This window comes from Pedobacter humicola (assembly GCF_056490705.1).
Genome location: NZ_JBWJIG010000012.1, coordinates 115,344 through 173,014, shown reverse-complemented (window position 1 = coordinate 173,014; position 57,671 = coordinate 115,344). Strand labels below are relative to the sequence as shown.

General features: G+C 40.8%; 48 protein-coding genes and 1 tRNA gene (1 of these 49 only partly in view). 32 read left to right on the top strand and 17 right to left on the bottom strand.

The features are described from left to right. Positions 1–825 carry the 5' portion of an alpha-2-macroglobulin family protein gene (locus AC04Q1_RS18705; protein WP_478366089.1) on the bottom strand. Its footprint begins 4,767 nt before the window's first position, so the window shows 825 of its 5,592 coding nt (coding positions 1–825); the start codon lies at positions 823–825; its stop codon lies beyond the left edge, outside the window. Between the two features lie 212 nt (positions 826–1,037). Between AC04Q1_RS18705 and AC04Q1_RS18700 the strand changes: the two genes are divergently transcribed. Continuing rightward, a complete protein-coding gene (locus AC04Q1_RS18700) occupies positions 1,038–1,475 on the top strand; it encodes a nuclear transport factor 2 family protein (protein ID WP_478366088.1) in 438 nt (145 codons plus the stop codon). A gap of 167 nt (positions 1,476–1,642) precedes the next feature. Here the strand turns inward: AC04Q1_RS18700 and AC04Q1_RS18695 are convergent, their stop codons facing one another. Together AC04Q1_RS18695 and topA are read right to left on the bottom strand one after the other, a co-directional pair. Continuing rightward, positions 1,643–2,047 (bottom strand): hypothetical protein, encoded by a 405-nt coding sequence (locus tag AC04Q1_RS18695; RefSeq protein WP_478366087.1) that lies wholly within the window; start codon positions 2,045–2,047, stop codon positions 1,643–1,645. Between the two features lie 83 nt (positions 2,048–2,130). After that, positions 2,131–4,695, bottom strand: a complete 2,565-nt coding sequence (topA, locus tag AC04Q1_RS18690; RefSeq protein WP_478366086.1) for a type I DNA topoisomerase — start codon at positions 4,693–4,695, stop codon at positions 2,131–2,133. 602 nt (positions 4,696–5,297) lie between these two features. Between topA and AC04Q1_RS18685 the strand changes: the two genes are divergently transcribed. Beyond that, the gene (locus AC04Q1_RS18685; RefSeq protein WP_478366085.1) at positions 5,298–5,810 is read left to right on the top strand and encodes a glutathione peroxidase; all 513 of its coding nucleotides are present in this window, start codon (positions 5,298–5,300) and stop codon (positions 5,808–5,810) included. Between the two features lie 354 nt (positions 5,811–6,164). On the opposite strand, the gene AC04Q1_RS18680 is transcribed toward AC04Q1_RS18685, so the two are convergent. Further along, positions 6,165–7,001: an MBL fold metallo-hydrolase gene (locus AC04Q1_RS18680; RefSeq protein WP_478366084.1), complete on the bottom strand. Its 837-nt coding sequence runs from the start codon at positions 6,999–7,001 to the stop codon at positions 6,165–6,167. A 44-nt stretch (positions 7,002–7,045) separates the two neighbouring features. Continuing rightward, positions 7,046–7,489 (bottom strand): MarR family winged helix-turn-helix transcriptional regulator, encoded by a 444-nt coding sequence (locus tag AC04Q1_RS18675; RefSeq protein WP_478366083.1) that lies wholly within the window; start codon positions 7,487–7,489, stop codon positions 7,046–7,048. Positions 7,490–7,659: 170 nt separating this feature from the next. Here AC04Q1_RS18675 and AC04Q1_RS18670 point away from each other — a divergent pair, with 170 nt between their 5' ends. Continuing rightward, the gene (locus AC04Q1_RS18670; RefSeq protein ID WP_478366082.1) at positions 7,660–8,892 is read left to right on the top strand and encodes an MFS transporter; all 1,233 of its coding nucleotides are present in this window, start codon (positions 7,660–7,662) and stop codon (positions 8,890–8,892) included. 217 nt (positions 8,893–9,109) lie between these two features. Here the strand turns inward: AC04Q1_RS18670 and AC04Q1_RS18665 are convergent, their stop codons facing one another. Further along, positions 9,110–10,126: a LacI family DNA-binding transcriptional regulator gene (locus tag AC04Q1_RS18665; protein ID WP_478366129.1), complete on the bottom strand. Its 1,017-nt coding sequence runs from the start codon at positions 10,124–10,126 to the stop codon at positions 9,110–9,112. Between the two features lie 512 nt (positions 10,127–10,638). Here AC04Q1_RS18665 and AC04Q1_RS18660 point away from each other — a divergent pair. From AC04Q1_RS18660 to uxuA, 9 genes are all read left to right on the top strand, one after another. Further along, complete coding sequence (locus AC04Q1_RS18660; RefSeq protein WP_478366081.1) at positions 10,639–12,468, top strand: glycoside hydrolase family 2 protein; 1,830 nt, start codon at positions 10,639–10,641, stop codon at positions 12,466–12,468. 195 nt (positions 12,469–12,663) lie between these two features. Beyond that, positions 12,664–15,303 carry a glycoside hydrolase family 2 TIM barrel-domain containing protein gene (locus tag AC04Q1_RS18655; protein ID WP_478366080.1) on the top strand — a complete coding sequence of 880 codons (2,640 nt, stop codon included), beginning with the start codon at positions 12,664–12,666 and terminating at the stop codon, positions 15,301–15,303. 12 nt (positions 15,304–15,315) lie between these two features. Further along, positions 15,316–16,491 (top strand): DUF5009 domain-containing protein, encoded by a 1,176-nt coding sequence (locus tag AC04Q1_RS18650; RefSeq protein WP_478366079.1) that lies wholly within the window; start codon positions 15,316–15,318, stop codon positions 16,489–16,491. A gap of 11 nt (positions 16,492–16,502) precedes the next feature. Continuing rightward, positions 16,503–18,962 carry a glycoside hydrolase family 2 TIM barrel-domain containing protein gene (locus AC04Q1_RS18645; protein ID WP_478366078.1) on the top strand — a complete coding sequence of 820 codons (2,460 nt, stop codon included), beginning with the start codon at positions 16,503–16,505 and terminating at the stop codon, positions 18,960–18,962. A 23-nt stretch (positions 18,963–18,985) separates the two neighbouring features. Next, a complete protein-coding gene (locus tag AC04Q1_RS18640) occupies positions 18,986–20,179 on the top strand; it encodes an alginate lyase family protein (protein ID WP_478366077.1) in 1,194 nt (397 codons plus the stop codon). Between the two features lies 1 nt (position 20,180). After that, entirely contained in the window at positions 20,181–21,353 is a 1,173-nt protein-coding gene (locus AC04Q1_RS18635) for a glycoside hydrolase family 88 protein (protein WP_478366076.1), read from the top strand. Between the two features lie 185 nt (positions 21,354–21,538). Continuing rightward, the gene (locus AC04Q1_RS18630) at positions 21,539–23,005 is read left to right on the top strand and encodes a glycoside hydrolase family 30 protein (RefSeq protein ID WP_478366075.1); all 1,467 of its coding nucleotides are present in this window, start codon (positions 21,539–21,541) and stop codon (positions 23,003–23,005) included. Positions 23,006–23,023: 18 nt separating this feature from the next. Continuing rightward, positions 23,024–23,848, top strand: coding sequence for an SDR family oxidoreductase (locus AC04Q1_RS18625; RefSeq protein WP_478366074.1), 825 nt, complete (start codon positions 23,024–23,026; stop codon positions 23,846–23,848). 46 nt (positions 23,849–23,894) lie between these two features. Continuing rightward, on the top strand, positions 23,895–25,058 hold the full coding sequence (gene uxuA / locus AC04Q1_RS18620; RefSeq protein WP_478366073.1) for a mannonate dehydratase: 1,164 nt from the start codon (positions 23,895–23,897) through the stop codon (positions 25,056–25,058). Between the two features lie 324 nt (positions 25,059–25,382). Here uxuA and AC04Q1_RS18615 read toward each other — a convergent pair whose 3' ends face one another. After that, positions 25,383–25,769: a VOC family protein gene (locus AC04Q1_RS18615; RefSeq protein WP_478366072.1), complete on the bottom strand. Its 387-nt coding sequence runs from the start codon at positions 25,767–25,769 to the stop codon at positions 25,383–25,385. Positions 25,770–26,120: 351 nt separating this feature from the next. Between AC04Q1_RS18615 and AC04Q1_RS18610 the strand changes: the two genes are divergently transcribed. Continuing rightward, a complete protein-coding gene (locus AC04Q1_RS18610; RefSeq protein WP_478366071.1) occupies positions 26,121–26,717 on the top strand; it encodes a hypothetical protein in 597 nt (198 codons plus the stop codon). A 105-nt stretch (positions 26,718–26,822) separates the two neighbouring features. Continuing rightward, a complete protein-coding gene (locus AC04Q1_RS18605; RefSeq protein ID WP_478366070.1) occupies positions 26,823–27,719 on the top strand; it encodes a hypothetical protein in 897 nt (298 codons plus the stop codon). 222 nt (positions 27,720–27,941) lie between these two features. Here the strand turns inward: AC04Q1_RS18605 and AC04Q1_RS18600 are convergent. Then, a tRNA-Arg gene (locus tag AC04Q1_RS18600) sits at positions 27,942–28,015 on the bottom strand. A gap of 230 nt (positions 28,016–28,245) precedes the next feature. Next, a complete protein-coding gene (locus AC04Q1_RS18595) occupies positions 28,246–28,479 on the bottom strand; it encodes a hypothetical protein (RefSeq protein ID WP_478366069.1) in 234 nt (77 codons plus the stop codon). 414 nt (positions 28,480–28,893) lie between these two features. Here AC04Q1_RS18595 and AC04Q1_RS18590 point away from each other — a divergent pair, with 414 nt between their 5' ends. Continuing rightward, positions 28,894–30,402 (top strand): glycoside hydrolase family 43 protein, encoded by a 1,509-nt coding sequence (locus AC04Q1_RS18590; RefSeq protein WP_478366068.1) that lies wholly within the window; start codon positions 28,894–28,896, stop codon positions 30,400–30,402. A 192-nt stretch (positions 30,403–30,594) separates the two neighbouring features. On the opposite strand, the gene bla is transcribed toward AC04Q1_RS18590, so the two are convergent. Both bla and AC04Q1_RS18580 read right to left on the bottom strand, forming a co-directional pair. Further along, positions 30,595–31,455, bottom strand: coding sequence for a subclass B3 metallo-beta-lactamase (gene bla / locus AC04Q1_RS18585; protein ID WP_478366067.1), 861 nt, complete (start codon positions 31,453–31,455; stop codon positions 30,595–30,597). Positions 31,456–31,576: 121 nt separating this feature from the next. Then, positions 31,577–32,440, bottom strand: a complete 864-nt coding sequence (locus tag AC04Q1_RS18580) for a helix-turn-helix domain-containing protein (RefSeq protein WP_478366066.1) — start codon at positions 32,438–32,440, stop codon at positions 31,577–31,579. A 161-nt stretch (positions 32,441–32,601) separates the two neighbouring features. Between AC04Q1_RS18580 and AC04Q1_RS18575 the strand changes: the two genes are divergently transcribed. Next, entirely contained in the window at positions 32,602–33,150 is a 549-nt protein-coding gene (locus AC04Q1_RS18575) for a carboxymuconolactone decarboxylase family protein (protein ID WP_478366065.1), read from the top strand. Between the two features lie 210 nt (positions 33,151–33,360). Next, entirely contained in the window at positions 33,361–33,573 is a 213-nt protein-coding gene (locus tag AC04Q1_RS18570; protein ID WP_478366064.1) for a hypothetical protein, read from the top strand. 65 nt (positions 33,574–33,638) lie between these two features. On the opposite strand, the gene AC04Q1_RS18565 is transcribed toward AC04Q1_RS18570, so the two are convergent. After that, positions 33,639–34,400, bottom strand: a complete 762-nt coding sequence (locus AC04Q1_RS18565) for a hypothetical protein (protein ID WP_478366063.1) — start codon at positions 34,398–34,400, stop codon at positions 33,639–33,641. Between the two features lie 239 nt (positions 34,401–34,639). On the opposite strand from AC04Q1_RS18565, the gene AC04Q1_RS18560 reads away from it, so the two are divergent. From AC04Q1_RS18560 to AC04Q1_RS18545, 4 genes are all read left to right on the top strand, one after another. Then, positions 34,640–35,704: a fatty acid desaturase family protein gene (locus AC04Q1_RS18560; RefSeq protein ID WP_478366062.1), complete on the top strand. Its 1,065-nt coding sequence runs from the start codon at positions 34,640–34,642 to the stop codon at positions 35,702–35,704. Positions 35,705–35,752: 48 nt separating this feature from the next. Then, positions 35,753–36,070, top strand: a complete 318-nt coding sequence (locus tag AC04Q1_RS18555; RefSeq protein WP_478366061.1) for a hypothetical protein — start codon at positions 35,753–35,755, stop codon at positions 36,068–36,070. A 175-nt stretch (positions 36,071–36,245) separates the two neighbouring features. Further along, complete coding sequence (locus AC04Q1_RS18550; RefSeq protein WP_478366060.1) at positions 36,246–37,286, top strand: adenylate/guanylate cyclase domain-containing protein; 1,041 nt, start codon at positions 36,246–36,248, stop codon at positions 37,284–37,286. A 161-nt stretch (positions 37,287–37,447) separates the two neighbouring features. Next, positions 37,448–38,428, top strand: coding sequence for an aldo/keto reductase (locus tag AC04Q1_RS18545; protein ID WP_478366059.1), 981 nt, complete (start codon positions 37,448–37,450; stop codon positions 38,426–38,428). Between the two features lie 129 nt (positions 38,429–38,557). Here AC04Q1_RS18545 and AC04Q1_RS18540 read toward each other — a convergent pair whose 3' ends face one another. Continuing rightward, positions 38,558–39,145: a hypothetical protein gene (locus AC04Q1_RS18540; RefSeq protein WP_478366058.1), complete on the bottom strand. Its 588-nt coding sequence runs from the start codon at positions 39,143–39,145 to the stop codon at positions 38,558–38,560. 284 nt (positions 39,146–39,429) lie between these two features. On the opposite strand from AC04Q1_RS18540, the gene AC04Q1_RS18535 reads away from it, so the two are divergent. After that, entirely contained in the window at positions 39,430–41,310 is a 1,881-nt protein-coding gene (locus AC04Q1_RS18535) for a gamma-glutamyltransferase family protein (protein WP_478366057.1), read from the top strand. 3 nt (positions 41,311–41,313) lie between these two features. On the opposite strand, the gene AC04Q1_RS18530 is transcribed toward AC04Q1_RS18535, so the two are convergent. Next, on the bottom strand, positions 41,314–42,840 hold the full coding sequence (locus tag AC04Q1_RS18530; protein WP_478366056.1) for a PAS domain S-box protein: 1,527 nt from the start codon (positions 42,838–42,840) through the stop codon (positions 41,314–41,316). Between the two features lie 234 nt (positions 42,841–43,074). Here AC04Q1_RS18530 and AC04Q1_RS18525 point away from each other — a divergent pair, with 234 nt between their 5' ends. The 6 genes from AC04Q1_RS18525 (at position 43,075) to AC04Q1_RS18500 (ending at position 52,141) form a co-directional block, all read left to right on the top strand. Next, entirely contained in the window at positions 43,075–43,641 is a 567-nt protein-coding gene (locus tag AC04Q1_RS18525; protein WP_478366055.1) for an RNA polymerase sigma factor, read from the top strand. 77 nt (positions 43,642–43,718) lie between these two features. After that, complete coding sequence (locus AC04Q1_RS18520) at positions 43,719–44,891, top strand: FecR family protein (RefSeq protein WP_478366054.1); 1,173 nt, start codon at positions 43,719–43,721, stop codon at positions 44,889–44,891. Between the two features lie 205 nt (positions 44,892–45,096). Further along, positions 45,097–48,495: a TonB-dependent receptor gene (locus AC04Q1_RS18515; protein ID WP_478366053.1), complete on the top strand. Its 3,399-nt coding sequence runs from the start codon at positions 45,097–45,099 to the stop codon at positions 48,493–48,495. 10 nt (positions 48,496–48,505) lie between these two features. Further along, the gene (locus AC04Q1_RS18510) at positions 48,506–50,287 is read left to right on the top strand and encodes a RagB/SusD family nutrient uptake outer membrane protein (RefSeq protein WP_478366052.1); all 1,782 of its coding nucleotides are present in this window, start codon (positions 48,506–48,508) and stop codon (positions 50,285–50,287) included. Between the two features lie 132 nt (positions 50,288–50,419). Then, the gene (locus AC04Q1_RS18505) at positions 50,420–51,346 is read left to right on the top strand and encodes a metallophosphoesterase family protein (RefSeq protein ID WP_478366051.1); all 927 of its coding nucleotides are present in this window, start codon (positions 50,420–50,422) and stop codon (positions 51,344–51,346) included. A 183-nt stretch (positions 51,347–51,529) separates the two neighbouring features. Further along, positions 51,530–52,141: a hypothetical protein gene (locus AC04Q1_RS18500; RefSeq protein ID WP_478366050.1), complete on the top strand. Its 612-nt coding sequence runs from the start codon at positions 51,530–51,532 to the stop codon at positions 52,139–52,141. Between the two features lie 81 nt (positions 52,142–52,222). On the opposite strand, the gene AC04Q1_RS18495 is transcribed toward AC04Q1_RS18500, so the two are convergent. Beyond that, a complete protein-coding gene (locus AC04Q1_RS18495) occupies positions 52,223–52,753 on the bottom strand; it encodes a DinB family protein (RefSeq protein ID WP_478366049.1) in 531 nt (176 codons plus the stop codon). Positions 52,754–53,104: 351 nt separating this feature from the next. Between AC04Q1_RS18495 and AC04Q1_RS18490 the strand changes: the two genes are divergently transcribed. The 4 genes from AC04Q1_RS18490 (at position 53,105) to AC04Q1_RS18475 (ending at position 56,405) form a co-directional block, all read left to right on the top strand. Next, the gene (locus AC04Q1_RS18490) at positions 53,105–53,674 is read left to right on the top strand and encodes a porin family protein (RefSeq protein ID WP_478366048.1); all 570 of its coding nucleotides are present in this window, start codon (positions 53,105–53,107) and stop codon (positions 53,672–53,674) included. Positions 53,675–53,954: 280 nt separating this feature from the next. After that, positions 53,955–54,713: an NPP1 family protein gene (locus AC04Q1_RS18485; RefSeq protein WP_478366047.1), complete on the top strand. Its 759-nt coding sequence runs from the start codon at positions 53,955–53,957 to the stop codon at positions 54,711–54,713. Positions 54,714–55,152: 439 nt separating this feature from the next. After that, complete coding sequence (locus tag AC04Q1_RS18480) at positions 55,153–55,620, top strand: putative immunity protein (protein WP_478366046.1); 468 nt, start codon at positions 55,153–55,155, stop codon at positions 55,618–55,620. A 128-nt stretch (positions 55,621–55,748) separates the two neighbouring features. Beyond that, the gene (locus tag AC04Q1_RS18475; protein ID WP_478366045.1) at positions 55,749–56,405 is read left to right on the top strand and encodes a hypothetical protein; all 657 of its coding nucleotides are present in this window, start codon (positions 55,749–55,751) and stop codon (positions 56,403–56,405) included. A gap of 49 nt (positions 56,406–56,454) precedes the next feature. Here the strand turns inward: AC04Q1_RS18475 and AC04Q1_RS18470 are convergent, their stop codons facing one another. Both AC04Q1_RS18470 and AC04Q1_RS18465 read right to left on the bottom strand, forming a co-directional pair. Further along, positions 56,455–56,688, bottom strand: coding sequence for a hypothetical protein (locus AC04Q1_RS18470; protein ID WP_478366044.1), 234 nt, complete (start codon positions 56,686–56,688; stop codon positions 56,455–56,457). 230 nt (positions 56,689–56,918) lie between these two features. Next, entirely contained in the window at positions 56,919–57,377 is a 459-nt protein-coding gene (locus tag AC04Q1_RS18465) for a MaoC family dehydratase (RefSeq protein ID WP_478366043.1), read from the bottom strand. Between the last annotated feature and the right edge of the window lie 294 nt (positions 57,378–57,671).

The window sequence follows — 57,671 nt, the reverse complement described above, 5'->3', positions numbered from 1 at the left end:
AATGGGTTCCGAAAACTGCACCAGTGCGTAATCTTCTTCGCCCTGAATGGCTTTTATATCCAATATTTCAAACTTATTTATAGCCGGTACACGGATTTCTACTGTTCCTTTTTGTTCGGCATCAATGGCATCGCCATCCCAGTCTATTTTTAAATTCTGATCGTTACCAGTCTTTTTTATACTATCAATTGTGAATTTTGAGGTGTTTTTTGCCGGATCATGCTGCCATTTGATTTTTAACTTCTGGTCAAAATCCAGGGAAATGGTTTTTTCTATCTTGCTGGTTTCTTCAACATCGGCCGTAGCCACCTCGCCAGTTAATTTCATATAATCTAAAGCCGTATTGTTCTGCGAAACCAATCCGTTTTGAGAAAGCATGATCCCAGGTGTGATCACTTTAAATTCAAAATCGAAATCTTCAAGCCCCTTTTCTGTGGCAGAAACTTCGGATAATTTAAAGGTAGCCTCATAATTTTTACCGGGTTTAAGGTTTTCGTCGGGCCTAAACTCAACAGTTTGCGGATCTATCCAATAGGTTTTACCTGAAATAGAAGGGGAGAGGTCGAAAAGCTCCCTCGTATCGGCTTTGCCCAGATCCTGCATGCCTGTTGCCGCATTAGCCAGATGAACCCTGATAAAACTCTTTTTTGAAATAGTTCCGGAAGTATAGGCTTCGATATATTTTGCATAAGCCTGATTTTCTTCATGGTTTTTTTTCTTTCGGTTGAAATAAATAAACACAATTGCGGCTATCGAAACAGCGAGCAACCCAATGAAGATAAATTTCTTTTTGGAGGATGACTGGTAGGTAGATGGTTGTTCCATGGATGAAATTCGTTAAGATAAATGGTACTATAATGTTGCGGTGAAAGCAATTGGTGTGCCGTAATTGATCTGGTTAAACCGAAAACAAGATATTTATCTGAAAATTAACTAAAATCCACGTTAAAATAAATAATGTTGAAAATTAATGCCAATGGTTTGCTCATTTGCAGGGTTTTGGATATGTTTACAGGATCAACCCAATACAACCAGATATGATAAAGAAACTCCTAATTTTTTCGGGCCTGTTATTTTCGACCTGTTTTTGTTTTGCACAAAATGCAAATTCAGAAAAGGAAGTTAATGATGCTGTAAACAAACTTACTAGCTTGATGGTAAATCCTGATAGCCTGGGATTAGACAAATTGTTGCTCAATAATTTGAGTTATGGTCACTCCAGTGGAAAAGTGCAAACTAAACAAGAGTTTATGCACTCATTACTGTCAGGGGAATCAGATTTTCTGGATGATATTATTTTGGGTGATCCAAAAACAATTATTCAAGGGAATACAGCTTTGGTAAGGCATAAATTAATGGCCCAAACAAATGATAAGGGGGTGAGAGGAAGTGTAAATTTATATATCCTTTTGATCTGGAGCAAAGAAAAATCAGGATGGAAATTGCTTGGCAGACAAGCGGTTAAAGTGCCTTAGGTCAGTTGGGGGTTTGCAGTTGGGAGTTTTCAGTTTTGGTTGCAGAAGTAGCGATTGTCTCCAATTTCACCGTTCTAAACTTATTTAACAGGTGCCTCCAGTTTGAAGTCAACAGTACTTTATAGCTATTGAGGGGAACTCCAAACTCACTACTCCAAACTCCCGGCTTATTTAATCATCACTCCCGGTCTGTTCACCAATGGGATTTTAATCAGATTAGAATCGATAATGCTTTCGGGCAGGAAGATAAATTTTTTATCGTAAATGGTGGTACCAATATAATAACTCAACCAATATTCGTTGGTTAAGCCAAAAACTTCGGGATCAATGGCTTCTACTCCTGCAAAGGAATTTGCTCCCATATCGCCAATCATGTGACGTAAAACGGAAGTTTTAACTTGCTTACCATCTTTTTCGCCGTAACCTTTAGAGCTGATTAAAACATTTGTGATCGGCTCATTTTTTAAGTTGACGAGATAAACTGTCCAGCTTGTTACTTCTGGTGTTTCGCCCATCAACACAACGGCCATTGCAATATCTTCGACTATATTTTCTGGTAAATCTGATTTCATAACCAATATTTGACGTCATGCTAAACTTGTTTCAGCATCTTTTGGTAAAGACTCTGAAATAAATTCAGAGTGACGTTACACATTTATTTTTTCTTTGCCACAGCCTTCTTCGCAGGGGCTGCTTTTTTCTTTGCCGGTGCTTTTTTCTTTGTTTCGAAGGCATTAGGTACCTGCTCTACAATCATTTTCTTTACCACTTCCAGATCGATATCAACCAATTCTTCTGGTGTATATTTTTGTTTGGTCGCCTCATTGTATCGCAATTTAAGCATCAACTTGCCAAAACGGATAAACGGTCCCCAACGGCCATTTTCGATAGAAATTTTTTCAGCATCCCAGGTTTTAATAAAACGATTGGCTTCTTTTTCTACTTTCTTGCCAATTAAGGTATTAATATCTTCCTGTGATAAATTATCAAAATCATAACCTTTAGCCGGAATATTGATAAACAGATCGTTCCATTTTATAAACGGACCAAAACGGCCTTTGCCTTTCGTTACCCCTAAGCCTTCGTAATGTGCAATTGGTGCATCATCATCCATTTTCTGTTTGATAATTTCAACCGCTCTTTCATAGGTTACCGACAAAGGTTCTTCGTTTTTAGGAAGCGAAATAAAACTCTCACCCCATTTAACATAGGGACCAAAACGGCCAACCCCAATCATCACCTCTTTGCCTTCAAAATCAGGAAGTTGGAAAGGAAGTTTGAAGAGTTCCAACGCATCATCAAGCGTAATGGTTGCTACAGATTGACTGCGCATTAAACTGGCATAACGTGGCTTTTCTTCTTCATCAAGTTCGCCGATCTGAACCAATGGCCCAAATTTGCCCACCTTGGTATATACATTTTTGCCTGTCGCAGGATCTAAGCCCAATAAACGTTCACCTGTAGCACGTTCTGCGGTTTCTAAAGTGGTTTCAACTTCAGTATGGAAAGGACTATAGAAAGAGTGCAACATTTTGGTCCACTCTTGTAAACCCTGAGCAATTTCGTCAAATTCCTTTTCCACTTTTGCGGTGAAGTTGAAATCTACAATACCTTTAAAGTGTTCAACAAGGAAGTCGTTTACTACTTCGCCTATATCAGTTGGAAAAAGTTTTGATTTCTCGGCGCCCGTAATTTCCGATTTAATGTCTTTACTTACCTTACCATCAGCCAAAACAATAGCTGTAAATTTACGTGCCTTGCCATCTCTATCTTCTTTTACTACATAACCACGGTTTTGGACCGTAGAAATGGTTGGTGCATAGGTAGATGGACGGCCGATGCCCAGTTCTTCTAATTTCTTAACCAAACTGGCCTCGGTATATCTTGCCGGCGGACGAGAATAGCGCTCAGTCGCCTGCATTTCTTTTAAAAATAATTCTTGTCCTTTGGCTAATGGAGGTAAAATTGCACCACCTTCTTTTTCTTCGTTTTCATCATCATCTGTTGATTCTAAATAAACTTTTAAGAAACCATCGAATTTTAATACTTCACCTTCGGCAACCAAATGTTCTTTTCGGGTTGAAGCGGTAATCTGGGCCGTAGTTTTTTCGAATAAAGCCTCACTCATTTGTGATGCAATAGAACGTTTCCAGATCAGATCATATAAACGTTTTTCTGAAATATCGCCATCTACGCTATGTCTATCAAAATAAGTAGGTCGGATGGCTTCGTGAGCCTCTTGCGCACCAGCCGATTTTGTTTTATAAACGCGGTGTTGATGGTATTTATCGCCATAAGCAGATTTAATCTCAGCAGCAGCGGCGTTTAATGCCGTTTCTGATAAGTTTACAGAATCTGTTCTCATATAGGTGATCTTACCCGCTTCATACAATCGTTGTGCAACCTGCATGGTTCTGGCTACCGAAAAGCCTAATTTTCTTGAAGCTTCCTGCTGTAGGGTAGAAGTGGTAAACGGTGCGGCAGGATTACGTTTGGCCGGTCGTGTTTCTAAACTGGTAATGTCGAATTTAGCATTAGCACAATCCTGAAGATATTTTTCGGCATCAGCCTCGCTTTCGAAACGTTGTGGCAATTCTGCCTTAACGGTTTCTTTTCCTTTACCGGTAGAAAACTGGGCGGTAATTTTATATGCAGCAGCGGCATTAAAGTTTAAAACTTCTCTTTCTCTATCTACAATTAAACGTACCGCAACAGATTGTACACGGCCTGCGGATAGTGATGGTTTAACCTTTTTCCATAAAACAGGAGAAAGTTCGAAACCCACCAATCGATCCAGCACACGGCGTGCCTGTTGCGCATTTACCAGGTTATAATCAATTCCGCGTGGACTATCAATTGCTTTTAAAATGGCAGGTTTGGTAATTTCATGAAAAACGATGCGTTTGGTTTTCTCTACTTTCAGGCCTAAAGTTTCGAATAAATGCCAGGAAATGGCTTCCCCCTCGCGGTCCTCATCGGATGCTAGCCATACCATTTCGGCTTCCTTAGCTAGTTTTTTTAATTCGGCCACCACATTTTTCTTGTCGGCAGGTACCTCATAGATTTGGGCAAAGTTATTCTTGATATCAATCGCCATGTCTCCTTTCACTAAATCCCGGATATGGCCATAGCTCGATTTCACAAGGAAATCTTTGCCTAGGTAGCCTTCTATAGTTTTAGCTTTTGCGGGTGACTCGACGATTAATAAATTTTTGGCCATGAAATACGTTTTTGTGCAAATAAAGCTATAATTAAAGCATAAATCCAAACCTGGGGAAAATTTAATGCATTTTTTTTGTTAAATGTTGGTAAAATATATGGGTTTACAGGGCGATTTTAACCTGAGTCTAATCTTTTGGAAAGCAAACTGAGTTATTTTAAATAAAAGATTTAGGAAAGCAGTTCCAGTTGGAGGTAGGTCAGGTTTTGTCCCGCCCTTTGCTACAAATCCTCAACCTCGTTCCTCGGCCTGCGGGTTTTCTGCTTCGGTCGGGTTTAGATGGCTTGTGTTTGCTGCTATCAACGTTTTCATCGCGTTATGTCCAGCTGAAGGCGCAAAAGAACAACAGACTTTGTTGATTAAACCCGACAAAACGGAATAGCCCACAGCGCAGCGAGGACTATGAGTGATGGCGGGGCTGTACACCGCCAGTAACCACTGACTTTAATTTCCTCATCAAAAAAAGACATCTGTTTAAAGAGATGATATTTCCGGTTTCAAAACTTTACGCTCTTTAATGTTCCATATCGCATAATTTACAGGCACATTACATCAAGGCAACCGATTTGTACCTATATTCGTATATAAAAATAAAAAAAACGATGATCAGCACAATTTTAATCCTACTAAACTTATTGGTATCTCCACCAAAAAATGTTTACGATTTCAGCTTTAAAACCATTGATGGTAAGGAAATTAAACTATCGAAATTTAAAGGCAAAAAAATCCTAATTGTTAACACCGCTTCTAAATGTGGTTTTACACCGCAGTATGAGGATTTGGAAAAACTTCAGAAAGAATATGGTAAAAAGATTGTATTAATCGGTTTTCCGGCAGGTAACTTCGGTGGACAGGAGTTTTCTACCAATGCGGAGATTAAAGAATTTTGTACAGGAAAGTACAATGTATCCTTTTTATTGGCTGAGAAAAGCAGTGTAAAAGGCGATGATATCAGTCCGCTTTTTAAATATTTAACTTCTCAAACCAATACAGAAGAGCAGGGTGATATTAAATGGAACTTTGAGAAGTTCTTAATCAACGAAAAAGGAGAGTTGGTGCACCGCTTCCGTTCTAAAACAAAACCTACTGATGAGGCAATTGTAAAAAACCTTTAAGGAGATGTAAATGTGAAATGTAATAGGGAAGATGGAATGATCATTCTCTGTTTCAGAAAAATTAAAAGGTAAATTGGTTATGGCCATTTTGCCTTTTTTTATGGGTGATTATTTAGCGCAATAGAAAATTTTAGGAAAAGAAAATGGGGCTTAAATCCATAAGCCCCATTTTAAACCAAACAAACTATTTATGAAGTGTATATATAACTCCTGTTTGAATAAAATGTTTTCAGAAAAATAAAATTATTGGTACAGGTGCACAATAGTTTCAATAAATTGGAACTTAATGCTACCTTATCGTGCTTAATAAGCGGTTTTGTAACAAAAATGCAGTTTGTTTTTGACTTTTGGATGTCAAAATAGGTTTAACTGTTCTGGCTGATATAAACTGGGATCGAAACTATAGGTTAAGGGTAGGTTTTGATCCCTACCCACATAATAAAGTTCCGTTTCTTCATAGCGTGAGGCTACTTTTATAAAAGTATCGCCCGCAACGCTCTTAAAAAGATTTTCTACCAGTTGGGGATCGTTATTGTCTTTTGATAAATGGCTTAATAAAAGATGGCTGAGGTATGGTGCCTTGTGATTGGTAAAAAGTTCCAATGCCTGTGCATTACTCAGGTGACCGTGCCCGCTCATGATTCTTCTTTTCAAAAAATAAGGGTAGCTGCCATTTTCCAGCATCTGGGTGTCGTAATTGGCTTCTAAGAAGGCGGCATGGCAGTTTTTGAAATGGGTAATCAAACGGTCGCATACTGCGCCGATATCGGTAAAAACGCCAACTCTTACATCGTTGCATTCTACCGTGAAGCTGTATGGGTCTGCAGCATCGTGAAACTTAGAAAATGCTGAAATTTTTAGTTTGCCAATCTGAATATTTTGCAGGTGGTTTAAAGAAAAGGTATTGTTTTCATCTAAAGCAAGGCGACTGCTTTTTAACGTAGCAGTGCTGATGTAAACAGGGAGTTTATGTTTTTTTGCAAAAACAGACAGGCCTTTGATGTGGTCGCTATGTTCGTGCGAGATGAAAATAGCTTTTACTTTGTTGATGGCTAAACCCAGTCGGTCCATACGCCTTTCCACTTCTTTGCAGGTAAGACCAACATCAACCAGCACCGCTTCATTATCGTTGCCCACATAGTAACAGTTGCCGTTACTCCCCGAATTAATTGATGTAAAATACAGTGCCATTTCTTGTGCAAGATAAGGCTTATTTGGCGAATGAAAAAAGAAAATTATACCCTTACACCATTGTATTCTACCAAACGGGAAAGGAGCGGAAGAAATGCCTGAATCAGGTTGATTTCTTCAGAAGAGAAAATTTTCTCCATGGTTTGTACCAGCCATTCTTCTTTTATTTTTCTGCTGGCAATAATGTGTTTTTCTCCGAGTTTCGTTAAGCCGATGAATACTTTACGCTTATCTTCTTCGCTCGGAAAGCGTTCTACACATTTAGCATCAAATAAACGGTTAATAATTTGCGAAATGGCTTGTTTAGATACCCTTTCCATATCGGCCAGCTCAGTAGATAACATTTTGCCATGCTGTTCAAGTAACGACATCGTCAATAATTCGGCATTGCTAAACTCCGAACTTACGTTCTGCTTGCGTAACTGTCTGGTTAAACGGGTTACGGTGCTTCTTAGTCGTGCAGCAATCTCTTGTGTTTGAGTAGGCATATTAATGGTAAATAAACTTTACAAATATATGCTTTTAATTTTATAGATAATATTAATGTATTCTAAATAACCATTAATTTATGATTTTGAAGTGATAAAAATGGTTGTATCTGGTTTTGCTGATAACGTAAAAATTTATACTTTTGTAAAGTTACTTTACTATTTTAAACATGAGTATTTTTCGTTCGCTAAGGCATTACAATTACAGATTATTTTTTACAGGGCAGGCTATTTCATTAATCGGCACATGGATGCAGCGTGTGGCCATCAGCTGGTTGGTTTACCGTTTAACGGGGTCAGCTTTTCTTTTGGGTCTGATTACTTTTTTAAGTTTGATCCCTTCATTGGTGCTTGCGCCATATGCAGGGAGCTATGTAGATAGGCACAACAAGTATAAAATATTGGTCATCACCCAGGTCATCCTGATGTTGCAGGCCGGTGCATTGGCATTAATGATCTGGTTTAAAGTGTATGATATGTTCTGGATCGCTGCACTTTCGCTGGTGCAGGGTTTGGTGAATGCCTTCGATGTAACCGCGCGACAATCGTTAATGGTAAATTTAATTGATGATAAAGAAGATTTACCAAATGCCATCGCACTCAACTCTTCGATGTTTAATGCAGCGAGGCTGATCGGGCCGGCATTGGCAGGTGTAATTTTAAGTACCCTGGGAGAGGATATCTGTTTTCTGATCAACTTTATAAGTTTTATCGCGGTATTGGGCTGTATGGTGATGATGAAACTTAAACTCACCGCACATCAAAAATCAACAGAGAATATCTGGATCGACCTGAAAAAAGGTTATGATTACCTAAAATCATCGCCCGATCTGGCATCAATGGTTTTAATGATGGCCGCTTCGAGTTTGCTGGTTATTCCTTTTACCACCTTATTGCCTGTTTTTGCTAAAGATATTTTTAACGGAAATGCAACAACCTTTGGCTGGTTCGAAAGTGCTGCGGGCTTCGGCGCATTTTTCGGTGCGATCTATATGGCTACTTTAAAGATGAGTCAAAATTTGCAAAAGATTGTCATGATGTCGGGTATTTTACTGGCTGTTTCGGTTGTAGCCCTGGCCATATCACCTTCGCTCATTATGGCTTTAATTTGTACAGGCCTTGCTGCTTTAGGTTTAATGGCGCAAACGTCATCCATTAATACCTATCTGCAAACGCATGCCGATGATGTAATGAGGGGAAGGACCTTGAGTTACTATATTATGGCCTACCAGGGCGTGTTGCCAATAGGAAGCTTGTTAATGGGCTATCTGGCACATCTTTTTGGAACACAAGTGGTAGTTGCTTTTGAAGGTGTTGCCGGTTTGTTGATTGTGGCTGCCTTTGTGTATAACGAAAACCGACGCAATCAATTGAAAAATAGATTTTCGCTATTTGGCAGCTAGTAAACAATGCATTACTATAATTGGTTATCCCCCTGATCCGATAGCTATCGGATATATTTTAGTATCTTCTTACCTGATAGGCCCTGAAATAAATTTACTGCTTAGCTTTCCGCTGCGCTTCAGGGCAGGCTGAAGATCGCGTGGACGGCGTATTGTCAAACGCTTGCCGCCGCCATGTGCATTACGCTAAGCGCCTTCCGCCAAACGCTTGCCGCTATTATCCGTGTACAACCAACTTACAATCCACCATTACTTTTTGGTAATCCTGAATGTCGATTTCCTTATTAATCAGCTGGAGCAATAACTTGATGGCATTTTCACCTACAGATTCCGGATTTTCTTCAATAGAGGCAATAGGAGGTGAGTCGAGATAGCTGATAAAAGAAGTATTACCAAAGCCTATGCATTCTATTTCGTTAAATTTAGGATGATTGATCGATCTCAGGTATTTTATCGCGTCAAATAAAATGGGCTCTTTAAAAGCAACCAGCGCTGTTGGCATATTTTCTGTATTGGAAAAAAGATGCTGAATGGCAGAAACTGTATTTTCCTTATCAAAATCGGTATAAGCCACTAGTTCTGATGAAAAGGGTATTTGATTGTCTTTTAACGCGTTGATGTATCCGTTAAAACGATCGTGCGTAAAATTGATCATTTTCGGGCCACCCAGATAGGCAATCTTTTTATGCCCCCGGTCTATTAAGAACTTCGTAGCCTGATAGCAGCCCTGGAAAGTATTGCCCAGTACTTTATGACAGCTCAAATTAAAACTTGGGTTCCTAGTGTAATAAACCACCGGAATGCCCATATTTTCGAATTGATCCAGGTGGGCAAAATCCTGCGTATGCTTCGAAATGGCCACAATTAAGCCGTCTACACGGCTTCTTAACAACATATTTGCCGATTGGATTTCTTTTTCCAGATCATCGTGAGATTGACTGATGATTACATTATATCCATTTTGGGTGGCAAACTGTTCCACGCCGTAAATGCTCCTGGTGAAAAAGTGGTCTAAAAGATTGGGTAAGATAATACCGATAATGCGCGACTTCTTTTCCTTTAAATTAATAGCAGATTTATTAGGGGTAAAATGCAGATCGCGAGCCATTTCCTGCACACGTTTCTTGGTGTACTCATTGATGGTTGGGTAGTTATTAAGGGCTTTTGATACTGTTGATACTGACATCTTTAACTTTTCAGCCAAGAACTTTAGTGTAACAGGGGTATTGTTCATCATCTTTTCCAATCTCAATGCATAGATAAGAAAAAAACGCAATTATTTCAAACGTTTGAAATGTAGTCACAATGGATTTTGCCACCTTTAAGCTATTTAAAAACACTTTTATCTGCTAAGCTTTTCTAAATTCGTTACCGCTGACACACTAACCAAACAAATATGACCAGATCATCCCATACCTGCTTCAGTTTTAACAGGACGCTACAAGGAGTTATAGATACGAACCTTACCTTAACATCGAAATACTATGCTCTGAAACCGAATTTCACAATCCTCAGGATATTTAGGACCAATTAACCGCCACCTTTCTTTGCCGGGAGATCTCAATTTTGAAAGGCAATATTTTATATTTAAAAAAGTGAATTAATAAAGCACCATGTCTGGATCAGAACCGCGACATGAAATAAAAAACTAGATTTTGCTCAAATTTAGGCGGGCGGTGGAAACACCGTCCGTTAATTAATTGTTAGTTTTGAAACGATCAATTAATTAATATTAAAACTTAAGTTATGTTAAAAACAACCTATAGCGTATTTTTAATCTGCTTTTCTCTCCTTTCATCCATCAGCTACGGTCAGGTTACGGCTATACAGAACATTCAGGGACGGAAAATCCAGAGCCTTAACGGCAAATGGAATTACATTGTAGACCCCTACGAAAACGGCTATTACGATTACCGTCATGAACCGTTTGATCAGTCGAAAACCGGAACCGGTGGTTATTTTGATGATAAAGTTCAAAAAGATAAATCAGAACTGATCGAGTACGATTTCGACCATTCCCCACAAATGAATGTTCCGGGCGACTGGAATTCCCAATCAGAAAAGTTAGAGCTTTACGAAGGGAATGTTTGGTTGCGCAGGAAGTTTGACGCCAAACCTGAAAAGGGGAAAAGATATTTCGTGTACTTTGGTGCGGTAAACTACGAAGCGCATGTTTATCTTAACGGTAAAAAATTAGGTGTACATAAAGGTGGTTTTACGCCTTTCCAGTTCGATGTAACCAATAACTTAAAGGTTGGCGAAAATTCGATTGTACTTAAGGTCGATAATATCCGCAAACAGGATGAAATCCCTACCGTAAACACCGATTGGTGGAATTATGGTGGCATTACCCGCGACGTTTTCCTGGCCGAATTTCCGGAGCATTTCATCAACGATTATAAACTTCAGCTCGTTAAAGGGAATAAAAACCTGTTAAACTTTTCGGTAAAACTGGCCGATGCAACCGCAGGGCAGGAGATCACTTTATCTATTCCTGAATTAAAACTGGAAAAGAAATACAAAACGGATGGCGAAGGTAAAATTACCGACGAATTCACCTGGAACAATTTAAGTCTGTGGTCACCCGAAACGCCGAAATTATATGCCGTAAACATTAAAACCGATAAAGAAAATATTAACGATAAAATCGGTTTCAGAACCATTCAGGTGGATGGGGATAGTATCCTTTTAAACGGTAAATCTGTTTTTTTAAGAGGCATATCGCTTCATGATGAAAATCCATTACTGGCTGGCCGTTTACGCTCAGAAGGCGATATGCGCATGATGCTGCAATGGGCAAAAGATATGAACTGTAATTATGTGCGCCTGGCGCATTACCCGCATAACGAGGAGATGATCCGCCTGGCCGACGAAATGGGTTTATTGGTTTGGGCCGAAGTTCCGGTGTATTGGACCATCAGCTGGACAAATCCTGCAACTTATGCCAATGCGAAACAACAACTGACCGATTTAATTGTACGCGATAAAAACAGGGCAAGTGTAATCGTTTGGTCTATCGGCAATGAAACACCATTGAGCGATGCCCGCTTAAGTTTTATGAGTAATTTGGCAGAAACTGCCCGTTCTTTAGATGATACCCGTTTGGTTGCTGCGGCTTTAGAAGTTCATCGCGAAGGGAATAACATCATTTTAAACGATCCACTGGGCGAAAAAATCGATCTGGTTAGCTTTAATGAATATGCAGGATGGTATTGGGGTGGTAATCCTTCAGAAATTGCCAAATACAACTTCGATATCAAATATAAAAAACCTGTGGTCATCACCGAGTTTGGTGGCGATGCCCTGGGAGGTTTCCACGCCGATGAAAATACCCGTTGGAGTGAAGAATACCAGGAAGCACTTTATAAAAACCAAATTACCCTATTAAGTAAAATTGGTGCTTTACGGGGCATGACGCCGTGGATTCTGACCGATTTCAGATCGCCAAGAAGACAACATCCTATTTATCAGAATTTCTGGAACCGTAAAGGCCTTATTAGCGAAACAGGCAAGAAAAAGAAAGCTTTTTATGTGCTGAAAGATTTTTACGACCAGATGCAGGTCAAATACAAATAAGACGGTTTTGTGCTTTGATGGTAAAAATAAACAATGGTTTCTGGAAACACGAACCATGGCGGAGATGAAAGGAATTCAAAATAAAAACAAAGTTTTCCAGACGCTCCTTGCTTCCGCTGCCTGAACAACCGGGGATGGCGGGGACAAAAAAAGTAGCACTACGAACCGAATAAACTGAATTGAAAAACTAAACAAATGTTAAAAGCGAAATCCCTTGTATTGTTACTTGTTGTTACGGTTACTGGCCTAACCTGTTTTGCCCAGGGTGCAGGCCGGAAAACTATCAGTTTAAACGATCAATGGGAATTCAATAAAGAAAATGGCCCGGTTGAAAAAGTAAATATTCCGCACACCTGGAATGATAAGGATGTTTTGGATGATGTACCAGGTTATTACCGTGGGCTGGGGATTTACAAACGCAAATTAAAGCTTGATGAAAGGGCAAAAGGCAAAGATATCTTTCTGGTGTTTAACGGTGTGGCCCAGGAAGCTGAAGTATTGGTTAATGGTAAATCTGCAGGCAAGCACATTGGCAGTTATACCCGTTTCATCATACCCATCTCTTCATTTTTAAACTATAAGGATGATGTAATCGAAGTTAGGGCGAATAACCGCTTCAACGAGGATATCCCACCGTTAACGGCCGATTTTACCTTCTTCGGTGGTTTATACCGAAATGTAACGCTATTAATTGCCGATTCTGTTCATTTTTCAGTAAACGAGAGTGGGAGTTCAGGTGTTTTCATCACCACGCCACAGGTTTCGGCTACAACAGCGAGTGTGCAGATTAAAAGTTTTATCGATAATTCTTCCAATAATGCAAAGAAAGTACAGGTTTTAACAACGGTATTTGATGCCAAAGGAAATCCGGTGGCAAATCAGACAGTCGCTGTCAATTTAGGCAAGGGCAATATGCTTGTCGTTCAGGATATTAAATCGATCCAAAAACCTCAGTTATGGTCGCCCGAAAATCCTTATTTATACCGCGTGGTAACCAAAATCATTGATGTTAGAACAAAGTCTGTAATTGATCAGATCTCAAATCCATTAGGCTTCCGCTGGTTTAAGTTCGATGCCGATAAAGGATTCTTCTTAAATGATAAGCCGCTAAAAATTATCGGCGCGAGCCGTCATCAGGATTACGAGAACAGGGGGAATGCCACGCCTGATGCTTTGCAGGTCAAAGATATCGAACTGCTTAAGGCTATGGGAGGGAACTTTTTAAGGGTTGCCCATTATCCACAGGATCCGCAGATTTTAGAAGCCTGCGACCGTTTGGGTATCCTGGCTTCAGTGGAAATTCCTGTGGTAAATACCATTACCGAAACGAAGGCTTTTACCACGAACTGCCTGAACATGCAGACCGAAATGATCAAACAGAATTTCAATCACCCGAGTATTATCATTTGGGCTTACATGAACGAGATTTTGTTGCGCTTAAAATTTTCAAACGATAAACCCCGTCAGCAGGTTTATTTTGATCACGTGCGCGAACTGGCTCAGAAGTTGGATAGTTTAACCCGTAAGCAAGATCCATCCCGTTATACCCTTTTGGTGAACCATGGTGCCTGGGATATCTATAATAAGGTGGGTTTAACCAAAATCCCAATGATTGTAGGCTGGAACTTGTATTCAGGCTGGTATTCTGGCGTTCCGGAGGATTTTGGTAAATTTTTAGACCGTCACCACAAAGAATTGCCGACTACCCCTTTCATAGTGACCGAATATGGTGCAGATGCTGATCCAAGGATCCGCTCTTTTTCACCAATCCGTTTTGATAAAAGTGTAGAATACGCGATTAAATTCAATCAGGTTTACCTCAATGCCATGTTGAGAAGGCCGTATGTGGCAGGTGGCCAGGCCTGGAATTTAGCTGATTTTAGTTCCGAAACCCGTGAGGAAACCATGCCACACATCAATAATAAAGGTTTGTTAACCATTGGCCGCGAGCCCAAAGATACCTATTTCCTTTACCAGGCTTATTTATTAAGTAAAGCCTTTCTTAAAATTACTTCAGCGCAATGGAAAGATAGAACGGGTATTGCTGATTCAGCCGCTTTAACCAGTACACAACCTGTTCAGATCGCTACCAACCTACAATCGGCAGAGCTTTTTTTGAATGGTAAAAGTTTAGGCATTAAGGAGGCAGTAGATCATATTATCGATTGGCAGGTACCTTTCGTTAGTGGTAAAAACCAGTTGCGTGTAGTCTCTGGTAAAGAAAATGATCAGGCCGATATCAACTTCCAGTTGCAACCCTTCAAATTTAACGATAACAATATTTCTTTTTCAAGTATCAATGTGCTTTTAGGTTCGAAACGTTTTTACATCGATGAGAAAGAACACCAGCTTTGGATGCCCGATCAGCCTTATAATGCTGGTGCCTGGGGCTGGATAGGTGGCGATGCTTATAAAGGAACCAATAACCGCATTACTTATGGCAGCGATAAGAATATTTTAGGTACAGATAACGATCCGGTTTACCAAACTCAACAGGTAGGTATCAAACAGTTTAAATTTGATGTGCCGGATGGTGAATACGAATTGACGCTTCACTTTGCCGAACTGGTTGGTGGCGAAACCAAAGAAGCTTTGGCCTATAACCTGGATAACAACCATAAAAAAGAAGTAGAAGAACAACGCGTTTTTGATGTTTCAATCAGTGGCATAGCTTTTTTGCCGAAATTGAATCTTGCTGTTGATTTTGGCTATGCTACAGCCGTGAAGAAAACAACGAGGATTACCGTGCAAAACGGTAAAGGCATTTCCATTGATTTTAATGCCATCCAGGGTAAACCGGTTTTAAACGCTGTTCAACTTAGAAAAATCTACTAATCCTGAAATAAAATGAACCCTCTACCGCTCCGTATTTTATCCATTGATGTTTTAAGGGCCATCACCATGTTCCTGATGATCTTTGTGAACGATGTTGCTGGCGTGGCCAATATTCCCGCATGGATAGAACATACGGCAGCCGATGTAGATGGGATGGGCTTTTCAGATCTGATTTTCCCAGCTTTTTTATTTATAGTAGGACTTTCCTTACCATTTGCCATTCAAAGCAGAAAAGATAAAGGTGCAGGTTTGCTTTCCATTTCAGGTTATATTGCTTTAAGGGCGTTGGCACTAATTGTGATGGGCTTTTTTCATGTTAATCTAGAAAATTACAATCACCATTCGGCATTATTGCCTTATCCGGTTTACACCATTTTAATTACCATCGGCTTTTTACTTGTCTGGCTGGATTATCCGGCAGACATATCCAAAATAAAAAAGAACGGATTTGTTGGTATGGGCATCGTATTGATTGCTGTTTTGGCCTTGCTGTATAAAGGTGGATCAGCAGAAAACCCTGAAGGTTTAAAGCCGCATTGGTGGGGTATTTTAGGGATTATTGGCTGGGCTTATCTTGTTTCTGCCTTCGTATATCTTTTTTCAAAGGGAAATATTGTAGTACTCATGCTGGCTTTTGTTGCATTTGCGGCAATCAACGTTACGGTTCATATGGGTATTTTTCATTATCATTTATGGATCATCGGCGATGCTTCTTCCATTACGCTCATGATAGGAGGTGCTTTAATCACCTCGATGTACAAAAAGCTGATCGGGAATAAAAAGTACCTCGATTTCTGGATCCTGATTGTATTTTACGGATTGTTATCCTTTGCCTTTGGCATGTTCATCAGACCTTATGCTGGCGGAATTTCTAAAATTTATGCCACACCCGCATGGATATTTGTGTGTATGGGCATTACCATTTTAGTCTTTGCATTATTGATCTACCTCATTGATGTAAGGCAGAAAAAAGATTGGTTTAAACTCATTAAACCTGCGGGCACCAGCACCTTAACCTGTTATCTCATTCCATATTTATTGTATGCTATTTTCAGTTTAGTGCATTTCCGTTTTCCGCATTTCCTGAGCTCGGGTATTGGAGGTATTATCAGGTCGTTCCTGGTCGCATTTTTAGTGATCGGAATCGTCTACTTTTTGGAAAAGAAAAAATTGCGTTTAAAAGTTTAAGATCAAGATACATGTTAAAGCAAGCCAGATATATTATTTTATTCATGATGCTGTTTACCAGTCAGTTATTCGCGCAGCAATCTGTTCGGTTAAATAACAATTGGGAGTTTTTAAAGCAGGATTTAGGCGGGATATGGGAAGCTGTCCGTCCGGTGGGCGTGGGTAATCCAGAAGCCTCGCCAATATGGCAAAAAGTAAGTCTGCCACATTGTGTTAATGCTGAAGATGCCGTAGATCCTGATGTAAATTATTATCAGGGACCGGCCTGGTACCGTACACAGCTTCAAATAGATAATCCCTATCAGGGCGGAAGAACGATTTTACATTTCGAAGGTGCCGGACAAAAAACAGAGGTTTACGTGTATACCACTAAAGTAGCTACACATGTGGGTGGTTATGATGAATGGACAGCTGATATAACCAATGCTGTTGCGGCTTTTCAAAAAACAGATGTTTACCAGAAACAGTTTAAAGGCAAGGTTCCGGTTTCGGTAAGAACTGATAATTCAAGAGACCTGGAAATGATCCCATCTGATTTATCTGATTTTAATGTGTATGGCGGCATTTACCGCTACCTGAATCTCGTTTATACACCTTCACTTTCCATTGATAAAATGTTTGCCAAGGCTGAAGTAGATGCACAGGGTAAACTGGGGAAGTTGACCGTTAAAACGCGTTTATACAATCCTAAGGGAATAACTGATTGTACAGTGCAGTTAAAATTGGTTGATGCTGCCGGTAAACTGGTAGCGAAAACAGAGAAAAAACTTAATAATCTCTCCGGTGATATCGATTTATGGTCGTTTGAGATTAAGAAACCTCAATTATGGTCGACGGATAAACCTGTACAATACCGTTTGCAATACGAAGTAATTTTTCCGGCAGGGAATTATAAAGGTGAAGAGAAAATCGGTTTCCGGAATATCGAATTTGTAGAAAAAGGCCCCTTTAACCTCAACGGGAAACGTCTATTGTTGCGTGGAACACACCGCCACGAAGACCATGCGGGTGTTGCTGCAGCCATGACCGAAGGCATGATCCGTGAGGAAATGCAGATGATGAAAGACATGGGCGTTAATTTTATCCGCCTGGGGCATTATCAGCAATCGCGCATTGTGCTGAACCTTTGTGATAGTTTAGGAATACTGGTTTGGGAAGAAATTCCCTGGTGCCGGGGTGGTTTAGGGGGCGAAGTTTATAAACAACAGGCCCGCAGGATGCTCACCAACATGGTGGAGCAGCATTTTAACCACCCTGCCATTATCATCTGGGGAATGGGCAATGAAAACGACTGGCCCGGCGATTTCCCTGAATTTGATAAAGAGAAGATCCGGACTTTTATGAAAGAATTGAACGATCTATCGCATCAACTGGATAAATCGCGTTATACGGCCATCCGCCGATGCGATTTTTGCAGTGATATCGTTGATGTATATTCGCCATCCATTTGGGCGGGCTGGTACCGTGGCGCCTATACCGATTATAAAAAGGCTTCTGAGGATGAGTTTGCGAAGGTAAAACGCTTTTTGCATGTAGAGTGGGGTGGCGATAGTCATGCCTTGCGTCATTCAGAAAACCCGGATAAAGCCTTAAGCAAAATTAAAACGGGCGGCAGTGCCGATGAAAGGGCAGGAGATGCTTCATTATACGGTGGTGCAGCGCGGATTTCAAAAGATGGCGACTGGAGCGAATCATATATTGCTAATTTAATCGATTGGCATTTGAAAGAGCAGGAAACGATGCCCTGGTTAAGCGGTACGGCTTACTGGCCATTCAAAGATTTTTCTACACCGATACGTCCTGAAAACCCGGTTCCCTATGTCAACCAAAAAGGAGTAGTAGAAAGAGACTTCACCAAAAAAGAATCTTATTATGTCTTCCAATCTTACTGGACCGAAAAACCGATGGTGCATATTTATGGGCATAGCTGGCCGGTACGCTGGGGCGATGAAGGCGAAGAAAAAATGGTGAAGGTGTATTCGAACTGTAGCGATGCGGAAATTTTCTTAAACGGTAAAAGCTTTGGTAGCAAAAAACGCAACAGTCAGGATTACCCTGCAGCAGGTTTACGCTGGAACCTCCCATTTGTGAAAGGCGAAAACACCGTGAAGGTGATTGCCAAAAAGGGAAAAGAGATCGTGACGGATGAAATTAAATTTACCTATCAGACCGAAAAATGGACTAAGCCAGCTAAAATGGAACTGAAAAAGATCGGTCAGCAAGGGGATGTGGCAACCGTTGAGGTGAAGCTTTTTGATGATAAAGGTGTGCCATGTTTGGACGCGGTTAACCTGATTACTTTTGGTTTAACTGGTGATGGTAAATTGATTGATAACCAGGGTACTTCATCCGGATCCCGCAAAGTACAGGCCTATAACGGCAGGGCAATCATCAAAGTGAATTTGAATAAAGGACAAAGTACAGTATCCGCAAGGGCTGAAGGTTTGAAAACAGTTTTTACGACATTATAATCGCTTAACCAAATATATAACCAATGAAAAAAATAATCTCCTATGTTTTATTGGCGCTGTTCTGTTTTACAAGAACAGTGTTTGCGTCGCCCGTCGCCCGGGATCATCCCAATGTTTCAGATTTCAAAAAGGATGCAGCGGCTTTGTTAAAAAAACAGATTTTAGCCGAGGCCGCATGGGCCATGCAACAAAAACCCATTACAGTTACGGCTTCATCCTCGCCAAGGAGCGCGGGTGGGAAACACGATTTTTTCTCCGAAGCCGATTATTTCTGGCCGGATCCTCAAAACCCGGACGGCCCTTATATCAACAGGGATGGACTAACCAACCCTGATAACTTTTTGGCTCACCGTAAGGCCATGGTTCGTTTTAGTAAAATTATCGGGGCATTAGCCTCTGCCTATAAAATTACCGGTGATGAGAAGTATGTGAAAGCAGCCGTGAAACATTTTCAGGCCTGGTTTATCAATGCAGAGACCTTAATGAACCCGAATCTGCTGTTTGCACAGGCTGTAAAAGGCAAATTCACAGGCCGTAATTATGGTATTATTGATACCATCCATTTGATGGAAGTGGCTCAGGGGGCGTTGGTGATGGGAAAGGCCAAGGCCTTTGATCAAAATACCGCTAAGGGCGTGAAAAAATGGTTTGCTGATTATATTTTGTGGTTAAACACCAGCAAACCAGGTGTTCAGGAGAAAACCGTAAAAAACAATCATGCTACCTGTTGGGCCATGCAGGTGGCTTCGTTCGCCCGGCTTTGTGGCGATGAAAATATGCTGGATTCACTGCGTACCAGTTATAAAACCATTCTTTTACCCAACCAAATGGGTACTGATGGTAGTTTTCCATTGGAAATGGCCAGAACAAAACCTTATGGTTATTCGATCTTTAACCTGGATGCCATGACCATGCTCTGTCAGATTTTATCGACACCAAAAGATAACCTCTGGGATTTTGAGACAGTGGATGGGAAATCCATTAAAAAAGGAGTGACTTATTTGTATCCCTTTATTGCGGATAAAAGCAAATGGACTTTGAAGCCCGATGTGATGTACTGGGAAAACTGGCCGGTAGCGCAGCCCTTTTTATTGTTTGGCGCGGTGGCCTCCAAGCAAGACAGCTGGTACCAAACCTGGGCCAAATTAGACCACGAGCCACAAGTAGAAGAAGTGATAAGAAATTTACCTATCCGTAATCCCTTAATCTGGTTATAACATGAACTTAAAAATAATCATAACGGCAATAAGTGTATTGTCTTTCAGTGCATTAAAGGCACAAAAAACAGATGTAAAAAAAGCATTTGCATCAGCGGCAAAACAAACGGATGTACTCGTGAGAAACGTCGATTCGGCCAGAAAGGTAAAACCAAATCTGGTTTCACCACGGACGGTAGAGAACGGCCAGTTTAAAATGGTGATCTCCAAAGATTGGACCAGTGGTTTCTTTCCAGCCGAATTATGGTATTTCTATCAGTATACCAAAGACAAGAAATGGCTCGATCTGGCCAAAAAATATACTGAAGACATTAAAAAGGAACAATTTAACCGTGGAACCCATGATTTGGGTTTTATGATTTACTGTCCCTTCGGCAATGGCTACCGTTTAACAAACGATCCGGCTTATAAAGCCGTGATTATCCAGGCGGCAAAATCGTTATCTACACGCTTTAACGCAAAGGCAGGGGTGTTAAAATCATGGGACCACAATGGCGATAAATGGAAATACCCTGTGATCATCGATAACATGATGAACCTGGAGCTGTTATTCGAAACCACCAGGCTAACCGGCGATTCATCTTTCTATAAAATCGCTGTAACGCATGCCAATACCACAATCAAAAATCATTTCAGACCTGATTTCAGTTCTTATCATGTAGTCGACTATGATACCCTAAGCGGGAATGTACGCCAGAAAGTAACCGCGCAAGGTTATGCAAACGAATCGGCATGGGCACGCGGCCAGGCCTGGGCATTGTATGGCTATACCATGTGTTATCGTGAAACCAAAAATAAGGCATATTTAGCTCAGGCTGATGGTGTTGCGGGTTTTATCCTGAACAGTAAAATTACCCCGGCGGATGGTATTCCATATTGGGATTATAACGATCCTAAAATTCCGGATGTGTCGCGCGATGCTTCTGCAGCTGCAATTACCGCATCCGCGCTTTACGAACTGGCAAAGTATAGTACCAATGGTAAAAAGTATAAAGCTGCAGCCGATAAAATTTTATACTCTTTGAGTACAAAATATACCAGCAAAGCAGGCGCGAACTATGGTTTCATCTTAGAACATAGCACGGGTCACCGTCCGGCTAAATCAGAAATTGATGTGCCCATTAACTATGCTGATTACTATTATTTAGAAGCTTTGCTGAGAAGCAACAAATAAAATGATAAACAAATGATTGATGTATTTTCCTAAGCCATAAAATGTTACACGACCCCGTTTTTAAATAGCTAAAAATAAGACGTAATATTTAAGATGGTATGGCTTAAATGTACGATTTATTCGGAAATTGTGCCCGAATAGTAATATTACGCCATTTGTAAGGCGATAGATTAAATAATTATATAATGAAACAAAATCTGAGCATCCTATTGGTTTTGGCAACTGCATTTACTGCAACCGCACAGAACAAAAAAGCAGTAAAACCTGTGCAAACGTATACTGTTGCCAATAAAAAGGTATCGGTATATACCACTGCAGAGAAATCTGAATACCGCCTGAGTAAAACCGAAACCTTAAGTTTTGTTGAGAACAGACAACCCTTTGAAACAGAGCCTTGTATTTTTGTCGATCCAACAGTTAAGTATCAAACGCTGGTAGGTATTGGTGGCGCTTTAACCGATGCTTCTGCCGAAACTTTTGCCAAACTTTCGAAGAAAAACCAGCAGGAACTTTTAACCGCCTATTACAGCCGGGATAAGGGAATCGGTTATACCCTAGCACGCACCAACATTGCCAGTTGTGATTTTTCCAGCGGAAGTTATACCTACGTGCAGGATAACGATAAAGACCTGAAAACCTTTAGCGTAGCCCACGACCAGGAATTTAAAATTCCACTGATTAAACAAGCTATCGCCGCATCAGGTGGTAAACTGCCATTATTTGTTAGCCCATGGTCGCCACCGGCTTTTATGAAGGATAACAACAGCCTCATTCAGGGCGGACATTTATTGCCTGCTTTCCGCCAGAGCTGGGCCAATCACTATGTGAAATTTATTAAAACCTATGAGGCGATGGGTATCCCAATTTGGGGCTTAAGCGTTCAAAATGAACCTATGGCAAAGCAAAAATGGGAATCCTGTGTATTTACGGCCGAAGAGGAACGCGATTTTATCAAAAACTTCTTAGGTCCAACTTTACAGAAATCTGGTCTGGCATCAAAAAAACTGATTGCCTGGGACCATAACCGCGATCAGATCTTTCAAAGGGCAAGTACCATTTTAAACGATAAGGATGCGGCAAAATATGTTTGGGGGATCGGTTTCCACTGGTATGAAACCTGGACCGGGAGCGGAATGCAGTTTGGCAATGTGAAACAAACACATGAGGCTTATCCGGATAAAGCCCTGATTTTCACAGAAGGATGTAAGGAAAAGTACGATGTCAATAAATTAGACGACTGGACGCTGGGTGAGCGTTATGGTTACTCAATGATCAACGATTTTAATGCCGGAACAGCAGCATGGACCGATTGGAATATCCTTTTAGATGAAAAAGGCGGACCAAACCATGTGGGTAATTTCTGTTTCGCTCCGGTACATGCCGATACAAAGAACGATAAACTGATTTATACCAATGCCTATTATTACATGGGCCATTTTTCTAAATTCATCCGTCCGGGAGCAAAAAGAATCGGTTCGGCTTCCAGTCGCGATAAACTGCAATCAACAGCTTTCTTGAATACAGACGGTAAGTTAGTAGTAGTGGTGATGAACCAGTCGGACGACAAATTAAAATACAGTTTATGGATCAAAGGTGAGGCCGCAACCACAACCAGTTTGCCACACTCCATCACCACATTAGTTGTAGAATAACCTTAAAAAATTAAACAAATGCTAAAAGAAGTAGAAAGCCTTTTTTCGCTAAAAAACAAAGTGGTAGTTGTTACCGGTGCCACAGGCGTTTTAGGCGAGGCTTTTGTAAACGGTTTGTGTGCCGCTGGAGCCACAATCGTGGTCATCGGTAGAAATGAAGAAATCGCAAAACAAAGAGCTGCCGATGTGATTGATGCCGGCGGTAAGGCCATTTATATCATCGCTGATGTGTTAAACGAACCGGACCTGATTGATGCAAATGCAGCCATCATTAAAGCATTCGGGCGTATTGATGCCCTGGTAAATGCAGCAGGCGGCAATGTGGCCGAGGCGGTAATTCAGCCCGGAAGCGATGTTTTCGATCTTAACGTTCCTGCCCTTAAACAGGCTTTCGATCTCAATTTATTCGGGACCATCATGCCCACACAGGTTTTTGGGAAAGAAATAGCCAAAAATGGAGGCAGTATCGTGAATATTTCCTCCGTTTCAGCGACGCAAGCCCTTACCCGAGTATTGGGTTATTCGCTGGCAAAGGCTTCGATTGACAGTTATACCAAATGGATGGCCGTAGAACTGGCCAACCGTTATCAGGATAAAATCAGAATGAATGCCATTGTACCGGGTTTTTTTATCACCAACCAGAACCGGGCTTTGTTAACCAACGAAGACGGCTCTTTAACCGCAAGAGGACAGGCCATCATTTCCAAAACACCATTTAAACGTTTTGGCGATCCTGAAGAATTGATTGGCGCCTTGGTCTATTTGCTTAGCGATGCCTCTAAATTTGTGAACGGCGAAAATGTTAAGGTAGATGGCGGATTTACTGCATTCTCAGGCGTTTAGAAACAAATATTATCTGTGTAATCCCAAAAATCTGTGTAATCATATTATGAAAAAATTAGAACAAACCTGGCGTTGGTACGGTCCAAACGATCCGGTAAGCTTACAAGACGTTAAACAGGCAGGCGCTACCGGTATCGTAACCGCCTTACACCATATTCCACATGGCGAAGTTTGGCCATTGGAAGATATTCAGGAAAGAAAAGCCATTATCGAAGCTTCAGGTCTAACCTGGGCGGTAGTAGAGAGTGTTCCGGTGCACGAAGCCATTAAAACACGAAGGGCAGAAGCCGGACAATACATCGAGAATTATAAAACCTCTCTGCGCAATTTATCGGCCTGTGGAATTAAGATTGTATGTTACAATTTTATGCCTGTATTGGACTGGACCCGTACGCAGTTGGATCTGGAAATGACCGATGGATCAAAAGCGCTTTATTTTAACTGGATCGACCTGGCGATTTTCGACCTGTATGTTTTGAAAAGGGAGGCGGCAGAAGCGGATTATTCGCAATCGATCCTGCAAAGAGCGAAAGATAAATATGCTACGCTAAACGAGCAAGATCTGACAGATCTCCGTATCAACGTACTGATGGGTATTCCGAACGAAAAAGAAATTGAACTGGAAACCTTACGCAACAGCATTAAGGAATATAAGGCCATTGGTACACAGGGTTTAAAGGAAAATTTAAAGTTCTTCCTGTCGTCAATCGCTGAGGTATGTACCGAAGAAGGGATAAAAATGACCATCCATCCCGACGATCCACCATATGCGATTTTAGGTTTGCCAAGGATCGCCAGTACCTTAGAAGATTTTAATTACATCATCAGAGAAGTAGATCAGGCTTTTAACGGGGTTTGTTTCTGTACGGGTTCATTGGGTGCCGGAATGGGGAATAACGCCTTAGAGATCTTTAATGCGGTTAAAGAACGTGTTTATTTTGCGCATCTGCGTAACGTGAAAAAAGATGAGGACGGCAGTTTCTACGAAGCCGACCATTTGGGTGGCGATGTAAACATGTACGAGATCATGAAAGCCTTAACGGAAGAAAATGCTTTACGCGACAAATCGATTCCTTTCCGCCCGGACCACGGTCACCAGATGTTGGATGATCTGGCAAAAGAAACCAACCCTGGTTACTCCGCCATTGGCAGATTGCGCGGTTTGGCAGAGTTAAGAGGCCTAGAAATCGGGGTAACGGGGAATTATTAGAGTGTTGTTTGGCTACGCGAAACACAAAAAGATGTGGGATACCTCATATCGTTCTCCTGAGTGATAGTTTGTCGTATAAAAATCCATATATAAATGACATGATTTTAAGGCGATAAATTGCCTGAAGGCGTCGTCATTTCGACTGAAGCTATCCGATTTTTCATTGGTAGCGAAATGGAGAAATCTTTAAACTTTTCAGTAAAATGGTTCAAAGATCTCTCCCCTTCGCATTGCTTCGGTCGAGATGACGAATTTCTCTCTGGAGTCTGTCAATGCTAGCGTAGTTGAAGGACTCTTCTCAACCTTGCTCATCCCCGCTGGGTCTTACATATAAAACACATTAAACTTGTGCCCATCAGGGTCAGCAAATAAAAACCCATAATAACCTGCTCCAAAGGCCTTGGGCTCCGAAACAATTTTGCCACCTGCCTGCGTTACTTCCTTTGCCCATTGATCTACCTCATCCTTAGTCTCTGCAGAAAGGGTAAACACAATTTCATTCGCCAGGTGCGCATCCGAAATTTTCATCTCTACATTCGCCGTCAGCGCCTCTTTTAAAAAGAAATGCATGATAAACTGATCTTCACTGATAAAGAAGCTGGTGAGGTCGTCGTTTCTGCCGTTAGACTTGAAGCCCAATGCGGTATAAAATTTTGTGGTTCGGTCCAGATCACTTACGGTAAAGTTAGACCATATCTTTTTTGGTTTCATCGTTTTGTTTTTTAGGTAAAAATGTTTTCTCTAAGTTACTGTATAATGGCAAAATAGTGGGGTAGGTAAGCGACATTTAAAGGGTGTTTTGGGACAATGTTTTAAAGTTCAATAATTTCGCTAAATCTCTGTATTTTATTATATGAGACATATCGCGGTCTCATCTATCTTATTAAACTGAAAATTTCTATATTAGGCACGAGTATCAATATAAAGATGCCGACTAAGGTTATCATACAAGCGCGGTTTATAAATATCTATACAGCATTTATAGGTAAAATAAAAACTGGCAACAATATTCACCTATCCGAATTATTAGTTTAGGATATAAGAAAGCCTTCATCACAATAAATGGAAACCACAAATGAGCTCATCGTTTGGCTAGTTATAGCCTCAACAATACCAATCGACAATGAATCAGAAACATTTTACTATGATTCTCGAGAAAAAGAGTTTTTCATCTTAGGGGTGATAGACTACCTACTTATTGGCGATCATGATGGATTTCAATTTGAGTATAGTAAAGAAGATATTGATAAGTTGATTGAAAAGATACAAAGAATTGACAACCAAGATCCAACTCTGATTGAGATACCAGTATTATCTATAGCTGACAGAATTAGCTTTCAACATCGTTTTGTAAGTGAACATACAAGTGGTGAAATGCAAAATAAACTACTTGAAATCGTAAGCAAACAAAGCTATGAACACCAGCTAATCCTTGATTCCGCTATTCCGCCAGAATCATTTGACAATTTACTTGGTATGTGGGAAGAAGCCAAGTTTAGGCTAGCGCAAACGAGGGCACTCCAATTTGAGCAGACACACGGAGTTAAGCTAAAAGAGGTGTCGATTTGGAGGATTGATAAATCAAGAGGGGTAAGGAAAACAGCGCAGGTAAACGTAAATGCCATTTCTAAGGCTAAACTTTGGTGGAAGTTTTGGTAGATTGAAAATGAATGTCAACTATGCTTTGTGTTAAGCAAGCTTAAAGCAAAATTGAACTCTAGTTCTTAAATTAATATCATCTTTCCCTTCAAATACCACAACAATATGAGCTTCGATTTATACTTTTACAAACGAAAAGACAGCCAACAGACAGAAGAACAAATAGCAGAATATCTGACCAATAATCTTGTTCATAACATTAGTGAATATCCGAAACAATGGGTTTATGAAAATCCTGATACAGGAGTTTATTTTCTCTTCGAATGGAACGAGCCAGAAGAAGAACAAGAAAGTATCGAAATATTTGATAATTTTCCAGAGTATGAAGCTTTGAATTTTAGTTTCAGTATTAATTTTTTCAGACCCAGGTTTTTCGGCCATGAAGTATTCCCTATTATAGAAAAATTCATAAAAGATCTTGACCTTTATGTTTTAAACGCACAAGACGAAACCGACCCGGACAATCCAAGGAAATTCGCAGTAGGATGTCTTCAGGAACAATGGATAAGACACAATGATAGATTAACATTAGATCAGTTCATAGATTTAAATTTTGAATATTTGCCGCTTGAAAAGTCAGACTATTTATGGGAGTTTCAATTTCATAGAGACGATTTTCAAAATAGCTTAACGGAGGATTTGTTTGTCTCAGGCTTTTTTGTTCTAAAAAGCAAAGAAGATGAGCAATTGTATACTGCATGTGTTTGGCCTAACCATATTTCAATAATACTTCCTCCTGTCGACTTTTTAATAGTTAAAAAAGAATATAAAAAGCTTTTTAAAAAAGTAGAAGAAATTGGGCTTGTACCATATGATACAGTGCTTAATGAATTTGGAGACGACTTTGAAGATTATACCTATAGAGTGCCAGGCCTCAAAGTTTTCAGAAACACGGGCTCTGACAAAATTAAAAAGAAATTCAATGCGCTAAAATTGGTGAAGACAGTAAGTGAATTTGGTAGTGGAGTCCGTTTTGATGGTTTTGTAAATATCCGTCCTTAAGTGCCGGATAAATAGGTACAGTTAAAGTATAAGTTAATTTATTAAGCATATGAGCGCTAAGAATTACATTAGTGGAAGAATATCAAAACTATACTTACTCTTTAAAGGAAAGAGATAGATTGAAAAGAAATATTAATCTATAATATCGCGACATTTGCACGCCCAATCTGAATCTATTTAAGCAAAAAAGGCTTCCAGTTTTGAACTAGAAGCCTTTAATCGTACCCCGGAAGGGACTCGAACCCCTGACCCTCGGTTTAGAAAACCGACGCTCTATCCAGCTGAGCTACCGAGGCCCATTTTTTAATGAGCTGCAAATATAGAAGTTCTGTTGAATATGTAAAAATATATTTTAAACTATTTGAAGGCTGTTTTTCTGATTTTAAATAAGTGTTTAAAAACGAAGCAATTAAAATGGACTTTGCGCAGGGTGATTTAGAATACAAGGGTTAAAAAACTACATTTTTCACCCATGTTGTGCCTGAAACATAGAAAACGCACTCAAAAGAACCCTCAAAAAGCTTGTTTAGGCGTCTTCTCCGTTCCAGATGTCGTCATCCGCATGCCTGATTTCGTCATGACTGGAGGTTACACTCTTTAACTCTTCGTGGTGGTAATTTCTTTCCGGATTTTCAGGCAATCCATTATCATGATCTAGTGGCACTTTTCTTAAGTGCTCAGGTTTTTTAACCTCTGGTAAATCATCGTGTACAACAGAAGGGGTTAAGATCTTCTTTTTGGGGTAGTTGCTGTTTTCCATAATCTTACGAGGCACAAATTTCAAGCCACAAGCAAAGGTGAGGTTAAATTTTGGAAATCGACCGTTATTTTATTTTTAAATCGTTTAGCGGCCAGCAATGCCAGCAGGCAATAATTTAATGTCCTGGAAATCAAAGCCAACCCCGAGCAAACTGATTAAGGATTAGGAAACATTTGCTACAGATTTACTCCGGGTTTTGTTCGGCTACGATTGTTACAACTCCATCTGAGTCCGAACCAACCCCGTCTCAACCGGTAATTTTTCACAGCGATTTTACCTGGCTGTTTTAAATGGATTCCAGGGATAATTGGTGTTAGCCCATGACTTACATCAAAACCAGCACCATCAATTTTATTCAGAAAAAAAATAGCCCTTCCATTATAGAGTTATGGCAATTAAGATTAATTTCGTTAGATGAGATTATTCCGATACCTGTTGCTGTGCCTAACGGTGCAAACCTTGCTGTTTTCAAACCTGCTATTTGCCCAAACGGCAATCAATCCGGTCATTCCCGGCGATTTTGCTGATCCTTCGATCATTAAGGTTTCCAATCAGTATTATGCCATAGGTACTTCTTCAGAGTGGGCGCCGCATTTCCCGATTTATACTTCTGCTGATCTGCTGAACTGGAAACAGACGGGTTATGTGTTTGATCAGGCACCGGAATGGACAACAGGCTCTTTCTGGGCACCCGAATACGATTACCATGACAATACCTATTTTATCTATTATACGGCAAGAAGAAAAAAAGACCTGGTTTCCTGTATTGGCGTGGCCACCTCCAAATATCCCGACAGGGGATTTGTGGATCAGGGCGTGATTATCGACCATGGCAAGGAAGCCATTGATGGATTTGTTTTTTTGGATAAAGGGATTCGGTACATCACTTTCAAGGCCTATGGACTGGACAACAGGCCGATCGAAATTTTAGGCATTAAACTCAGTAAAGATGGTTTACATACCGAAGGGCAGCCTTTTTCGCTATTAAAAGACGATCAGCGGATTGGACTGGAGGGACAGAGCATTTTAAAAAAGGACGGTTATTATTATCTTTTTTACTCTGCAGGCAATTGTTGTGGGCCACAATGTGATTATAATGTGCGGGTAGCACGGTCGAAATCCTTCACCGGACCATATGAGCTATATCCCGGCAATCCTTTATTGATGGAGAATGACTTCTGGAAATGTTCGGGGCACGGCACCTTTGTGACGGCCAAGAATGGAAAAACTTATTATTTATACCATGCCTACAATAAAGAAACAACCGTTTTTGCGGGCAGGCAGGGCATGCTCGCCGAGCTGCTTTGGCCCGAAAAAAATGGCTGGCCTGTTTTTAAAGAACAATCGGGTCCGGCTGTAAACCCGGACCTGAAACTGACTTTCAAAAGTCCGTTAATGGATAAAGGCTGGCAATGGGATTTCAGGAATTCGGGCACGCAGGCTTGGCAGGGCGATGGGAAACTCCATCTATCAGGCAAAATGATGGCTAACTTAACAGGTGTCGCCCTAACGCGGAGACCTGTTTCGGCTGTTTTTGAAGCAGAAACAGTGGTGTCGAATGCAAACAAAGCGTTAAAAGGACTTACTTATTACGGAGACGCGAATGCCGCACTGGGTGTGGGTGTAATCGGTAATACGGTAGAGTTCTGGACCGTTCAGGCCAAGGAGCGTAAAGTGCGCGCATCAGTTCAGCTGGAAGCCAACACAGCCATAGCCTTGAAAATGAAGGTGATGCCGGATAAAAGCGTTCAGGTGTTTTTCAAACAGGGAAGCAAAGACTGGGAAAGTTTGAAGACCGAAGAAAAAGTGACAACAGATTTTCTTCCGCAATGGGACAGAAGTCCACGTATTGGACTTCATTTCAAGGGAGCGCCTGGCGAAGAGGCTGTTTTTTCTTCTTTTGATTTGAAATATAAATTGTAGATATAGCGTCGACTCCACTCCCGATGATAGATTAATTGATGTTTCGTTTATGAAGCGCTAGACGCGTTTGTGTTTACAGTCAAAACAAGGCTGGAAAGATCCTGAAACAAGTTCAGGATGACGAATAATGATTCAGGACGACACTTTAGCCTGGGGATTCGGCGCCTTCAGTGGCAATCGAATTAACATAGATTATTGTTTGCCAATCTTCTTATTGTAAGCCGCTTCAAGTGCTCCTAATGTTTCATCGTAACCCTTACGGTCTATAAATGCTGAAGGGTTATAGGCATCGCCGGCTTTGTGTTTGTTCTGAAGGTTAAACTGGCTGGCGTGTGAGGATAGCCAGATATCAAAGGTTTGTTTTTTTAGTGATTGGAAGGTATAGGCATAATCCTTTTCAATTTCAGGATAGGCTGGTATTTCCGAAAACTTTTTATCGGTAACAATGCTTGGCATATTGGCGATCAGCACTTTAAAGCTACGTTTTTCATCCCTGGTGTTCAACACAAAACTACATGATCCTTTGGTATGTCCGGGGTGGTGCAGCATGGTGATGGTGGTGTTACCCAGCTGGATACGATCGCCATCTTTTAGTAAACGATCGGCAACAACAGGCGTATAACTGCTTTCCTTGCCGCCCAGCGCATAATCCGACCGGCCACCGTCGCGCATTACCTGGGCATCTTTTTCATCAACCATCATCTTTGCACCGGTAAGTTTTTTGATTGCTGCCATGGCACCCATATGGTCGTAATGTGCCTGTGTGGTAAGCAGGATTTTGATATCCTTAAAGTTAAAACCCAGTGTTTTTACATTCTTTTCGATCTGTTCTGCTGATGAGCTTAAGCCGGTATTGATGAGTATGTTTCCTTTTGAAGTGGTAATCAGGTAACAAGCCAGGTCGGCGGTACCAACATAGTATACATTGCCAGCAATACGGAAAGGAGTATAAGGTGCAGACCATTCTTTTGGCGTTTCATCAGGTTCGTGTACGTTTTGAGCAAACGAGAAGAGCGGCAAAAAGAGGAAATAGAATAACGATTTAATTTTCATAGGATGAACAGGTAGTATACGGATTTATATCAATCAAAATTAATAAAATTATCCTGAGCGATACATGAAAGATGCCGAAATTATAGAAATGTGCGCTATGCCTAATCATATTCCGGCTCACTCAAACCTGGAGCATCGGAGCCATTTTGGCGGCCCTAAAATCGGTCGGTGCATAACCGGTCTGTTTTTTAAAATTGCCGCTAAAGTAAGCAGCATCCTCGTACCCCAGTTCGTAGGCAATTTCTTTGGCTGATTTGTCGGTATACATTAATAGTCTTTTGGCTTCGAGCAGCAAACGGTCGCGGATGATGGTTAAGGGGGATTGATGTCCATAAAGGGCGAAAACATTGGACAGCGTTTTAGCTGACCTGTTTAATTCACCGGCGTAAAAACTTACTGTATGGTGTTTCCGGTAATTATTTTCGACAAGAAGGTTATAATTGCGTATGATATCAAGTTTATCATCGCTTATGGATTGAGTAGGAACATATTGCTGTTTAGCAAGACGGGTAATAATAATAATCAAACGCTTTAATAACATTTGCAGCATATCCAGTTGAATATTATCGGTAGTACCGAATTCATCTGCAAATACTTCGAGCAGTGAATCGATCTTGCGCTGATGGGCCTCATCTAAATTGATAAACATATTGCCGGATGAACCGTAAAAGATAAGACCGACACAGCTTACTTCTTTATCGTGGTCTACCACACAATAAAAATTACGATTAAACTGCCAGGCTACAATCTGTTCTGGTTTCTCAAAGCTAAAAGACTGGCTTACTACCAGCGGAATAATGCTCTGCGCTGGAAATTCGTAACCTACACCGTCAATCATAATTTGCTGGGTAGTTCCTCTGTTCCAGGCAATGGTTAAAAATTTATCTTGCCGATCCCGCTGAAAAAATAGCCGGTCGAGTTGAGCTTCGTTTAAGGTTAGCCTAAATTCTCCCCGTGTGAGATTTTGCAGATACTGAAATTTCATTTTACCTTAATTTAATTCTGCAATATCGCAATCTTTTTTGCTGCGTTGAAAAGAGCGGGCATTAATTACAAATCTTCGGGAAATCTGTACATTCTTTGCCAGTGAAAAACCTAAGACCTTTATCCTTATAAAAAAACAAGTAATCATTTAAATAAATCATCATGGAAAATTTCCCAATCCCAGTAAAACAAGACATTTCACCTGCAAATCAGGCTATTTTTACCAATCTCGAAGGTATGGTTGGCTTTGTGCCTAATCTTTATGCTGTTTTTGCACATTCAGAATATGCTCTGGGTAATTACCTTAGTTTGCAGAATGGCAAAAGTTCTTTACGTGCGAAGGAGCGCGAGGTAATTAACCTTGTTGTAAGTCAACTGAACGAATGTGTATACTGTTTAAGTGCACATACTGCTTTTGCCAGGATGAACGGATTTAACGACGAACAGATTTTGGAGATCAGGAAAGCAGACATTTCATTTGATAGCAAACTTGATGCCTTGGCCAAATTGGTTAAAGCTATTGTTTTGGGCAAGGGACATGTTGATCCCGGATTATTAGAAAATTTTTACGCTGCTGGTTATAACAGAGGTAGCTTGGTAGATGTTACTATGGTAATCGGGGATAAGATCATTACCAATTACTTACATGCATTAACCAACATAGCGGTTGACTGGCCTATAGCTGTAGAATTAGAAGAGGAAAATGCTTAAATATTGATAGAGGCCTAACAGTTTACAAAGCGTCGAGAAAATCAAGATACAATGGAACACTTTTCTCAACCCATTCCTCTGAAGAATTGTATTCAATGCCATAGTAAGGAAACAGGGGTCTGTATGTTGCCTTAACATATTCAAAGGAAAGCCCGTAGGGGCGGGTGAGTTCTTCCAAAGGATATTTATATAATTGGCGGGCAGTGGGCATTGGCCATTTGTTCCTGGCTGATTAATGGAAAACTCAGGTTTGGTGAACTGAAAAAAACTGCCTGCCATTACCGAGCTGATGCTGACGCTGCAGTTGCGAAAACTGGAGGAAAACAAAATCACCAATACGAATTAACCCCAATCGGTTACGAATTGAAGACCATTATCAAACAGCTCGAAAGCTGGGGTGAAAAACATAAGGCGCTCGATTAAGCGAGCGCCTTATGTTTTTAATGATTTTCAATATTGGTTGATCAGAACTGCAGCTGAGAAAGATTTTAAAATTTGATTGATAACTGCTCGGAAACCAACGCATTGTTTTTATAGTATTCGAAAAACCAATTTCCGTTCTTTTTTAATACGATACCATTAACACTCCCATTATTCGCGATAAAGTAATCGGCTACAGAACTTTTTAATAAAGTAAGTACAATCTTCGGTGCTGCATCAATCAACTGGTAACCGTTGGTTATGGCTTGTGCGTATAACAGCCCTTCGGGTTGTTTAATTTCGGTAGCAACAGGTTGATTGGCAGGCGCTGTTACTGCTTTAGTTTCCGGAGCTGGTATTGGCGCTGCTGCTGTGGGCGCTGGGGTAGCAACTTCAACGGTGCTGCCTGCTACATAATGGAAATCGCTGATGGAAGCAAAAGCTTCTTTTAATGCGGCATTATAAGAGGTGTTGTATTCTTTCTCTCTGCTTTTGCCTTCCTTGCCTTTGAGTACCACCGTGCCCTTACAGTCTTTGAGCACTAAAGTAAGGTTGGTTACAAACATGGAGTTTTTCTCTAAAATATCTACGGTTAAAGCCTTGCATCTATCGGTCGCGATTTCTGTTGGCAATTCTGCATTGTCGAAATACACCGTAAAACCTTTCGCCTCAAACGACGCTTTGGTTTCGGTGTTTAGCCCGTATTGGTTAATCTGTTTAAGGAAACTGAACTTTTCCGGTACAATTAAGTATTTGTAACTATTGATGTTAGATTGTGCCTGTACAGAAAAAGAACATGCCAAAAGGATGATGAAAAGATATCGTTTCATAAGGGGTGATTCAAGGATAAATATTGCGCCTCAATTTATACAATGATATGGAGAAAATCAAATTTTGTGCGGTGAACTTAAACCGTCTTCCAGATGCAAATCAAAAAAGAAGTAATAACAATATTATGCGTATATTTACGTTTTATAATCACACGCGCCCGAGAGGCGCATTCTTTTTGTTTTAGCACGCAACAGGAATCCTTCTGTGTATTCAGAGGGCAGGTGTTAAAACTGATCTCATGACAAAAATATCTTTCGAATCCACTACAACTCCCTTTTTTAAATCTTTAAAGGAAAAGGTGAATCTTTATTTTTTGGATACCGGAAAAAGTAAAAACGGCGGTCCTGTACTTTTTTTTAAGGGTTTAGGACTTGTTCTTTCGGCCATGGCCATTTATTTTATCCTGGTTTTCTTTTCTCCGCATTGGAGTATTGCCGTACTGCTCTGTGCTATTTTCGGGGCAAACCTGGCGGCCATTGGCTTTAATGTAATGCATGAGGGCGGGCACGGGAGTTTTTCCAGATACAAATGGATCAATGCGGTTTCTGCCTATTCGCTCAATATCATGGGCGGAACTATCCATTTCTGGAAACAGAAACACAATATCGACCACCATACCTATACCAATATCGACGGCATGGACCATGATATTGATATCAAGTTTATGCGTATGCACGAAGAGCAAAAGCGAAAGAGGCACCATCGTTTCCAGCAATATTACTGGATCCTGTTGTATGGCGTTTCTTATATTGCCTGGATTCTTTACCAGGATTTTGAGAAATACTTTTCGGGAAAGATGGGCAAAAACGGTAAAAAGATCAAACTTGATGTGAAAGAACACCTGATCTTCTGGACCACTAAATTGTTATACCTTTCGGTTTATTTATTACTCCCCATCCTGATGCTGGGCCTGGGCAAGGCTTTGATCGGTTTTACGATTGCAGCAGTAGTTTGCGGATTTACCCTGAGTATAGTGTTCCAGTTGGCGCATGTGGTAGAAGGGACTTCCTTTCCTGATAATATTAATGGCAGGATCCAGAATGAATGGGCGGTTCATCAGATTTCCTCTACGGCAAATTTTGCCACAAGGAGTAAGCTGGCATATTTTTTCCTTGGCGGACTTAATTTTCAGGTAGAACACCATCTGTTTCCGGGCATCAGCCATATCCATTATCCGAAAATCAATGAATTTGTGAAGGAGACCTGCAGGGAGTTTGGCGTTTCCTATCTGGAGCATAAAACGATGTTGAATGCATTTATTTCACATCTTTCACACCTTAAAAAACTGGGAACGACCGATTAACCGTTTCCCTTAATTAATTATTGCCGAAAGGCATCTTATGAAATGAATATGAAAAATGATGACATAGCCTTAGAGGCAAAAGTATTTTTATACCACTTGAACAATGCCAACGACGAAAATGGCATCCGTAAAGATGAAAGCTGGACCTTGCGCCAGGTGAGTGAAGCGGTAAAAACGGAAATCGAACGAAACTATTCGCCAACGGTTTCAACAAGGGTTGATCCTAAGGTAATGGAAGAGTTCTCTACAAGCCTGATGCTAAATTTAAAGGCACAGCCTAAGGTTAAAGTATCGAGCCTTTTTATGGATGTGCTGCCGGGAGCCGAATACATCATTGCCTTTTCTACCGACAGGATCAGGAGATAAGCCTTCAATAAAGATAATCTTTTGGCGATTATTCCCCGCGTTATTTACACTGCTCTGAAACAATGTATATAGCTTGTTTATTAATGATGTAGTAAAATGATTGCATAGCTAATAATATTCGTTATTTTAGTGGTAGCCTATCAAGTATTGGCTTAGTATTTTGAATAACGTGAGGATGTTAACAAAAATCAATCGCCGAACGCTACAGAAATTTCAACAATTGCTGATTATCGTCATCTCCTGGATGGTGATTGGGGTAATCATTGCTGTTTTTGAGGATCTGGTATTACATACCAGAAAATCATTGGGGCCAGCGCCCGGTTATTCCCTGCTGGCTTCCATAATTTTAAATGCGGGCATCGGTTTTACAGCGGCATTGATTGGAGGGAGTCTTTTGGTATTTTTTGTAAACGAGAAGTACAACGATAAACCTTATGGTTACACCCTTTTAATTGTTGCCGGATGTTTTATCTGCATCATTCTACTGGTGAACGAGGTGTTGAGTCTGCTTTCATTTGGCGATCCGCACCGGTTTCTTAAAAATGGCCTGGCCTGGGCCATCGTGGTTTCCATCACCCAGTTGATGCTTCAGATCAACAGTAAATTTGGACAGGGCATTTTCTGGGACATCATTCGTGGAAAGTACAATACGCCAAGGGAAGAATCGCGGATTTTCATGTTTCTTGATCTGAATTCATCAACCACAATCGCTGAAAGTTTGGGTGATAAAAAATATCATGAATTGCTCAAAGATATTTTTATCGACATTACCAATCCCATTTTGGAAAACAGAGGGGAAATATACCAGTATGTAGGTGATGAGGTGGTAATCGCCTGGCGTTATGAAGATGGACTGAACAACAATAAATGCATCAATTGCTTTTTTGATATTAAGACTCAGCTTCTCATACTAAAAGCGAAATATATCAGTAAATATGGCCTGCTGCCTTCATTTAAAGCGGGCATCCATTGCGGTAGGGTGATTGCCGGGGAAGTTGGTATCATAAAACGTGATATTACCTATTCGGGAGATGTACTCAATACCACTTCCAGGATCCAAAATATGTGTAAGGAATTTAATCAGGAGATGCTGGTTTCGACAGAACTGCTTAAAGAACTGCACTTAAGCGGAGATTATACTGCAAAAATATTTGGGGCAATTAAGTTGAGGGGGAAGGAAAAGGAAATGGAACTTGTGGCACTGACACCTGTTTAAAATTGCAGGTCACAATGTAATTAAGGCTCAGAATCCCGGGGGATTATTGTTAGTGTTATTTGAAACGCATAAGCATTCGTTTGAATTTGGTAATTTACTACCTACGCTTTCTATTTAAATTTGTATCATAAAAACAAAGATTAATCTTTTAACAATAGGTTATGAAATATAGAAAATTAGGAAATACCAGCGAACAGTTATCAGCGATAGGATTGGGTACCATGGGCATGAATCATGCTTATGGCAAACCAGATGATCAGGAATCATTGGCCACCTTAAATCTGGCCATCGAGCTGGGCATTAATTTTTGGGATACTGCCGATATTTATGCCCAGGGCGAAAATGAAAAATTGGTATCGCAGGTTTTAGTACCGAACAGGGATAAGATCTTTATCGCCACGAAATTTGGATTCAGATGGGATGATCAGAAGACCAGAGCTTTTGACGGATCGCCTGCGTATCTTAAAACAGCAGTAGAGCAAAGCCTGAAACGCCTGCGTACCGATCATATCGATTTGTATTATGCGCACCGGGTAGATCCAAATGTACCTGTCGAAGAAACGGTAGGGGCTATGGCCGAATTGGTTAAAGAGGGAAAGGTAAGATATCTTGGCCTGTCTGAAGCTTCAGCTGCATCCATTAGAAAAGCACATGCCGTACACCCGATAGCTGCACTGCAAAGTGAGTATTCACTTTTAACAAGAGATGTAGAAACTGAAATCCTTCCCTTAACAAAAGAATTGGGGATTTCTTTTGTTCCTTTCAGCCCGTTAGCCCGTGGATTGGTAACCAATACGCTTGATGTAAGTACACTTGGAGATAACGACTTTAGAAAGGGACTGCCACGTTACCAGGAGCAATATGCCGAAAACAATAAGAAACTGGCAGAAGGTTTTGCAGCAATAGCGGAATCGAAAAATGTTACACCAGCCCAAATTGCGCTGGCGTGGGTTTTAAGTCAAGGTGAGCACATTATCCCTATCCCTGGTACCAAGAAAACCAAATATTTAAAGGATAATGCCGGCGCCGTGGATGTAAACCTTACACCTGCCGATTTGACTACCATTGATGAACTGCTTAAAAAATATCCGGATACCGGCGCGCGCTATACCGCTGAGCAGGAGAAAATGGCGAATAACTAAGTGATTCGAATTGTCATGTTGAGCTTGCCGAAATACCTTAACGGGATTTAAAAGGGTCCTTCGACAAGCTCAGGATGACAATCGTGTATTATGGCACTGCTGTATTTAAGATATAACCTTTTTTAATGGTTATTTACCAGCTTTAAACATTTTGATCGCTGCATTTTGCACTTTTAGTGCATCATTTTCAATAATCTTTTTGATGGCCGCGTCTGTTGAGGCCTGAAATCCGGTTTTAACAATAATGGTGTCTTTTTCGTTGATCACCGTTAAACCAAAGAAATGGCTTCCGAATTTATAAGTGTTTTTGGTAATGTTGGCTTCTTTTTCAACGGTTTTGCCAAATTCGTAACTGCTGCTTAACTCATCAAAAAAGTCTTTTACTGCCTGGAAAATGATATGGGTTTCTATATTCAGATCATTAATGATCACCGTAGCATCCTTTAGTTCAGGGATAGCTTTTCCTTTGGCGCTTTTCTGTAAATCATTTAGCTCTGGAAATAAGTCTTCGCTAAAGATGATGTCTTTAGGATCTTTGATAAAAATTGTGGCAGTTTTTCCCGTTTCATCCATGCGCTGTACTAAATCAATGGTATCGTTGCCGTCCTTCAGGGTGGCTGCATCTGCTGCAGTATATTCGGTTTTAATGTCACTGATCGTGTTCTTGATGACGTTAACAACGTATTCTAAGACTGGGTATGGCGTAATATTATTCATTGTAATAATTTTTTGCAAAGGTACGGCTTAGTTTTTAAGGTATAATATAATCGGGAAAAAGAAAACGATTATTTTTAGATAAAGACATCACAAACAGGCTTTTAGTTTTTAATTGTTGCAGGATGGATATTCTCCTTCCAAGAAAACAGCAATTATGGGCAGATGGCGCAGGCAACTATCCGACTAGTGGCCAGGTTTGTAACAAGCTTGTTTAACTGTGCGGAATAGGGAGTGAGGGACAGATACCGCCCAATTCTGATGCTATATTTTCTTATATTAGAATCATGAAGAATCTAGCCTTATTTTTTGTACTATTTCTGTCTATCGATAGTTTATTTGCACAACCTACGCAAAAACCAATGCTTTATGGCAACAACTGGATGGCTATCACGGGTAAGCCAATGGCTGCCACTGCCGGATCGATGATTTTCCAACAGGGTGGTAACGCCGTTGATGCAGCTTGTGCCATGCTGGCCGCCACCTGCATCATGTGGGATACCTTAAGTTGGGGAGGAGAAACACAGGCGCTGATTTACAATCCTAAAACGAAAAAGGTTATTGCAATCAATGCCATGGGTGTGGCGCCAACCGGAGCTACAGTAGCGTTTTTTAAAAGTAAAGGCTATAATTTTCCGCCAGAATATGGACCATTGGCGGCAACTACACCTGGCACCCCGGGCGGACTCATTTTTATGTTGAGTAAATATGGCAGCATGAGTTTAGGACAGGTTTTAGCGCCAGCCATGCACATGGCAGCGGGTTATGCCATTGAAGCACAGGCCGCAAATACCATAGAACGCGATAAAGAAATGATCAAAACCTGGCCTTACAGCAAAAAGGTTTTATTGCCACATGCAGGTGAGAAACGTGAAGCTCCTGAGGCAGGTGAGGTTTTTATTCAAAAAGATCTGCTTGCCACTTTAACCAAAATGGTTGATGCAGAGAAAGCCGCATTGAAAAAGGGTAAATCCCGTCAGGAGGCATTAATGGCGGCTTACGATCGTTTTTATAAAGGCGATATTGCGCAGGAGTTTGTCCGTGGAAGTAAGGAACAAGGGGGCTTAATCACCATGGATGATCTGGCCAAATGGAAGCCGGTAGAAGAGGATGCCTTAAGCACCAATTATAAAGGCATTGAAGTATACAAATTAAAACAATGGACACAAGGCCCTGTTTTACTCCAGGCTTTAAATATCTTGGAAAATTTTGATTTAAAAACAATGGGCTACAATAGCTCAAAATACATTCACACGGTTTATCAAGCCATGAACCTTTCTTTTGCAGATCGTGATTTTTATTATGGAGATCCTGGGCAAACACCTGCCGAACCCATGAAGGGGCTGTTGAGTAAGGAATACGCAAAACAAAGGGCATCGCTGATCCGCCTGGATAAGAACGATGAGCATATCGGCCCAGGAGATCCTTATCTTTTTGAAGGAAAGAAAAACCCTTATTTGAATCTGTTAAAAAGCAGGGGTTTTGAACTGGATACGGCCAAAAGAAACTTTGCCCCAAAACACGATTTGGGTAATAATACACCCAAAGAAGTTTACGAAGACCGCTTATGGAGAGGCACAACTTCTATAGAGGCAGCCGATAAAGAAGGTTGGGTAGTATCGGTTACACCGAGTGGAGGCTGGCTGCCGGCCTGCATTGCGGGTAATACAGGATTGGGCATGAGCCAGCGGATGCAAAGTTTTGTTTTGGATTCTACTTTAAATCCTTTTAATGTTGTGGCACCGGGCAAGCGGCCAAGGGTAACCTTATCACCATCTTTATTTTTGAAAGATGGTAAACCATTTGTTTCGGCTGCGGTCCAGGGTGGGGATACACAGGATCAGAATTTATTGCAGTTTTTCCTAAACATGGCCGAGTTTGGCATGACGGTTCAAAAGGCAACTGAGGCGGCCAACTTTAATACCAACCAACTTTGGCTTTCCCTGGGGGGCACTAAAACCAGCGACAGGGAACCTAAACCCGGGCAGATCTTATTAAATACCAATACAAAAGAAACCGTGCGCGACGAACTGAAAAAAATGGGCTATATCCTCAGTTTTTCAGATCGCACCAGTGGCCCGATCAATGCCATTTATTTCGATTGGAAACATGGTAGCCTGCAAGGCGGATCGAGCAACCATGGAGAAGACTATGGCATCGGCTGGTAATCCTTATTCTGCAGCTTTAAGGGAAAAAGAAAATATGGATCCCAGTCCCACAGTACTTTCAACGTGGATAGCTGAACCATGCATGTTAATGATGGAACTGGCGAGGTATAGGCCAATCCCAAAGCCGCTGATAAACCTGGTTTTTTCGGATTTAATGCGGTAGAATTTTTGGAACATACTTTTCTGGTCTTCTTTAGAAATCCCTATTCCCTGATCTTTCACGCTGACGATGAAGCCATGTTCTGTTTTATCGCAAGAGATGGTGATCGCACCACCCTCAGGAGAGTATTTCTGCGCATTGCTGATCAGGTTGGTGAGCACTAAGGATATCTTTTCGATATCACCCATGGCCATGGCATGTTTCTCACCCTGGTAGCTGAGCTGGTGTCGGGAACTGCTTACCCTTGCGTCTTCTAAACAGGCGTGTATGGATGAGGTAAGATCAAAGCTTGAAACCTCTAGTTTCATCTGACCATCTTCAAACCTGGATATATTCAGGAAATCGCTGATCATGTTTTCCATCTTTTTGGTCTGCTGCTCGGCCTTAGTTAGGGCATGACTGATAAAGTCGTGGTTTTCCCCTTTCGATTTATGCAGGGCCACCTGGATATAGGAGCGGAGAGAAGTTAATGGTGTTTTGAGTTCGTGGCTTACAAAGCCGATAAACTCATCCTTTTTTTTCTCTGTAAGTTTTTTCTCTGTAATGTCTCGGGCTATTTTTGAAAGTCCGATAACCTTTCCCGATCTGTCTTTGATGGGCGAAATGGAAAGTGACACGTGGATCAATGTGCCATCCTTTTTCATACGGACCGTTTCGAAATGTTCCACCCTGTTGCCTTTTTTTAGTTCAGCTAGGATTTTAGGCTCCTCGTCGTGCCTGTCGGGCGGAATAAGTTTTAAAATCGAACTGCCCACCATTTCGTCGGCCGTATAACCGAAGATGCGGCACGCAGATCCATTCCAGCTCGTAACGATACTATTCAGGTCTTTGCTGATGATCGCATCGTCGGAAGAGGCAATGATTGCCGCAAGCCTTTCGCTATCTACCTCTGCAGCTCTTTGCGCGGTAATATCCCTGGCAATCTTGGAAAGTCCAATGATCTTGCCTTCAGCATTCAGGATTGGTGAGATGGTGAGGGATACATCGATAAGCGTTCCATCCTTTCTCATGCGCCTGGTTTCAAAATGGTCTACACGGACACCTCGCTTTAACTGCTCCAGGATTATGGGTTCCTCGTGCTGGCGGTCGGCAGGGATAAGTTTGAGTATTGAAACACCAATAATTTCTTCTGCAGTGTAGCCGAAAATACGGAAAGCCGATTCGTTCCAGCTGGTAATGATGCCCTCCAGATTTTTACTGATGATGGCATCGTCTGATGTGCTGACGATGGAATTTAATATCGCACTTTTCTCTTCAGCAAGCCTTAAAGCTGAATTCAAACGCGTAAGCTGTTCATTATCTAAGCGCAGATCTGATTCTCTTTTTTCAAATTCTCTGATCAGCTGGATTATCTCGTCCGTTTCTTTCATGTTTCTGCCTTAATGCGGCAATATAGGAATATTTAGCGATTGTAGGCCAATGAAGGCAATGAGAGGTGTTTTTATATCTAATGTTTTACTTACCATGATGTGGTGGTGATTTAAGCATCCTGCCATTTTCATCGATAGCTGAATAATTTTCAGCTTAACAAATTGATAATATAGGAAGAATTGTATCTTTAAAATCTAAATGGTTTTTTTGTAGAAAAAAAATTAGTTGGAGTAATGGCCAAATATAATCTGTACACTGATGACGAACTTTTTCTTTTGTTGAAGGAAAGGGATCATCGTGCGTATGCCATACTCTACGAAAGGTACTGGGCCATGCTTTTCCGTTATTCACGAAGGATACTCCAGAATGATGAGGAAGCAAGAGATGTGGTACAGGATGTTTTTGTAATGCTTTGGTCGAAGGCCGAAACCCTGGAAATACAGATATCTCTTTCCTCTTTTTTATATGCCGCTACCCGGAACAGTATTCTTAAGCTTTTTCAGCGCGGAAAGGTAAAAAGCAATTATTTAAATTCTTTAACCGAATTTATCAAACAAGAGAACAATACTACCGATCATCTGGTGCGCGACCGGGAGCTGGCCAAACGGATTGAGCATGAAGTATCGATGTTGCCTCCAAAAATGAGGGAAGTATTTGAACTCAGCCGGAGATCGCATCTCTCTCACCGTGAAATTGCCACCCAAATGGAAATTTCAGATAAGACGGTGAAAAAACAGATGGCAAACGCCTTAAAAATCCTTCGTTTAAAGCTTGGAACGCTTTTCTTTTTAATTTTTTAATTTTTTTTTATTTCATCTACTCCCTAAGGGCGAGCAAACGGTCATAACCATACATTTGACCAATTGAGGAAAACCCTATGGAGGATAAACGCGCTCAGACATTACTTAATAAATACCTGGAGGGTAACTGCAGCCCCGAAGAGACCGATCTGATAGAATCCTGGTATTTGAAGGAAACTGAAAATCCACCAGCATTTCAAACAGAACCAGATTATCGAGAATTGCAGAAATCGATATGGAAGAATATAACACAGGAAAACAATAAAACCAGAAAGCTAGTGCCCTACTACAGATGGGCGGCAGCTGCAGCGGTGTTGGTTATGCTGAGTGTTGGTTTGTACCATTGGGTTAATACCACAAATACTCCTGTACAATCAACAACAGATTTTGCACATCACGATATTGCCCCTGGCGGAAATAAAGCTTTCCTAACACTAGCCGATGGAAAACGGATTGCCCTGGATGATGCGCAAAATGGGAAAATAGCCGATCAAACCGGGGTAAGCATTTCGAAAACGGCCGATGGACAATTGGTATATACTGTTTCGGACGCACTTAAATCGACCCGGAAAAGCGCTCCTATAACCAGTTTTAATACCATCGAAACTCCCAGGGGAGGTCAATATCAGATCAGTTTGCCCGATGGAACCAAAGTTTGGTTAAATGCAGGTTCCTCACTGCGTTATCAGGCGCAGTTTGCCACTGCTCAGCGTGAGGTAGAACTTAAAGGCGAAGCTTATTTCGAAGTAGCCAAAAGAACAATCAATGGAAAGCGATTGCCATTTGTGGTAAAAACCAACTTGCAGGAAGTGGAAGTACTGGGTACGCATTTCAATATCAATAGCTATGAAGAAGAAGGCAATACCAGAACAACCCTGTTGGAAGGATCGGTAGCGGTACGTCCGCTACCAAGCAATGGAATGGCTGTACCTGCCCGAATCATTAAACCAGGCGAACAATCTACACTAAATGCTTCGGTGCTTAACGTGGCTACAGTGGATACCGAACAGGTGCTGGCCTGGAAGGAAGGATTTTTTATGTTTGATGATGAAAACCTGCAAAGTATCATGCATCAGGTGGCCAGATGGTATGATGTAGAGGTCGAATTTAAAGACAGCGGGTTAAAAACAAAGAAATTTAGTGGTACCGTGTCGCGCTTTGGCAATGTATCACAAGTACTTAAAAAAATAGAATTAACAGGGTCAGTTCACTTTAAGATCGAAGGAAGGAGGATTGTGGTGATGAAATAAAATCATAAGACTGCAGTCCAAAAAAAAGTCAGCAATGCTACGAACATTACTGACCCTTAACCGGCATAACCGGGAATGCTTTGGCTCAGTTCAGATACACTATTGCGATAGAATACCTTTAACCAAAACAAACGAACAAATGTATACAAATTCTGCTAATATATTTTGCAGGTATCGATCCTGCGTGACCAAATTTTTGCGTGTAATGAAACTCATAATAGTTTTGATGGTTACTTGCCTGCTTCAGGTAAGTGCGACAACAAGCAATGCCCAGAGCCTCTCTTTGGTCCAAAAAAACATCACCATTAAACAGGTTTTCAGAGCCATCCGGAAACAAACCGGCTATAATGTGCTATGGGAAGCCGATAAACTCCAAACCGGTAAAACCATTGACGCGAAATTTAACAATGCTTCCTTAGATGAAGTATTGTCGAAATGTTTCGAAGGTAAAGACCTTACTTATGCCATCGATGAGAAAACGATAATCATCAAATCAAGGCCGTTGTCTTTGTTCGAAAAAGTGATCAATATTTTCCGTTCCATAGAAATTACCGGAAAGGTGTTGGATGAAAAAGGAATTTCCCTGCCCAATGCCTCCATCCTGATAAAAGGGACTAAGACATATCATAAAACAGATGAAAATGGCAACTTTAAGTTCAGTGTGCCCGATGAAGGAGCAATATTGGTGGTTTCTTATTTGGGCTATAAAACCAGAGAGGTACCGGTTTCAAAAGATGGTTTGCTAAATATTAATCTCCAGCCCGATATGGCCGATCTGGAAGATGTGGTAGTAGTGGGCTATGGCACGCAGAAAAGGGCCAATTTAACCGGTGCTGTAGATGCCATCAGTTCAAAACAACTGGAAAACAGGCCGATTGCTAATGTTGGTCAGGGTTTACAGGGATTGATCCCCAATCTGAATATTTCTATTGCCAATGGCCGGCCAAATACCGCACCTGATTTTAATGTAAGGGGTTTTGCTTCCATTAATGGCAGTGGTGCTCCGTTGATTTTGGTCGATAATGTTCCTTTTAGTGCATCCGACTTGTTAACCCTTAACCCGGCAGATATAGAAAGTGTGTCGGTGCTGAAAGATGCCGCCGCTTCGGCGATATATGGCGCAAGAGCACCTTTTGGAGTGGTTTTGATCGTTACCCGATCCGCAAAAAGCAGTAAGATCAATATCGGGGTAAACAGTTACATGGCTTACCGTACAGTGGGCAAACTTCCTGAAGTGGTTACTGATCCTTATGAGGTATTAAAGTTGAAAAATGAAGCGGCCTTTCCTTTGTACAACCCTGCTTATAGTGCCGCACTGGTAGAAGCAGCGAGGTTACGTTCGCTGGATCCATCAAGACCGGATGTAATCGCCGACCCTACCGACCCGAACAAATGGTTTTATATTGGCTCTACCGATTGGTTAAAGGAAGCTTACGAGCAATCGGCACCAACCTATAATGTAGGTATAAATATCTCTAAAAAGGCCGATCAGGTAAGTTATTATCTCTCTGCAAATTATTATAAGCAGAAAGGAATGATCCGCAAGGCGGATGAAGACAATAACATCTATAATTTGAGGGGAAAGGTAGATTTGAATGTGACCAAATGGTTGACCATTTCGAACAATACGATGTTAACCTCCACCTTTTATGAAGCGCCAACATTTATTGATGGCAATTACTTCTGGAATATTAACCGTACCAATGTTACCGATATTCCCCGTAACCCTGATGGTTCGTGGACGGCAGCAGGCGCATCATTGCTGGGTGCGGTGCAAGAAGGAGGCAGAAAAACCATGAGTACCAATACGGTACAGACCACTTTTTCTTTTGACGCGTCTTTGGTCAAGAATGTATGGAGTTTAAAGGGAGATGCGACATTTAGAAGAGTAGACAGTTTAGGTAAGTCGTATGAAATCCCTGTCCCTTATAAAACAGGACCAAATCTTGCGCCCCCCTTGTCTACTTCCACCTCTGCTACAGACCAAAATGGTAATGTGAAATACAATGTAATAAATCTGTACACCCAGGCGCATAAACAATTGGGCGATCACTTTATTTCAGGATTAGTAGGGTATAATCAGGAACAATTTAGAAATGCACGGTTTTTGGCTTCGCGCAAACAACTGATTTCTAATGGACTTCCTTCGCTTAATTTGGCTACAGGCGATCAAACCGTAACCGAAACTGTTGCCGAATGGGCTGTTCAGGGGCTTTTCTATCGCCTCAATTATAATTTCAAGGAACGTTACCTGTTGGAACTGAATGGCCGTTATGATGGCTCTTCCCGTTTTGCACCCGGCAAACGCTGGACATTTGTGCCTTCTGCCTCTGCAGGCTGGATGATCTCACAGGAGCAGTTTTTTGCACCTGTTAAAAAAGCGCTGTCAATGGATATGTTTAAGGTAAGAGGTTCTTATGGTATTCTGGGTAATCAGGCAGCTGCCGACGAATACGATTATCTGGCCAAGATGAGCAGTGGCAAAACAAGCCAGATACTGGGCGGTTCACAACCTACTTATGTGAGTCCGCCTGCGGCAATTTCAAGTAATTTTACCTGGGAGAAAGTATCAACTATTAATCTTGGTCTTGATATGAGTTTCTTTAAAAACAGGCTTGAACTTAATTTAGACCGATATACCCGTTTTACCAAGAATATGCTGGTACCCGGGAAACCACTGCCAGGTGTTTTTGGTACGGGTTCTCCAACAGCAAATGCCGCCGATTTAAAAACAAAGGGCTGGGAGCTGAAACTGGGCTGGAAAGATCAGCTGACGTTAGGTGGTTCTCCGCTTACTTACAACGTGGTGCTTGCCGTAAGTGATAGCTGGTCTTACATCACCCGTTTCGATAATCCAAATAAACTGCTAAGCGACTATTATGAAGGAATGGAAATCGGTGAGATCTGGGGATTAGAGTCGGAAGGTTTTTTCCAGAATGCAGATGAACTGAAAAATCACGCCAACCAAACTGCCGTAGGTACCGACGATCAGCGTTACCAGTATTTTGTAGGGGATATGAAGTTTAAAGACCGCAACGGGGATGATAAAGTTGATTTTGGGAACGAAACAGTAGGTAACCCGGGCGATTATTACAAACTTGGCAATAACCGAAACAGATTGCCATACAGCATTGATTTATCGGGCGCATGGAAAGGTTTCGATTTAAGGGTATTTATACAGGGAGTGGGTAAAAGAGACTGGTATGCTGCAGGAAGCAATATCTATTTCTGGGGTATTTACGCGCAGCCCTGGACTAATGTAACTGTGCAAAACCTCGATCACTGGAGTCCGGAAACACCGAATGCTTATTTTCCGAGGATAAAAGCCTATGCAGCTGAAGATACCGGAGAGGAGCTTGGCATACCGAATACCCGTTTCTTACAGGATGCTTCTTACCTCAGGGTAAAGAATATCACTTTGGGTTATACCCTGCCTAAAAGCTTTTTGAGAAAGGCAAAGCTGGAGAATGTGCATTTTTATGTGAGTGGTGAGAACCTTTTCGAACACTCTAACCTTAAAGTAAAGCTCGATCCTGAAGGACTGGACGGTAATCTTTATCCTTTTCAACGCACCTATTCATTTGGCCTGAACTTTAATTTCTAATAATAAACAGATGAAAAAAAAATATAACATTCATATTTTCCTATTTATATTGATTGTAGGAACTTTGGCAGGTTGTAAAAAGGATTTTTTAGACCGGATTCCCGAAACCACCATTACCCCCAACCAGTTTTTTAAAACTACTGCCGATCTGGAAACCTATAGCAATGGATTTTACGGCATGTTCGGCCCAAGTACAAATGATCTCTTTTCGGATAACATCTCTGTAAACTTAGGTGGCAGCGAACTGGATAACATGATCAGGGGAAAAATCAATGCAACAAATGTTGGCGGATGGGACTGGAAAAACCTGCGTACCATTAATTACATGCTCAACAACCTTCAACAGGTTCAGGGAGATCCCGCAACCATTAAACACTTTGTAGGTATTGCACGTTTTTACCGTGCCATATTTTATTTTAATATGATCGCGAGATATGGTGATGTTCCTTACTATTCTACCGTATTGAACCCGGATGACCAGGCGCAGTTATACAAAGCCAAAGATCCCCGCACTTTGGTGGCCGATTCGGTAAAAGCCGACTTAGAATACGCTGCAGCCAATGTAATGGCAACAGGAACCAATACACGGATTACCAAATGGGCGGCCCTAACCGTATTGGCAAGGTTCTGTCTTTTCGAAGGTACTTTTAGGAAATACCACGATGAGCTTGGCTTACAGGCCTCAGCCAGTACTTTTATACAGCGGGCCGAATCGGCCAGCAAAGAAGTAATGGGCGGAGGATTTAGCATTTACAATACCGGCAAAAAAGGAGAAGATTACCAGAAACTTTTTACCAGTGAGAATTTGAGTGCAAATAAGGAAATGATCTTTTACGATGATTACGATCGGGCTTTAAACCGTTCTAACAGTACACACTATGTTTTCGATTGGCAGTGGGCCATCAGCAAAAGCCTGGTGGATACCTATCTGATGACAGATGGTACCCCATTTACTTCAAGTCCGAACTGGGATAAGAAAACCTATGCTGAGATTTTTAATAACCGCGATCCGCGAATGACTGTAACCATTATGCCTCCGGGCTTTTCGACTACGCTCGGTGGAATACCCAATAAAACCAGACCTACTTTTGGTGGTTATCCGCAGATTAAGTTTTATGCGATAGATCCGGCCAGTAAGGTTTATACCGAGTTTACCGATCTGCCGATATTGCGTTATGCAGAAGTTTTATTGATCCATGCAGAAGCCAGGGCCGAATTAGGCTTGCTTAACCAGGTTGATGTGGATAATACCATTAATGTTTTGCGTAACCGCGCCGGAGTAGCGTCATTAAATATGACCACTGCCAACACTGCGCCTGATGCCGTTTTAGCCAATATGTATCCACAGATTACCGGAGCGAATAAAGGTGTGCTTTTAGAAATCCGTAGAGAACGCAATGTAGAAATGGCCTGCGAGGGGCTTCGGTTTTACGATTTATTGCGGTGGAAAGCAGGTAAGCTGCTCGAAAGACCAACCCAGGGCATGTATTTGCCTAAACTTGGCGCCTACGATGTTACCGGTGATGGCATAGAAGATATTTCTGTTTTAGCTGCCCCAAGTGATGAAAGCCCGCTCAATGGCCTGTCAGCAGATGTTAAAAAGAACCTGGTGAAATACTATCTGAGTGATAACAGTTTTTATTTGAGTAACGGCAGTTCAGGTTTTATTATGTTTCCCGAAAATATCAGTTCGCCAAGATCATTCATCGAACCGAAATACTACTATTTTCCTATACCGATGCAACAGATACTACTTAATCCGCAGTTGAAACAGCCTACGGGCTGGCAATAACTGATCGAAGAAGCTGCATATATATAATTCTCATCCTGAGCCTGTTGAAGATATCGTTAAAACCAATATGGTGTTTCGACAGGCTCAATATGGCAAGTTAGGCCTCAATTTAAACACAAACAAACAATACAAATGAAAAGAAGAAGTTTATTAAAATCAATTCCTCTCGCTGCCGCTGCTCTTGTGGCAGGAGATCTAAAGAATCTGGCTTCAGCTGCTCCAGCAGAGAAAAACAACAATAGAAAACCGGTACTAACCATTGCACACATTACCGATGTGCACATCAGGAATGGTGATGACGCGCCTGCAAGATTTGAAAAATGTTTGAAGGAAATCAAGAAACATAAAGTAGATTTTTTTCTCAATGGAGGCGATAGCATTCATGCCGCCGATTATAAAGACATTACACGGGAAAGCGTAATTGAGCAATGGCGCATCTGGGACAACTGTATCAAAGAGATAGCCGAATATGAAGTGCACAGCTGTATTGGCAATCACGATACCTGGTGGGCTGCTCCATCTACCTCCGATGAAATGTATGGTAAAGACTATGTGGTAAAAAAACTTAAGATTCCAAACCGTTATTACAGCTTCTCTAAAAAAGGCTGGCATTTTATCATTTTGGATGGAAACAATAAGAATACGGCATTGGATAGCGAACAGTATAAATGGCTGGAGGCCGAATTGGAACGCTTGCCTGCCAATACACCAGTGTTGCTGATGTCGCACTACCCGATATTAACCGTTACCGGTACCTGGGAAGGTGGACAACACGGCGATCATAAAGAACTGAAACAATTGTTTTATAAACACAAAGACAAGGTGAGGGTTTGCCTTAGCGGTCACCAGCATTTATTAGATCGGGCATGGTATAACGGAGTAGAATATTATTGCAATGGTGCAATGAGTGGCTTTTGGTGGGGCAAGGGCGATAAAAGATCTGCAAATCCTTATTATTATCAGGAAACCGCTCCAGGGTACGCTATCCTTAAATTATATAGCGACGGAACATTAGAAAATAAATATATCGAAACTGAGCGGCCCGAAACAACCGGCTAGTTTATTTATTTTCTATTGGATTTGTCATGTTGAGCCTGTCGAAACGCCTGAAAATTATTTAATTTAGCCCTTCGACAGGCTCAGGATGACAATGCTACCTTCTCATTTTTTAAGGCCTGGTGCGCCTATTAAATCTTATATTTTTTGTAATATCGCTTAGGATCCTGAAATTTAATTTACCCAATGCTGCAAAACCGTGTAAATCCTTTTGGAGAAATCATTCGTACAACTGATCGTGGTGCCTGGTTGGGCAACCGTGGTGTGTTGCACAATGATCAACAGGAGATTGTACGCAATTATAAAATCAAGGCATGGATTACCTGTGTACTTGAATTTCGAGGAAGGCACCGGGAAGTGATGCAACCCAACCGCTGGACAGAATTATTCTTTTTAGACGAAGCCACTGCATTTTCGGCTGGGCACAGGCCCTGTTTCCAATGCCGTTATGCAGATCACCAACGGTTTAAAACCTATTGGTTAAAGGGCAATCCTGACCGGGGTTTTAATATGAAGACACCGGTTTCGGAAATAGATGATATCCTGCAGGCGGAAAGGATACGATTCGATCAATCTAAAGTGACTTATGAAGCGCGGTTAGCCGTTCTTCCCAATGGCACATTCGTATCATACCAGGATAAAGCTTATCTCGTAAATGATGGTCAACTGCATTTATGGACTTCTGCCGGTTATGAAAAACCGATTGCATTTCCTGACGTACTTACTTTGCCCGTACTCACGCCTCGATCAATCGTAAATATGTTTAGTGCGGGTTATTTACCACAAGTTGCGCTTTAATAATAAAAAAGAAAATTGTTCAGCCTGTAGGTAGGCTATCTTAAAAGATAACCTACACCATCAGCCGCGTGTTTAAGGGTTTTAGAACAATTTTTCCTGAGGTGGTTTTACTCCTGCTAAGCGCAGGTATACAGTAGCCTGCCCCCGGTGGTGGGTTTGATGCTCAAAATCTTTGGTAAAAACCATATCTTTAGTCATTTCGAAACGGCCCATAAACTTTACTTTTTCTTCCAGTTGCGCAGGCGTCATCTTTTTTAAAGCGGCAATTACATAATCGTACTCGGCCATTACTTCTTTTGTAACATTTGCTTTCGATTTATCAGCGGTTTTTTCAACTGCTCCTAATTCAAAAGGACTTTTCTCGCCAGTTGCCGTTGCAGTGAAACCATAATTGGCATCCGTAAGGTGCAGCATCTGTTCTGCAAAAGAGCGCATTTCGGGTGTAGGTTTTAAAGCGTAGCCTGATTCGGGCATGGCATCAAGGTATTCCTTGGTATAGGCCTTTGCTCTTTCCCATTCAGCAATTTTAATGCTAGCTGGCGTTTGTGCATTTGCAATGCCCAGCATCACCAACAGGCAGGCCAGGCTCAAAAATAATTTTAATGTTTTCATAAGCTGTTTTGTTTGTGATCCTAAAGATAGGATAGAATCCGATTGAATGCAATACCTTAAATATCAATATGCTGCATGTTTGGTTTTCGGATAAAATCGTGTATAATATAAAATGATAATAATTATAGAAAGCAGTCGCCAGAGATCTTGTCTTTCTAAAATTGTTGCATTAGGTAATTCCCGGACCTTAAACATCCTGTACTTATTTACATTGATTAGATTGCAAGTTTAGGATGCCACAGGCTAAATTATTAACAAAATATTTTTCTATCGCGTAGGGGTAAAGGCATTTGTTGCTGTCATACTATCAAATCACAAAAACAAATGATTAATTATTCAAAAACAAAAATTATGAAAACGAACAAGTTTTATTTATTAATTGCAGTATTATTTATCATGGCAGGATCTGTAAAAGCACAGGATGCTGATTTCACTTTTGGTTTAAAGGCGGGCGTAAATTATGCTACACTGCCAACAAGCCTTAAAACAATAACCGATAAAAAAGGCAAAGTAGGTTACAACTTCGGTGCATTTGCACGGGTGGGCAAAAGCCTATATTTTCAGCCAGAGTTAAATTATGTAACATTTAAAAGTTCTTATGTATATGCCTCAAATACCTATACCCCTAAATTTAATCAGATAAATTTACCATTAATGGTGGGTTACAAAATTATCGATACTGAAGCATTAAATTTTAGGGTTTCTGCTGGTCCGGACGTTAATTATACCCTTAACGATGCAAAAGGGCCGGCTGGTTTCGACTATAAAAAGTTTAATTTGGGCGGTGTCATTAATGCTGGGTTTGATATTGGTAATATTACCATTGATGCACGCTATAGCAGAGGACTAACGAAAATCAACAAATCACTTAATGAAAAAACAGGTTTGTTTAACTTATCTGTTGGATTTAAATTGTTTTAACCAGGGGCAGTTCATAACTCTTAAATCAGAATCTTTTGAGTGCAGGATAGGTACTGTAACTCAAAAGATTTTGTATTTTTTTGTCATTTCATTAACAGTGCTAACAATTGTTGATTTTTTAAAACGGAAATAGTGAAGGCCTTTTCTTGGTCGACAATACATTCAGGTCACGCTTAATGTGAAAAGCTGAAATTATCCATCATTTTGATTTTATAATCTATTGGGATCTTTAATTTATTGTGAATCTTTAATAAAGGTTACACATTCTAACCAAAAAATTATGAAAACAAAAATCCCATTGTTTGCAATGGTTGCTGTCGCTATGACATTGAGCCAGTGTACAAAAGAAAAGCAGAACAACCTTTCAACCGCCAAAAAACCAACTACAACGAGTATGGTTGAGGCGAACAAAACGGGCGCTCAGTTTATGTGTGCCGACTGCCAGGAGAGTGGCTCAAAGATCACCGGAAATACGGCCTTTAACCTGGCCTGGACATTTTCTCCAATTATGAAGTTCGATCGCGCCGCGCCCGATTACCCCACAACAGTAGAAGATATCTGGGCAAGCACCAATCCATCCAGTATTGTTTGTAATGGAACACTTGTCATGGTTAACCGCGATGCACCAAGAAGTAAAAACTTCCCCACTTATTATGAAGTGCAGCAACATCCTAACGATCCCAATCGTGTATTTATTGATTTCTGGTGGACTTACAAAACCCAAACTACCTGTTTTGCTAATTTAGGCGGGCACGATTACGACTGGGAGCACATTGTTGTTCAGGTAAATTCGCAAACCAACCGGATCATTACAGTTACCTATTTTCAGCATAGTGGCTGGTATACTAAAGACTGGAGAAATATCGCTGCGGGTACCCGCCCGCAGGTTTACGTGGGCAAAAAAGCACATGGATCTTACCATTTCGGAAATAGCATCTCTTTTCCAGGTTACGATTGCAGCTATTATGGCGATTATAGAAATCCAAACGGAAGTGCCGATGAAGTAATTACCTGGAACAATATAGCCTGCTTGCAATAAGCTGCGATGTTGCACAGTTTAGTTTTAACGGTAATTTTGGTGGAATAGGTAAGGGACCATTGTATCGGTATAGGGCTTATTGGAGTTTTTCTTCCTGTAGCGGAAATGCCGGTATTACAGGTAGCGACGGTTGCAGTCAGAGCGATTTTCCTGAAGGCACCCAAATCGGAAGTATATAAAATTTCAATGGAGTCTGTGTTATATGCCATCGGGGAGATCTCTGCTAGCATGTCTGAGCCTAGTCGAAGACCCTTTAATTAAATCGCAACCATATAAGACAGATAAGACCATTTAAGCTTATGCAGTATTAAAATTGTCTTATATGGTTTTAAATAATAATTAAACCAACTGGTTTTGTTCCTAATCAAAACATAATGGCATCCCAATCAATTTTAATCGTCGTTTTCTATATTTATATCGTTTTCTCAAATTGATATAGATGCCAACCCAGCCAAAAATTAAGCTATCTGATTTTACATATATTAGGACTGAGATAGATAAACGCTATGATCGTGCAGATCAGGTTACGCTGTCGAAGTGGGCGATCAGCTGTGCAAAACGTGTATTACCGCTCGCCAAAGATGAAACCATCGATTTATTGGCTGTTGAAAACGGATTTAAGATCAATGAGCTGTGGCAAAATGGAAAAGCAAACATTCACGACGTTCGGCAGGCAGGATTTAAAATTCATGCGGTGGCCAGGGCGTGTAAAACGGCCGTCGGGAAAAATGCAACACGAACTGCCGGACAAGCAGTAGCGGTTGGGCATATGAAAGAACATGCCATGGTGTGTGCTGATTATGCCATTAGAACCATCGGTCTGGCTTTCCCTGAAGAATTAAACAAGGTAAAAGAAGAGCGGGAATGGCAGTTAAAAGAATTAAATCGGATTCTGATAAAAGATTAATTTTAAGCCTAAAATGACGTAATCATATATAATGAACAAAAGTTATTGATAATTGTAAATTAAATTCTACAATAATTATTAAAAGTGTTATTTTTATTCGTAATTTACATGCTATTAATTTTTTAGTCATGAAAAACGCGATCTTTTTACCTGTTGGGCTTATTTTATTGATTACCTTAAGTGTTGGTTTTCGTTCGGACAGGAGCCTGATAACCAGTGGTAATGGTTTGATCATAACGCGGCCATTAGGGTATATGGAAAAGTTAGACGGCGATCAATTGATCGAAACATTGATCTTGCAACGGTTTAATTTTAATAAAGCATTAATTAAGAATGGTTTTGATCCTAAAAAAGAAACTCCAAAAGCCATATCTATAATAAACAGCAGCTCCGCCAGCATCATATCATTTAGCGGATTTGATTATTTAGTTAAACAGAACAAAGTGATCGGCATTAATGGCATTCAACTTTCATCATCGGCTTTAGCCACAATTACGGATAAGATTGTAAAGTTAGACCAGATGCAGCAGTATTGCTGTATTCAGGCAAATTTGGCATATAAACAGGAAAACCGTGATCTGAATACCGTGAAAACACTAGACCGTCAATATTTTGCGGCATTAAAGGCCTTTAGATCAGTTACTTCAAATATAGCCGACCTTGCCAACAAATCAAACCCATCCCTGGCTATAGTAACAGCGGTGGCTCAAATCAAAATGCCTGATGTGAAAATGATCGGAACAACAACCGACCTTAATGGAAGTTATGTTGCGAAAATAAAATGATTGAATTATAGAATGACTGAATTGGTGAGTTAGCGACTGATTGGCTAATCTATTTTATACCAGTTACCATATAAATCGTTTGTCCGGCAGCACCTTCATAACCAGAAACTACTTTATAATCGTAATAAATGTCTATTTCATTTTTGAATTCTTCGAGCGAAGATGCTTCTTTAGAGCTGTATTTCCTGTCCCACTGAAATTTACTTCCCACTTTTAATGTTGCCTTGTTGCCGTTAGCGGCATGATTGACGATTAACTGGCCAGGTGTGATGATATTTTCCATATTAACCTAACAAAGTTATATGATATTGGTTTTTGTCGGATCGAGTTTAATTCAATTTGAGGTAGTCATTAAAATTTACAGACTAATTTGCACAGCTTATGGCATTTGTTTTTCCCGCAGATGGCATGGGGCAACGCTGAATATAAGATATTATCATTTGAGTTAATCACCTTAATCTGCGGGACAATTTATATTCTTGTTTATGATTTGGAAAATCTGTAAAACAACAATTATATAAAATGATATAAAAACACCACGTCACCTACATACGCCGGCTTTGGTTGATCTTTAATCACCAACGTGGCCTGAATGGTTACCTTTGTTATTCCCCTTAAATTGCTGATACAATTCAGTTTTGCTTTCAGTTGTACTTCGCTATCAACCAATACCGCCTGCCCAAACTTAAACCGCTCAATACCATAGTTAATTTCCATTTTGATATTGCGAACATCAGCAATCTGTTTCCACAAATAGGGGATTAACGATAAGGTTAAGTAACCGTGCGCAATAGTCGCCTTAAATGGTCCTTCATTTTTCGCTTTTTCAGGATCGGTATGGATCCATTGGTGATCTAAAGTTGCATCGGCAAATTTATTGATCTGTTCCTGGTCTATAGTATGCCAATGCGAAACACCTAGTTCTTTGCCAAGATGCGATTCATACTCTTCGAAATTATTGATCACCAACATTATATTCTGTTTTTCGGGTTAAGCACTGTTTAACAACTCCTTTAGGTACAGCTCTTCCTTCAGGTATATAGTTGGATTCCACTCTTCTGTCCCCAATGATAATAATAATAACTGTTCCTTCAACAGTATACGTATAAATATATTTTAAAGATTTTTTGTATTGAATATGTTCAATCGTTAATATATTAATATACAGAAGTTTGTGGCCAGGTTCAGATACACCTAAAAACGACGCAATAAAAATGATACAAAGATCTAAACATGCTGTTCGTTTATGCACAACATTGTTCGTTA

Coding starts and splice junctions, on each gene's coding strand:
- uxuA (WP_478366073.1), top strand. CDS start 23,895: ATGAAAAAATTAGAACAAACCTGGCGTTGGTACGGTCCAAACGATCCG.
- AC04Q1_RS18685 (WP_478366085.1), top strand. CDS start 5,298: ATGATCAGCACAATTTTAATCCTACTAAACTTATTGGTATCTCCACCA.
- AC04Q1_RS18580 (WP_478366066.1), bottom strand. CDS start 32,440: ATGAAATTTCAGTATCTGCAAAATCTCACACGGGGAGAATTTAGGCTA.
- AC04Q1_RS18640 (WP_478366077.1), top strand. CDS start 18,986: ATGAAAAAAATAATCTCCTATGTTTTATTGGCGCTGTTCTGTTTTACA.
- AC04Q1_RS18525 (WP_478366055.1), top strand. CDS start 43,075: ATGGCCAAATATAATCTGTACACTGATGACGAACTTTTTCTTTTGTTG.
- AC04Q1_RS18560 (WP_478366062.1), top strand. CDS start 34,640: ATGACAAAAATATCTTTCGAATCCACTACAACTCCCTTTTTTAAATCT.
- AC04Q1_RS18700 (WP_478366088.1), top strand. CDS start 1,038: ATGATAAAGAAACTCCTAATTTTTTCGGGCCTGTTATTTTCGACCTGT.
- AC04Q1_RS18470 (WP_478366044.1), bottom strand. CDS start 56,688: ATGGAAAATATCATCACACCTGGCCAGTTAATCGTCAATCATGCCGCT.
- AC04Q1_RS18670 (WP_478366082.1), top strand. CDS start 7,660: ATGAGTATTTTTCGTTCGCTAAGGCATTACAATTACAGATTATTTTTT.
- AC04Q1_RS18485 (WP_478366047.1), top strand. CDS start 53,955: ATGAAAACAAAAATCCCATTGTTTGCAATGGTTGCTGTCGCTATGACA.
- AC04Q1_RS18495 (WP_478366049.1), bottom strand. CDS start 52,753: ATGAAAACATTAAAATTATTTTTGAGCCTGGCCTGCCTGTTGGTGATG.
- AC04Q1_RS18680 (WP_478366084.1), bottom strand. CDS start 7,001: ATGGCACTGTATTTTACATCAATTAATTCGGGGAGTAACGGCAACTGT.
- AC04Q1_RS18645 (WP_478366078.1), top strand. CDS start 16,503: ATGTTAAAGCAAGCCAGATATATTATTTTATTCATGATGCTGTTTACC.
- AC04Q1_RS18565 (WP_478366063.1), bottom strand. CDS start 34,400: ATGAAACGATATCTTTTCATCATCCTTTTGGCATGTTCTTTTTCTGTA.
- AC04Q1_RS18665 (WP_478366129.1), bottom strand. CDS start 10,126: ATGAACAATACCCCTGTTACACTAAAGTTCTTGGCTGAAAAGTTAAAG.
- AC04Q1_RS18555 (WP_478366061.1), top strand. CDS start 35,753: ATGAAAAATGATGACATAGCCTTAGAGGCAAAAGTATTTTTATACCAC.
- topA (WP_478366086.1), bottom strand. CDS start 4,695: ATGGCCAAAAATTTATTAATCGTCGAGTCACCCGCAAAAGCTAAAACT.
- AC04Q1_RS18650 (WP_478366079.1), top strand. CDS start 15,316: ATGAACCCTCTACCGCTCCGTATTTTATCCATTGATGTTTTAAGGGCC.
- AC04Q1_RS18635 (WP_478366076.1), top strand. CDS start 20,181: ATGAACTTAAAAATAATCATAACGGCAATAAGTGTATTGTCTTTCAGT.
- AC04Q1_RS18480 (WP_478366046.1), top strand. CDS start 55,153: ATGCCAACCCAGCCAAAAATTAAGCTATCTGATTTTACATATATTAGG.
- AC04Q1_RS18490 (WP_478366048.1), top strand. CDS start 53,105: ATGAAAACGAACAAGTTTTATTTATTAATTGCAGTATTATTTATCATG.
- AC04Q1_RS18625 (WP_478366074.1), top strand. CDS start 23,024: ATGCTAAAAGAAGTAGAAAGCCTTTTTTCGCTAAAAAACAAAGTGGTA.
- AC04Q1_RS18590 (WP_478366068.1), top strand. CDS start 28,894: ATGAGATTATTCCGATACCTGTTGCTGTGCCTAACGGTGCAAACCTTG.
- AC04Q1_RS18515 (WP_478366053.1), top strand. CDS start 45,097: ATGAAACTCATAATAGTTTTGATGGTTACTTGCCTGCTTCAGGTAAGT.
- AC04Q1_RS18505 (WP_478366051.1), top strand. CDS start 50,420: ATGAAAAGAAGAAGTTTATTAAAATCAATTCCTCTCGCTGCCGCTGCT.
- AC04Q1_RS18535 (WP_478366057.1), top strand. CDS start 39,430: ATGAAGAATCTAGCCTTATTTTTTGTACTATTTCTGTCTATCGATAGT.
- AC04Q1_RS18510 (WP_478366052.1), top strand. CDS start 48,506: ATGAAAAAAAAATATAACATTCATATTTTCCTATTTATATTGATTGTA.
- AC04Q1_RS18520 (WP_478366054.1), top strand. CDS start 43,719: ATGGAGGATAAACGCGCTCAGACATTACTTAATAAATACCTGGAGGGT.
- AC04Q1_RS18695 (WP_478366087.1), bottom strand. CDS start 2,047: ATGAAATCAGATTTACCAGAAAATATAGTCGAAGATATTGCAATGGCC.
- AC04Q1_RS18675 (WP_478366083.1), bottom strand. CDS start 7,489: ATGCCTACTCAAACACAAGAGATTGCTGCACGACTAAGAAGCACCGTA.
- AC04Q1_RS18655 (WP_478366080.1), top strand. CDS start 12,664: ATGTTAAAAGCGAAATCCCTTGTATTGTTACTTGTTGTTACGGTTACT.
- AC04Q1_RS18500 (WP_478366050.1), top strand. CDS start 51,530: ATGCTGCAAAACCGTGTAAATCCTTTTGGAGAAATCATTCGTACAACT.
- AC04Q1_RS18545 (WP_478366059.1), top strand. CDS start 37,448: ATGAAATATAGAAAATTAGGAAATACCAGCGAACAGTTATCAGCGATA.
- AC04Q1_RS18550 (WP_478366060.1), top strand. CDS start 36,246: ATGTTAACAAAAATCAATCGCCGAACGCTACAGAAATTTCAACAATTG.
- bla (WP_478366067.1), bottom strand. CDS start 31,455: ATGAAAATTAAATCGTTATTCTATTTCCTCTTTTTGCCGCTCTTCTCG.
- AC04Q1_RS18540 (WP_478366058.1), bottom strand. CDS start 39,145: ATGAATAATATTACGCCATACCCAGTCTTAGAATACGTTGTTAACGTC.
- AC04Q1_RS18610 (WP_478366071.1), top strand. CDS start 26,121: ATGGAAACCACAAATGAGCTCATCGTTTGGCTAGTTATAGCCTCAACA.
- AC04Q1_RS18530 (WP_478366056.1), bottom strand. CDS start 42,840: ATGAAAGAAACGGACGAGATAATCCAGCTGATCAGAGAATTTGAAAAA.
- AC04Q1_RS18595 (WP_478366069.1), bottom strand. CDS start 28,479: ATGGAAAACAGCAACTACCCCAAAAAGAAGATCTTAACCCCTTCTGTT.
- AC04Q1_RS18465 (WP_478366043.1), bottom strand. CDS start 57,377: ATGTTGGTGATCAATAATTTCGAAGAGTATGAATCGCATCTTGGCAAA.
- AC04Q1_RS18605 (WP_478366070.1), top strand. CDS start 26,823: ATGAGCTTCGATTTATACTTTTACAAACGAAAAGACAGCCAACAGACA.
- AC04Q1_RS18660 (WP_478366081.1), top strand. CDS start 10,639: ATGTTAAAAACAACCTATAGCGTATTTTTAATCTGCTTTTCTCTCCTT.
- AC04Q1_RS18475 (WP_478366045.1), top strand. CDS start 55,749: ATGAAAAACGCGATCTTTTTACCTGTTGGGCTTATTTTATTGATTACC.
- AC04Q1_RS18615 (WP_478366072.1), bottom strand. CDS start 25,769: ATGAAACCAAAAAAGATATGGTCTAACTTTACCGTAAGTGATCTGGAC.
- AC04Q1_RS18630 (WP_478366075.1), top strand. CDS start 21,539: ATGAAACAAAATCTGAGCATCCTATTGGTTTTGGCAACTGCATTTACT.
- AC04Q1_RS18575 (WP_478366065.1), top strand. CDS start 32,602: ATGGAAAATTTCCCAATCCCAGTAAAACAAGACATTTCACCTGCAAAT.